The organism is Streptomyces sp. MMCC 100 (assembly GCF_041538145.2).
Classification (GTDB): Bacteria; Actinomycetota; Actinomycetes; order Streptomycetales; family Streptomycetaceae; genus Streptomyces.
The window spans coordinates 361,351-417,935 of record NZ_JBGORK020000001.1 but is presented as its reverse complement, the minus strand read 5'-3'; the positions used below and the strand labels follow the sequence as shown (position 1 = coordinate 417,935).

Annotated in this window: 54 protein-coding genes, 1 tRNA gene and 1 pseudogene (1 of these 56 running past the window's edge); 16 read left to right on the top strand and 40 right to left on the bottom strand. The window is 70.8% G+C overall.

The genetic code is table 11. The features are described 5' to 3' along the window. Window positions 1–85: 85 nt before the first annotated feature. The 11 genes from ABS735_RS02085 to galT all read right to left on the bottom strand — a co-directional run bounded on the left by ABS735_RS02085 (window position 86) and on the right by galT (window position 9,731). Window positions 86–682 (bottom strand): hypothetical protein, encoded by a 597-nt coding sequence (locus ABS735_RS02085; RefSeq protein WP_476755822.1) that lies wholly within the window; start codon window positions 680–682, stop codon window positions 86–88. A gap of 20 nt (window positions 683–702) precedes the next feature. Continuing rightward, entirely contained in the window at window positions 703–1,368 is a 666-nt protein-coding gene (locus ABS735_RS02080) for a hypothetical protein (RefSeq protein WP_373902861.1), read from the bottom strand. Further along, a complete protein-coding gene (locus tag ABS735_RS02075) occupies window positions 1,358–1,768 on the bottom strand; it encodes a hypothetical protein (protein WP_373902860.1) in 411 nt (136 codons plus the stop codon). The genes ABS735_RS02080 and ABS735_RS02075 overlap by 11 nt, the downstream gene beginning before the upstream one ends. Before the next feature lie 13 nt (window positions 1,769–1,781). Beyond that, entirely contained in the window at window positions 1,782–3,032 is a 1,251-nt protein-coding gene (locus ABS735_RS02070) for a hypothetical protein (RefSeq protein WP_373902859.1), read from the bottom strand. Between the two features lie 130 nt (window positions 3,033–3,162). Continuing rightward, window positions 3,163–3,447: a hypothetical protein gene (locus ABS735_RS02065; RefSeq protein ID WP_373902858.1), complete on the bottom strand. Its 285-nt coding sequence runs from the start codon at window positions 3,445–3,447 to the stop codon at window positions 3,163–3,165. Window positions 3,448–3,492: 45 nt separating this feature from the next. Beyond that, window positions 3,493–4,503, bottom strand: a complete 1,011-nt coding sequence (locus ABS735_RS02060) for a hypothetical protein (RefSeq protein WP_476755876.1) — start codon at window positions 4,501–4,503, stop codon at window positions 3,493–3,495. A gap of 23 nt (window positions 4,504–4,526) precedes the next feature. Then, on the bottom strand, window positions 4,527–5,180 hold the full coding sequence (locus ABS735_RS02055) for a hypothetical protein (RefSeq protein ID WP_373902857.1): 654 nt from the start codon (window positions 5,178–5,180) through the stop codon (window positions 4,527–4,529). A gap of 215 nt (window positions 5,181–5,395) precedes the next feature. Further along, window positions 5,396–6,304 carry an alpha/beta fold hydrolase gene (locus ABS735_RS02050; protein ID WP_373902856.1) on the bottom strand — a complete coding sequence of 303 codons (909 nt, stop codon included), beginning with the start codon at window positions 6,302–6,304 and terminating at the stop codon, window positions 5,396–5,398. A gap of 196 nt (window positions 6,305–6,500) precedes the next feature. Continuing rightward, the gene (gene galK, locus ABS735_RS02045) at window positions 6,501–7,664 is read right to left on the bottom strand and encodes a galactokinase (RefSeq protein WP_373902855.1); all 1,164 of its coding nucleotides are present in this window, start codon (window positions 7,662–7,664) and stop codon (window positions 6,501–6,503) included. Between the two features lie 46 nt (window positions 7,665–7,710). Continuing rightward, window positions 7,711–8,673: a UDP-glucose 4-epimerase GalE gene (gene galE, locus ABS735_RS02040; protein ID WP_373902854.1), complete on the bottom strand. Its 963-nt coding sequence runs from the start codon at window positions 8,671–8,673 to the stop codon at window positions 7,711–7,713. After that, window positions 8,670–9,731 carry a galactose-1-phosphate uridylyltransferase gene (gene galT / locus ABS735_RS02035; RefSeq protein ID WP_373902853.1) on the bottom strand — a complete coding sequence of 354 codons (1,062 nt, stop codon included), beginning with the start codon at window positions 9,729–9,731 and terminating at the stop codon, window positions 8,670–8,672. Before galT ends, galE begins: the two co-directional genes overlap by 4 nt. Window positions 9,732–9,945: 214 nt before the next feature. Here galT and ABS735_RS02030 point away from each other — a divergent pair, with 214 nt between their 5' ends. Together ABS735_RS02030 and ABS735_RS02025 are read left to right on the top strand one after the other, a co-directional pair. Next, window positions 9,946–11,634: a sodium:solute symporter family protein gene (locus ABS735_RS02030; RefSeq protein WP_373902852.1), complete on the top strand. Its 1,689-nt coding sequence runs from the start codon at window positions 9,946–9,948 to the stop codon at window positions 11,632–11,634. Window positions 11,635–11,655: 21 nt separating this feature from the next. Then, a complete protein-coding gene (locus ABS735_RS02025) occupies window positions 11,656–11,967 on the top strand; it encodes a hypothetical protein (RefSeq protein WP_373902851.1) in 312 nt (103 codons plus the stop codon). 241 nt (window positions 11,968–12,208) lie between these two features. Here ABS735_RS02025 and ABS735_RS02020 read toward each other — a convergent pair whose 3' ends face one another. The 10 genes from ABS735_RS02020 to rsmI form a co-directional block, all read right to left on the bottom strand. After that, a complete protein-coding gene (locus ABS735_RS02020; RefSeq protein ID WP_373902850.1) occupies window positions 12,209–12,883 on the bottom strand; it encodes a helix-turn-helix transcriptional regulator in 675 nt (224 codons plus the stop codon). Between the two features lie 231 nt (window positions 12,884–13,114). Continuing rightward, complete coding sequence (locus ABS735_RS02015; RefSeq protein WP_373902849.1) at window positions 13,115–15,043, bottom strand: outer membrane protein assembly factor BamB family protein; 1,929 nt, start codon at window positions 15,041–15,043, stop codon at window positions 13,115–13,117. Between the two features lie 106 nt (window positions 15,044–15,149). After that, complete coding sequence (locus ABS735_RS02010) at window positions 15,150–16,937, bottom strand: outer membrane protein assembly factor BamB family protein (protein WP_373902848.1); 1,788 nt, start codon at window positions 16,935–16,937, stop codon at window positions 15,150–15,152. 263 nt (window positions 16,938–17,200) lie between these two features. Next, window positions 17,201–19,015 (bottom strand): ABC-F family ATP-binding cassette domain-containing protein, encoded by a 1,815-nt coding sequence (locus ABS735_RS02005; RefSeq protein ID WP_373902847.1) that lies wholly within the window; start codon window positions 19,013–19,015, stop codon window positions 17,201–17,203. 57 nt (window positions 19,016–19,072) lie between these two features. Then, the gene (locus ABS735_RS02000; RefSeq protein ID WP_373902846.1) at window positions 19,073–19,972 is read right to left on the bottom strand and encodes a 4-(cytidine 5'-diphospho)-2-C-methyl-D-erythritol kinase; all 900 of its coding nucleotides are present in this window, start codon (window positions 19,970–19,972) and stop codon (window positions 19,073–19,075) included. 14 nt (window positions 19,973–19,986) lie between these two features. Beyond that, window positions 19,987–20,847, bottom strand: coding sequence for a 16S rRNA (adenine(1518)-N(6)/adenine(1519)-N(6))-dimethyltransferase RsmA (rsmA, locus tag ABS735_RS01995; RefSeq protein WP_373902845.1), 861 nt, complete (start codon window positions 20,845–20,847; stop codon window positions 19,987–19,989). Window positions 20,848–21,001: 154 nt separating this feature from the next. Then, window positions 21,002–22,339: a ubiquitin-like domain-containing protein gene (locus tag ABS735_RS01990; RefSeq protein ID WP_373902978.1), complete on the bottom strand. Its 1,338-nt coding sequence runs from the start codon at window positions 22,337–22,339 to the stop codon at window positions 21,002–21,004. A gap of 116 nt (window positions 22,340–22,455) precedes the next feature. Then, a complete protein-coding gene (locus ABS735_RS01985; RefSeq protein ID WP_373902844.1) occupies window positions 22,456–23,346 on the bottom strand; it encodes a TatD family hydrolase in 891 nt (296 codons plus the stop codon). Between the two features lie 43 nt (window positions 23,347–23,389). Then, a complete protein-coding gene (locus tag ABS735_RS01980; RefSeq protein WP_373902842.1) occupies window positions 23,390–23,845 on the bottom strand; it encodes a hypothetical protein in 456 nt (151 codons plus the stop codon). Window positions 23,846–24,034: 189 nt separating this feature from the next. Beyond that, window positions 24,035–24,955, bottom strand: a complete 921-nt coding sequence (gene rsmI / locus ABS735_RS01975) for a 16S rRNA (cytidine(1402)-2'-O)-methyltransferase (protein WP_373902841.1) — start codon at window positions 24,953–24,955, stop codon at window positions 24,035–24,037. Window positions 24,956–25,051: 96 nt separating this feature from the next. Here rsmI and ABS735_RS01970 point away from each other — a divergent pair, with 96 nt between their 5' ends. The 4 genes and pseudogenes from ABS735_RS01970 to ABS735_RS01955 all read left to right on the top strand — a co-directional run bounded on the left by ABS735_RS01970 (window position 25,052) and on the right by ABS735_RS01955 (window position 28,184). Beyond that, window positions 25,052–26,797 (top strand): dolichyl-phosphate-mannose--protein mannosyltransferase, encoded by a 1,746-nt coding sequence (locus ABS735_RS01970; protein ID WP_373902840.1) that lies wholly within the window; start codon window positions 25,052–25,054, stop codon window positions 26,795–26,797. A gap of 198 nt (window positions 26,798–26,995) precedes the next feature. Beyond that, complete coding sequence (locus tag ABS735_RS01965) at window positions 26,996–27,526, top strand: SHOCT domain-containing protein (protein WP_373902839.1); 531 nt, start codon at window positions 26,996–26,998, stop codon at window positions 27,524–27,526. A 98-nt stretch (window positions 27,527–27,624) separates the two neighbouring features. Further along, window positions 27,625–27,717, top strand: a pseudogene (locus tag ABS735_RS01960) (DUF6624 domain-containing protein); the annotation flags it as partial. A 221-nt stretch (window positions 27,718–27,938) separates the two neighbouring features. Further along, a complete protein-coding gene (locus ABS735_RS01955; protein ID WP_476755821.1) occupies window positions 27,939–28,184 on the top strand; it encodes a hypothetical protein in 246 nt (81 codons plus the stop codon). 36 nt (window positions 28,185–28,220) lie between these two features. On the opposite strand, the gene ABS735_RS01950 is transcribed toward ABS735_RS01955, so the two are convergent. Together ABS735_RS01950 and ABS735_RS01945 are read right to left on the bottom strand one after the other, a co-directional pair. Further along, window positions 28,221–28,601 carry a PIN domain-containing protein gene (locus ABS735_RS01950; protein WP_373902838.1) on the bottom strand — a complete coding sequence of 127 codons (381 nt, stop codon included), beginning with the start codon at window positions 28,599–28,601 and terminating at the stop codon, window positions 28,221–28,223. Beyond that, a complete protein-coding gene (locus tag ABS735_RS01945) occupies window positions 28,598–28,780 on the bottom strand; it encodes a hypothetical protein (protein ID WP_373902837.1) in 183 nt (60 codons plus the stop codon). The genes ABS735_RS01950 and ABS735_RS01945 overlap by 4 nt, the downstream gene beginning before the upstream one ends. Window positions 28,781–29,100: 320 nt before the next feature. Between ABS735_RS01945 and ABS735_RS01940 the strand changes: the two genes are divergently transcribed. Both ABS735_RS01940 and ABS735_RS01935 read left to right on the top strand, forming a co-directional pair. Then, window positions 29,101–30,726: a penicillin-binding transpeptidase domain-containing protein gene (locus tag ABS735_RS01940; protein ID WP_373902836.1), complete on the top strand. Its 1,626-nt coding sequence runs from the start codon at window positions 29,101–29,103 to the stop codon at window positions 30,724–30,726. 127 nt (window positions 30,727–30,853) lie between these two features. Next, window positions 30,854–32,554: a penicillin-binding transpeptidase domain-containing protein gene (locus ABS735_RS01935; RefSeq protein WP_373902977.1), complete on the top strand. Its 1,701-nt coding sequence runs from the start codon at window positions 30,854–30,856 to the stop codon at window positions 32,552–32,554. Between the two features lie 25 nt (window positions 32,555–32,579). Here the strand turns inward: ABS735_RS01935 and ABS735_RS01930 are convergent, their stop codons facing one another. After that, entirely contained in the window at window positions 32,580–32,963 is a 384-nt protein-coding gene (locus tag ABS735_RS01930; protein ID WP_373902835.1) for an SsgA family sporulation/cell division regulator, read from the bottom strand. A 165-nt stretch (window positions 32,964–33,128) separates the two neighbouring features. Between ABS735_RS01930 and ABS735_RS01925 the strand changes: the two genes are divergently transcribed. The 4 genes from ABS735_RS01925 to ABS735_RS01910 all read left to right on the top strand — a co-directional run bounded on the left by ABS735_RS01925 (window position 33,129) and on the right by ABS735_RS01910 (window position 37,213). After that, entirely contained in the window at window positions 33,129–34,187 is a 1,059-nt protein-coding gene (locus ABS735_RS01925; protein ID WP_373902834.1) for an energy-coupling factor ABC transporter permease, read from the top strand. Window position 34,188: 1 nt separating this feature from the next. Further along, window positions 34,189–34,950: a cobalt ECF transporter T component CbiQ gene (gene cbiQ / locus ABS735_RS01920; RefSeq protein WP_373902833.1), complete on the top strand. Its 762-nt coding sequence runs from the start codon at window positions 34,189–34,191 to the stop codon at window positions 34,948–34,950. Between the two features lie 207 nt (window positions 34,951–35,157). Continuing rightward, window positions 35,158–35,907 carry an energy-coupling factor ABC transporter ATP-binding protein gene (locus ABS735_RS01915; RefSeq protein WP_373902832.1) on the top strand — a complete coding sequence of 250 codons (750 nt, stop codon included), beginning with the start codon at window positions 35,158–35,160 and terminating at the stop codon, window positions 35,905–35,907. A gap of 88 nt (window positions 35,908–35,995) precedes the next feature. Continuing rightward, complete coding sequence (locus tag ABS735_RS01910; protein WP_373902976.1) at window positions 35,996–37,213, top strand: serine hydrolase domain-containing protein; 1,218 nt, start codon at window positions 35,996–35,998, stop codon at window positions 37,211–37,213. Here ABS735_RS01910 and ABS735_RS01905 read toward each other — a convergent pair. The 5 genes from ABS735_RS01905 to ABS735_RS01885 all read right to left on the bottom strand — a co-directional run bounded on the left by ABS735_RS01905 (window position 37,193) and on the right by ABS735_RS01885 (window position 41,967). Beyond that, entirely contained in the window at window positions 37,193–37,468 is a 276-nt protein-coding gene (locus tag ABS735_RS01905) for a DUF1876 domain-containing protein (RefSeq protein WP_373902831.1), read from the bottom strand. The two genes, ABS735_RS01910 and ABS735_RS01905, sit on opposite strands and share 21 nt — an antisense overlap. 65 nt (window positions 37,469–37,533) lie before the next feature. Then, window positions 37,534–38,379 carry an EamA family transporter gene (locus ABS735_RS01900; protein ID WP_373902830.1) on the bottom strand — a complete coding sequence of 282 codons (846 nt, stop codon included), beginning with the start codon at window positions 38,377–38,379 and terminating at the stop codon, window positions 37,534–37,536. Further along, on the bottom strand, window positions 38,376–38,888 hold the full coding sequence (locus tag ABS735_RS01895; RefSeq protein WP_373902829.1) for a YbaK/EbsC family protein: 513 nt from the start codon (window positions 38,886–38,888) through the stop codon (window positions 38,376–38,378). Before ABS735_RS01895 ends, ABS735_RS01900 begins: the two co-directional genes overlap by 4 nt. Window positions 38,889–39,048: 160 nt before the next feature. Continuing rightward, window positions 39,049–41,277 carry an MMPL family transporter gene (locus ABS735_RS01890; protein WP_373902828.1) on the bottom strand — a complete coding sequence of 743 codons (2,229 nt, stop codon included), beginning with the start codon at window positions 41,275–41,277 and terminating at the stop codon, window positions 39,049–39,051. Window positions 41,278–41,367: 90 nt separating this feature from the next. Further along, the gene (locus ABS735_RS01885) at window positions 41,368–41,967 is read right to left on the bottom strand and encodes a TetR/AcrR family transcriptional regulator (protein WP_373902827.1); all 600 of its coding nucleotides are present in this window, start codon (window positions 41,965–41,967) and stop codon (window positions 41,368–41,370) included. A 157-nt stretch (window positions 41,968–42,124) separates the two neighbouring features. Here ABS735_RS01885 and ABS735_RS01880 point away from each other — a divergent pair, with 157 nt between their 5' ends. Beyond that, window positions 42,125–45,556 (top strand): S41 family peptidase, encoded by a 3,432-nt coding sequence (locus ABS735_RS01880; protein ID WP_373902826.1) that lies wholly within the window; start codon window positions 42,125–42,127, stop codon window positions 45,554–45,556. A gap of 73 nt (window positions 45,557–45,629) precedes the next feature. Here the strand turns inward: ABS735_RS01880 and ABS735_RS01875 are convergent, their stop codons facing one another. From ABS735_RS01875 to ABS735_RS01860, 4 genes are all read right to left on the bottom strand, one after another. Beyond that, complete coding sequence (locus tag ABS735_RS01875; protein ID WP_373902825.1) at window positions 45,630–45,848, bottom strand: hypothetical protein; 219 nt, start codon at window positions 45,846–45,848, stop codon at window positions 45,630–45,632. An 88-nt stretch (window positions 45,849–45,936) separates the two neighbouring features. Next, on the bottom strand, window positions 45,937–46,830 hold the full coding sequence (locus tag ABS735_RS01870) for an SDR family oxidoreductase (RefSeq protein ID WP_373902824.1): 894 nt from the start codon (window positions 46,828–46,830) through the stop codon (window positions 45,937–45,939). Beyond that, on the bottom strand, window positions 46,827–47,789 hold the full coding sequence (locus ABS735_RS01865) for an alpha/beta fold hydrolase (protein WP_373902823.1): 963 nt from the start codon (window positions 47,787–47,789) through the stop codon (window positions 46,827–46,829). The genes ABS735_RS01870 and ABS735_RS01865 overlap by 4 nt, the downstream gene beginning before the upstream one ends. Next, window positions 47,786–49,327 (bottom strand): flavin-containing monooxygenase, encoded by a 1,542-nt coding sequence (locus ABS735_RS01860; RefSeq protein ID WP_373902822.1) that lies wholly within the window; start codon window positions 49,325–49,327, stop codon window positions 47,786–47,788. The genes ABS735_RS01865 and ABS735_RS01860 overlap by 4 nt, the downstream gene beginning before the upstream one ends. A 160-nt stretch (window positions 49,328–49,487) precedes the next feature. On the opposite strand from ABS735_RS01860, the gene ABS735_RS01855 reads away from it, so the two are divergent. Both ABS735_RS01855 and ABS735_RS01850 read left to right on the top strand, forming a co-directional pair. Next, complete coding sequence (locus tag ABS735_RS01855) at window positions 49,488–50,141, top strand: MerR family transcriptional regulator (protein ID WP_373902821.1); 654 nt, start codon at window positions 49,488–49,490, stop codon at window positions 50,139–50,141. Between the two features lie 15 nt (window positions 50,142–50,156). Then, entirely contained in the window at window positions 50,157–50,879 is a 723-nt protein-coding gene (locus tag ABS735_RS01850; RefSeq protein ID WP_373902819.1) for a recombinase family protein, read from the top strand. 51 nt (window positions 50,880–50,930) lie between these two features. Here the strand turns inward: ABS735_RS01850 and ABS735_RS01845 are convergent, their stop codons facing one another. Continuing rightward, window positions 50,931–51,734 (bottom strand): exodeoxyribonuclease III, encoded by an 804-nt coding sequence (locus ABS735_RS01845; protein ID WP_373902818.1) that lies wholly within the window; start codon window positions 51,732–51,734, stop codon window positions 50,931–50,933. 68 nt (window positions 51,735–51,802) lie between these two features. On the opposite strand from ABS735_RS01845, the gene ABS735_RS01840 reads away from it, so the two are divergent. Continuing rightward, window positions 51,803–52,288, top strand: a complete 486-nt coding sequence (locus tag ABS735_RS01840; RefSeq protein ID WP_373902817.1) for a GNAT family N-acetyltransferase — start codon at window positions 51,803–51,805, stop codon at window positions 52,286–52,288. Window positions 52,289–52,426: 138 nt separating this feature from the next. On the opposite strand, the gene ABS735_RS01835 is transcribed toward ABS735_RS01840, so the two are convergent. The 6 genes from ABS735_RS01835 to glp all read right to left on the bottom strand — a co-directional run. Continuing rightward, a tRNA-Ala gene (locus ABS735_RS01835) sits at window positions 52,427–52,500 on the bottom strand. A gap of 95 nt (window positions 52,501–52,595) precedes the next feature. Continuing rightward, window positions 52,596–53,852 (bottom strand): divisome protein SepX/GlpR, encoded by a 1,257-nt coding sequence (gene sepX / locus ABS735_RS01830; RefSeq protein WP_373902816.1) that lies wholly within the window; start codon window positions 53,850–53,852, stop codon window positions 52,596–52,598. A 172-nt stretch (window positions 53,853–54,024) separates the two neighbouring features. Then, window positions 54,025–54,705: a GNAT family N-acetyltransferase gene (locus tag ABS735_RS01825; protein ID WP_373902975.1), complete on the bottom strand. Its 681-nt coding sequence runs from the start codon at window positions 54,703–54,705 to the stop codon at window positions 54,025–54,027. After that, the gene (locus ABS735_RS01820; protein ID WP_373902815.1) at window positions 54,702–55,241 is read right to left on the bottom strand and encodes a MogA/MoaB family molybdenum cofactor biosynthesis protein; all 540 of its coding nucleotides are present in this window, start codon (window positions 55,239–55,241) and stop codon (window positions 54,702–54,704) included. Before ABS735_RS01820 ends, ABS735_RS01825 begins: the two co-directional genes overlap by 4 nt. Continuing rightward, window positions 55,238–55,750, bottom strand: coding sequence for a cyclic pyranopterin monophosphate synthase MoaC (moaC, locus tag ABS735_RS01815; protein WP_373902814.1), 513 nt, complete (start codon window positions 55,748–55,750; stop codon window positions 55,238–55,240). Before moaC ends, ABS735_RS01820 begins: the two co-directional genes overlap by 4 nt. Window positions 55,751–55,836: 86 nt before the next feature. After that, window positions 55,837–56,585: the 3' portion of a molybdotransferase-like divisome protein Glp gene (gene glp / locus ABS735_RS01810; RefSeq protein ID WP_373902813.1), read on the bottom strand. It continues 601 nt past the right edge of the window; only the last 749 of its 1,350 coding nucleotides appear in the window; its start codon lies beyond the right edge, outside the window; its stop codon occupies window positions 55,837–55,839.

Sequence of the window (56,585 nt, the reverse complement as noted above, 5' to 3'; positions counted from 1 at the left end):
CCAGCTCGCCGCCCAAATACACTGTGCGACCAGTCAGTCGACGGTGAGTTGGAGTCGGGGGTGCTCAACCTCGTCGGAGTTTTACTCAGGGAACGTAAATCGCCAATGAGTGCGCCAGTTGTTCCACATCCTGTGAAGCCTCCATGACGCGAGCGACGTCCTCAGTTGCCGTCCACATCACGACGTCAGCACCGTGTTCCTCAACCCTCCAGGCATAGCGCACGCATGCCAGCAAATGCGGCGAGCCCTCCTGAGGCAGGTAACGGAATACCGTCATCCCTTCGCCCAAATTCCGTGACTTGAAGCGTCTGACAACCGGTGTATGGACAGCATGAGGATCATCCGCAAGCGTGATTGCACGCAGTGTCTCGTCGCGCGCTCCAGAGGCTGGTCCGATGGCCGCCAGGACCGGAAGTGGCATATCCGTGGGATGATCTCGGTGGAGAAACAGCCAGTGGTCCGTGCCGGGCGGCGACAGAGACTCGGCGCATCTCGTCAGTGTGTTCGCGACGAAGTCAATCCCACTTGGCCCGGGATCGAGCTCCCGGTCCAGCCACAGGTCTTCGGCTTCTTCGCGACACCAGGACCGAATATCGTCCCACTCATCGAACGGCCCCACTTCGCCGTCACGAGGAGGAATAACAGTCCACGGGTATGGGTCGATGTACTCGATGTCGATCACAGGGTAGAAGGGCTCGCCCATTAACGACGCCACCGAAGTGTTGCCATGACGGCGTCGAACCATTCGACAAGGGCGTCAGCCAGTTCGTCGCGTGGATCTCCCCCTCCGACAGCAGAGAACGCAGCCACGAACCAACGGTTGGGGTCATCCGGTACTGCCACGATGTACTCCACACGGCGGGAGGCCAGGTCTGCACCCTTTCCACTATCCGCTTCGGCCACGTACTCGCGTCGTACGGCGAGGGCTCCGTCGAGCTCTCCCGAGCTGAGGTCGGCGTTCACGACACCGTCCTGCGACAGCAGGTGCACGGCCACATCGGTTGGCTCGAAGTGAGCCCCAACTTGGCCGCGCTGGCGAGGCAGAAGGCTTTCCGAGACGACGATGGATGCACCAAGATTGACGTCAGACGTTGACCTCATCGGCAGGTACAGGTCGAGAGCGTTACTCTCCTGGGCCCGCGCTACGGCAGCACGCAATCGGCGGTCCAACTCCCGCTTGAAGACATTGACCCTGTCCGGTGGCGATTCTGCCGGAATGTGAGTGAAAGCCTTATCCAGAATGCGACGAAGCGCACCCTCTGTGCCGTGACGAAGAGGTACCTGTTCCCAGTCGTTGGGAAGGATAATTCGATATCCGGTCACCACCGAGACCGGGTCCGCCCCAGATACGGTCTGCTCAACGGGCATACGTATGCTCCCTACGCTTCAACCACCACACACCGGAGAAGGTGGCAACAGAGGCAATGATGGCGATCCACAGCATCCACCCGCCACGGAAGTAGGTAAATGCTGTCGCGTAGGCGAGATAGAGGCCGGCGGATGTCTGCAGGTAAATCGCGTCATACGACAGTAGCTTCCATTTCTCAGGGCTGCGATGCAGAAGCAGCAGCGCGGGCGGCGTGAGCGCACACAGGGACCATTCCCACGTCGGGAGCCCGATCACTGCGTCGCCGAGAAAGTCCTCGGTTGCGGGCCCTGCAGCCGATCGGACGATCGCCGCCAGCAAGATGATCTTCAGGGCAGTGAGCGACTTGTCGATGCGCTCTTGCGTCTGTGCGGATGCGTCGGTCTCCGCGTTCTCAGTCATGGAGCCACTTCTTTCACCACTGTCCCACCGGGGCTTCCATGCGCCCCTTCATCCTGTCGTACTCGCCACCTGACATATCGTTCCCGAACTTGTCACCCAGGTCGAGAGCAGTACCGACCGCCCACGAGCCCTGAAGTAGGTTCTGCTGGCGCTGGGCCTGTACTGCGTTGTCCGCAAGAGTGGCATCGGCCGGGTACTCGTCGCGCAGCTTCTTGATGTCTTTCATCTGTTGGCTGAGCTTCGCGTCACCGATCGTGCCAGCTTTGTCCCGCAGGGCGACCTGAGGTAGGGGCGCTTCACGCACGTCATCAGCGGCACGATTCCCTGCCGCCCTGTTCTTGGCCTCCAAGCGCAGGCGGCGCGCCCGTGCGGCCTCACGGTTCTTACTTGAGGTGCCACCACGCTTCCTGGCGGACCTTGCAGCAGCCTTGCGCGCACCAGCGTTGACCGCGGCCGCTTGGGTTTTCGCGCTGTCCTTGGCAAGGCCGGCTGCAGTCTTCCGAGAACTTTGCTGCAGTGCCTTTATGGCCTTGGCAGCCTTCAGTCCGTTACGCGCCAGTTTGAGCGCGCCGATATCCATCACGACATCGAACCATGAGCCATTTCCAGTGGTTGCAAGTGTGAGGTGCGACAAGGCCACCACGACGGTCAGTCCGAGAGCAATCCAGCCCACAACTGGGATTAACATGGCTATGGCCCCAAAAGCCGTCGCAAACCAACTGAGTCGTTCAGTCCAGGTCTTGAGCCACTCCGCGTCGGCGACCCACGCCTTGAAGTCGTTCCACCAACTATCCTTCATATCGTCGTCGATGGACGACCGGATCTTGCTAGCAAAGTGACTGGAGCGCCCCGCGTAGTCGCCTTCCGCCCGGTCCAACCTTTTACGTGCATCCTCCAGGTCGCTTTTGGCACGCTTGAGCTCGGGGTCCTCCTCCGGAGAAGAATCGGAACCTATCGGCCTATTCTTGTCACCTCCCGCCTTACCGTGTCCCTTGCTCGCGTGCCTGTCGATCACACGCTGAGCGTCTTTGGCGTCCTCAAGTGCCTTGTCCGCCCTCTTCTGGAAACCCTCCAGCTCATCAGCCCAATCCGAGAGATGACCTTTCACCTCTCGATATCGGTCCTCTACCTCGTCGAGTTTGCGCCCCAACCCGCGGGCATCTTCGCCCAACTTCTCTGCATACTTGCCTTTGAGATCGTCTGCATCCGCCATCGCGTTGAGCGCGGCGGCCTGGGTTCGCAAGTACTCTGCGATCTTTTTCATGTGATCAACTTGGTCGCGAATCCCCTCTGTATCGCCAGGAACGGGATCGCTCTCCCGGAGAGGATGCCAGTCTTTGGGGCGCGGCATTCATTCCCTCTTAATCTTTGATACCCGGCCAGGCAAGTGACGTCTACTTATTCTTACCGACCTTGGAAAGTTCGTCATCGAGCCCTTCGAACGCGTCACGCGTGCCTGAGACCATTTTTCCGACCGTCTCCAGCGACTCGATCAGACGCTTGCGATTTTTATCCCAGTTACCGATGAAGTCAGTCATGGCCTCCTTGAGTTCCGGCGCGCCGACCACTGATTTGATGTCATCCTTCCAAGCACCCAAACCACGGAACTCGATTTGAATTTCCTTGAGCTGCTTCGCGGATGTGGTGAGCAGCTGTAGATCGACGATCAGGTCCGACATGGATCCCCCCCTTTGGGTTGTTGAATTATCTATCCACCCGGGATGTCACCGGTTGACGGCCTGGATCTCCTGGACCACGACATCCTGATCCCCGCCGAACTCACCGTTGGGCAGGTCACCGCCCGCACCGGTCGTGCTCGTCCAGCTGATCTTCCAAGTGACGGTGGCCTGAAGGTTGTATGAACCGTCACCAGAGGAACGCAGATACGTCACCCCGCATGGAGGGGTCTCGTCGGCCTTGCCCTTTACGTAGGGCTCCCCGATCTGCCCGTCACGGATCTCGCACTCACCGGAGGCGGGATACGTGATCGCGTCGTCCGTACCCGGGGTGATCTTCAGCGAGATGGGCTCAGCCGTGGTCGTCGCGCTGAGGCCGAGCAGCGGGACGGACGCGGTGACGGAGACCGGTTTGAACTCGGCGGTGTCCAACCACGCCCAGGTCGGGAGGTTCACCTTTGTGGTATCCGCCGGGGCGAGTTCGACCTCAGTGGAGGGCACACGGATCTCGGCGTACGCGAGCTGGGCAAGCATCTCGGGGGTGATGGCCTCGGCGACGTTCGCAGGGGGTGGGTCGCCCTTGTCCACCCAGAAGATCGGTTCCTGGCAATCCAGTGAGCCCGGGGCGCCAACCTGGCTCTCCGGGATGTAGGAGTCCCACCAGTAGCCTTCGTCGGCCTTGTCCTTGTTGAAGTCCTTGTACGGGTGGCCTTCGACGTAGCGGTCACGCTGCTGCGCGTCCCATTCGTACCCGGTCGACCCCGCTTCCCAGATCGGCTCCAAATGCTTTTGCAGCTGATCCGGCGTGTACTTGGGGGCGTAGTAGCAAGGAGGCGGCGTCCAGGTACCGGCGGCGGTGACAGCCCCCGCAGATGCGCCCGAGCCGTTCTTGGAACGGTCGAAGACGATCACACCGCTGGCTGACGACGCGAGTGTTTCCCCGTCCGCAGATCCTGAGGTGTTCCCCGACACATTCGTGTCACTCTCGGTGGTCCCGTCAGGCGTGACCTTGGCCGTGGCGGTCGGTGCACTCAGCGCTACAAGAGCCAAGGCAAGCATCAGACCGCCAATTGCCCCCCGTTTCACTTCAGGCACTGCTTGGCTCCTGCGGTCGAAACAATGCGTGTGGTCTGCCAGATCCCGTCGTCACTCTTCTCCAGCCGGGTGTTGTAGAGGATGAAGTCCTCATCGGACGGGGTCGTGACTTTGGGCTTGTCCGTCTTCAGGTCCTTGGCATACCCCTTGCTCTCGTCGGCACAGAAGACGAGCGAGGCCGTCTTGCTGCCTTCAAGCGTGACGGTCCTGTCGTAGTACCTAATCGTCCCTGTGATGCCCAGGTTGCCCTTCTTGAACTTTTCCACCCAGGTCGCGGCCGCTTCCAGTGCCCTGCCAGAGTTGTAGAAGTTCAGGGCCTCTGCCTTGGGATCCGTTCCTGCGATCGCAGCGTTGGTGGCACGCATACGGTCGGCGTTGTCGGCGAGTACCGCATCCTTGACGGGGTCACCGGTCTTGCCGTCCTCGAACGTCATGGTCAGATCCGAGGGGAGCTTGATTTCCGGGCGGTTGGACGCTCGCGAAGGCGACTTGGAGGGCGATGTAGAAGTAGCATCCCCCGTGTCGGCGCCGGCAATCTTGTCGTTGCCCTCGGGGCTGTCGTCACCGCCCGCGCAGGCGGAGAGCGACAGGGCCGCGACGGCAGTCAGCGCGGCGGTGAGAAGGGTTGGGCGGCGGTTCACGGACAGCTCCCGGTGGGGCGACAGTTTGCACAAGTGTGGCAACGCTATCGACCGGGCCACGAGCGACACCAGATGGGTTTACGTCAGGCCTGCCTGGCAAAGCGATCGAACTGCTAGAGGTGCCGCGATCACGTCTTCTCAGCAGAAGGCAGAAGGGCCCTGGGCCGTGGCGGGGGAAGCCACGGCCCAGGGCCGGTCGGTGGGGCGCCGGGCGGTCAGTGGGCGTGCGCGGCGCGGCGGGTGACCTTGTGGATGGCCTCGAGGGCGAGGTCGGGGCGGTCGGTGTGGATGTAGTGGCCGCTGCCCTTGGCGGTGGTGAGATGGCTGTTGCGGGAGATCTTCCGCCATTCGCGCTGGCCCTCGGCCCACATCTCTTCGAGGGCGGGGCCGTACTGGGGGACCTCGGCGTACTGGGACTCGTGCTCGAGGATCTCCACGGGGATGCGTCCGGCGGAGCGGACCGGCCCGTCGGCGATGACCAACTGCTCCGGGTTCTGGCCCTCGTTGGCGGCGAGGGCGCCGTCGCGGAGCTGTGCGGCCATGCCGGTGGCGTCGGAGGGGATGGTGCGGTTCATGTCGCGGGTGAGGTGGGGGACGGTGGCGTCGAGGAGGACCAGGCCCTTGACGCGGTCGGTGTGGCCGGGGGTGTAGCGGGCGGCGATGCAGCCGCCCAGGGAGTGGCCCGCCAGGACGACGGGGCGGTCGCCGGCGAGGCGGTCGAGGACCTTCGTGAGCAGGGCGCCGGTGTCGTCCATGGTCTGCAGGGTGCCCGGGGCGGGCTTGTCGCTCTTGCCTTCGCCGAGGCGGTCGTAGGAGCAGACCCGGTTCGACTTGCTCAACGTCTTCTGGAGCGGGGCCATGTTGTCCAGGCCCTCGCCGCCGCCGGCCATCAGCATCACCAGGGGCTCGTGGCGGTGCGTGGCGCGGCCGGAGCAGGAGACGTCGACCGTGCGGCCGTCGATGCGGATCTTCTTCTCGCCGGTGAAGGAGGCGCCCGCCGAAGCCGCGGAGGAGGTGTCCTCGGTGCCCGCGTTGGCGTACTCCTCGTTGAGGACCAGTCCCGCGCCGGCCACGGTGCAGAGGACGGCGATCGCAGCGGTCGCCTTGGCGAGGGTGCGGAACATGGGAGCCTCCAGCAGGCAAGGGTGGGGTACGAGTCAGGTGCTCAAGGGTCTTTCTCGGCCGGCCGGTTGTCGTTCCCGGCGACTGATGAAGACTCTATGGATCCGGCAGCCCCTGATCGTCACCCTGCGGTGGACACCTGCCCGTAGCTCCCCCGGGGGACAAGCGCGCAGGCTCCCGCGCGGACCCCCCGGACCGTCATCCCACCCGCCGGGCCCCCGCCGAAGGCACCGCCTCGAACACCCGCGGCGCCTTGAGGTCCGCCGCCGCGAAGGCGTCCTCGACCGCCTTGGTGACGGCGTCCACGTCGGCGGCCTCCACCAGGACGATCGCCGAGCCGCCGAAGCCGCCGCCCGTCATGCGGGCGCCGAGGGCGCCGGAGGCGAGGGCCGTGTCCACGACCAGGTCCAGCTCGCGGCAGGAGATCCGGAAGTCGTCGCGCAGCGAGGCGTGGCCCTCCACCAGGACGGGGCCGATGGCCCGGGTGTCGCCGGACTCCAGGAGCGAGACCACCCGTTCCACGCGCTCGTCCTCCGTGACGACGTGCCGGACCAGGCGGCGCACCTCCTCCTCGTCGCCGAGGCGTTCCAGCGCGGCATCCAGGTCGGCGTACGGCACGTCGCGCAGGGCGTCGACGCCCAGCAGCGCGGCGCCCTTCTCGCAGCCGGCCCGGCGCTTGCCGTACTCGCCCTCGCTGTGGGAGTGCTTGACGCGGGTGTCGACGACCAGCAGGCGCATGCCCTCGGCGGCGAGGTCGAAGGGGATCTGGCGCTGGGAGAGGTCGCGGGTGTCGAGGAAGAGGGCGTGGCCCTCCTCGCAGCAGGCGGAGGCCGTCTGGTCCATGATGCCGACGGGGGCGCCGACGTAGACGTTCTCCGCGCGCTGGCACAGGCGGGCCAGCTGCCGGCCCCGCAGGTCGAAGGAGTAGAGGTCGTTCAGCGCCAGGGCGACGACGACCTCCAGGGCCGCCGAGGACGAGAGCCCCGCACCCGCCGGGACCGTCGAGGCCAGGTGGATGTCCGCGCCGGTCAGCTCGTGGCCCGCCTCGCGCAGCGCCCAGACGACACCCGAGGGGTACGCGGTCCAGGACTTGTCCGAGCCGGGGGTCAGGTCGGCGACGCGCAGCTCGACCGGGTCGGCCGCGATGTCGGCCGAGTGCAGGCGCAGGATGCCGTCGTCGCGCCGGGAGACCGCCGCGACGGCCCGGTGCGGCAGGGCGAACGGCATGACGAAGCCGTCGTTGTAGTCGGTGTGCTCGCCGATGAGATTCACCCGGCCGGGCGCCGCCCACACTCCCTCCGGCTCCGCCCCGTACAGCTCCCGGAACCGCTTGCCGACGGTTTCCGCGACAGCCTCGCCCATGCCCTGACCCCTCGCCCTTCCGGAAAGTCCGTGAATACCGTACGTACTAGCCCGCGCGCCGCTGCGCGAACTCCCACGCGTCCGACACGATCCCCGCGAGGTCCGCGCGGGACGGGTTCCAGCCCAGTTTCTCGCGGGCGGTGTCCGCCGACGCCACCAGGACCGCCGGGTCGCCGCCCCGGCGCGGGGCCACCACCTCGGGGATCGGGTGGCCGGTCACCCGGCGCACCGTCTCGACGACCTCGCGGACCGAGAAACCGTTGCCGTTGCCCAGGTTGCAGATGAGGTGCTCGCCCGGGGTGGCGGCGGCCACGGCCAGCAGGTGGGCCTCGGCCAGGTCGGCGACGTGGATGTAGTCGCGCACGCAGGTGCCGTCCGGCGTCGGGTAGTCGTCACCGAAGACGGAGATCGCCTCACGCCTGCCCTGCGCCACCTGGAGGACGAGCGGGATGAGGTGCGACTCGGGGTCGTGGCGCTCGCCGTACTGGCCGTAGGCGCCCGCGACGTTGAAGTAGCGCAGTGAGACCGCACCCAGCCCGTGGGCGGCCGCCTCACCGGTGATCATGTGGTCGACGGCGAGCTTGGAGGCGCCGTACGGGTTCGTGGGCTTGGTCGGCGCGGACTCGACGATCGGGACCTGGTCCGGCTCGCCGTACGTGGCGGCGGTGGAGGAGAAGACGAGCCGCCGCACGCCCGCGCCCCGCATGGCCTCCAGCAGGGCCATGGTCCCGCCGACGTTGTTGTCCCAGTACTTCTCGGGCTTGACGACCGACTCGCCGACCTGGGAGAAGGCGGCGAAGTGCAGCACGCCGTCGAACGAGGCGTCCAGCCACTTGGCGGCGTCGCGGATGTCGCCCTCGATGAACGAGGCACCGGCCGGCACACCCTCGCGGAAGCCCGTCGAGAGGTTGTCGAGCACGACGACCTCGTGCCCGGCCTCCACCAGATGCTGGGCGACGACGCTGCCGACGTATCCCGCACCACCTGTCACCAGGTACTTCCCGCTCATGAACTCGCTACCTCTCGCAGTCGCTCGGCCGCGCGCTCCGGGGGCACGTCGTTGATGAACACGTTCATGCCGGACTCGGAGCCCGCGAGGAACTTCAGCTTGCCCGACGTACGGCGGATGGTGAAAAGCTCCAGGTGCAGCGCGAAGTCGTCCCGCGTCACGCCCTCGAACTCCTCGAGCTGCCCGAACGGCGCCTGGTGCCAGGCCGCGATGTAGGGCGTCGGAGGCTCTCCCTCGCCGAAGATCCGGTCGAAGCGCCTCAAGAGTTCCAGATAGACCTTGGGGAATTCTGTGCGCGCCGCCTCGTCGAGGCCGAGCAGGTCGGGCACCCGCCGCTTCGGGTAGAGGTGCACCTCGTACGGCCAGTGCGCGGCGTACGGCACGAAGGCGGCCCAGTGTTCACCCTCCAGGACGACCCGGTCGCCGGCCAGTTCCTCCGCCAGGACGGAGTCGAACAGGTTCTCCCCGCCCGTGGCGTCCTTGTGGGCGGCGAGTGAACGGAGCATCAGGGCGGTGCGCGGGGTGGTGAACGGGTAGGCGTAGATCTGCCCGTGCGGGTGACCCAGCGTCACGCCGATCTCGGCGCCCCGGTTCTCGAAGCAGAACACCTGTTCAACGGAGGGCAGATGGGACAGCTCGGAGGTGCGGTCCGTCCAGGCGTCGAGCACGAGCCGGGCCTGCTCCTCGCTCAGGTCGGCGAACGAGGCGTCGTGGTCGGAGGTGAAGCAGACGACCTCGCAGCGGCCGGAGTCGCCCGCCAGCGAGGGGAAGCGGTTCTCGAAGACCGCGACGTCGTACGACGAGTCCGGGATCTCGCTCAGGCGGTCGCCGCGCGACGGGCACAGCGGGCACTGGTCGGCCGGCGGGTGGTAGGTGCGGCCCTGGCGGTGCGAGGCGACGGCGACCGAGTCACCGAGCAGCGGGTCGCGGCGGACCTCGGAGGTGGTGACGGTCCGCTCCAGCGGACGGCGGTCCACGGCGTCACGCACGGTGTCGTCCCGCAGGTCGTAGTAGACCAGCTCACGGCCGTCGGCCAGCCGGGTCGAGGTCTTCTTCACTGCCGCACTCCTCTGCACCCACCCATGGCGGTCACCAAGGACACCCATCAATCACCGAACACAATCAAACATAACACATCACAACCCACCACGCCCGCCACCGCGACTCTCGTTCATCACAATCAAACAAAGTTCATCACCAGAAGTGTTCAATTACTGAACGCGGAGGCGTAGGTTCCGCTCCGGATCAGTTCGCGAACGAAGCGAGTGCTTAATGCAAACCCCCACAAGCTCCACTTACCTAGCCGCAGAGCTTCGACTCCCCACCAACTGGCTCGACTACACGATCCTCGGGATCTACTTCGTGGTCGTCCTGGGCATCGGCTTCGCCGCCCGGCGTTCGGTCAAGACCAGCCTGGACTTCTTCCTGTCCGGCCGTTCACTGCCCGCCTGGGTCACCGGCCTCGCCTTCGTCGCCGCCAACCTGGGTGCCACCGAGATCCTCGGCATGGCCGCCAACAGCGCCCAGTACGGCGTCTACACGACCCACTGGTACTGGATCGGCGCCATCCCGGCGATGGTCTTCCTCGGCCTGGTGATGATGCCGTTCTACTACGGCTCGAAGGTCCGCTCGGTCCCGGAGTTCCTGCTCCTCCGCTTCGACAAGGCCTCCCACCTGCTCAGTTCGGCCCTGTTCGCCGTGGCCGCCATCCTGATCGCCGGCGTGAACCTGTACGCCCTCGCGATCGTCGTCGAGGCGCTCCTCGGCTGGCCGGAGTGGGTGGCCATCGTGGTGGCCGGCTTCTTCGTCCTGGCGTACATCACCCTGGGCGGCCTCTCCTCGGCCATCTACAACGAGGTCCTCCAGTTCTTCGTGATCCTGGCCGGCCTCATCCCGATCACCATTCTGGGCCTGAAGAAGGTCGGCGGCTGGGACGGCCTGTCCGACTCGCTCTCCAAGTCCCACGGCTCCGACTTCATGACGGCGTGGGGCGGCACGGGCATCGGCAGCGAGAACCCACTGGGCGCCAACTGGCTGACCATCGTCCTCGGCCTCGGCTTCGTCCTCTCCTTCGGCTACTGGACGACGAACTTCGCCGAGGTGCAGCGCGCCCTGTCGGCGAAGAACCTCTCCGCGGCCCAGCGCACGCCGCTGATCGCGGCCTTCCCGAAGATCTTCATCGTCTTCGTGGTGATGATCCCGGGCCTGGTCGCCGCCGTCCTGGTCCCGAAGATCGGCACGCCCGGCTCGGACCTCCAGTACAACGACGCGATCCCGTACCTGATGCAGCAGCTGCTGCCCAACGGTGTCCTCGGCATCGCGGTGACCGGCCTGCTGGCGGCCTTCATGGCCGGCATGGCGGCGAACATCTCCTCCTTCAACACGGTCTTCACCACCGACGTCTGGCAGAAGTACGTGGTGAAGGACCGGGAGGACGGCTACTACGTCCGCTTCGGCCGCCTGATCACGGTGATCGGCGTCCTCGCCTCCATCGGCACGGCGTTCCTGGCCTCCTCGTTCTCCAACATCATGAGCTACCTCCAGACGCTCTTCTCCTTCTTCAACGTGCCGATGTTCGTGGTCTTCATCATCGGCATGTTCTGGAAGCGCGCGTCGATGAAGTCCGGCTTCTGGGGCCTGATCGCGGGCACCACGGCGGCGATGGTGAACTACTTCGTCATCTACAAGCAGGGCATCATCGACATCCCCTCCGACCAGGGTGCCAACTTCGTCTCCGCGATCGCCGGCTTCGTCGCCGGTGCGGTGGTCATGGTCGCCGTGTCCCTGTTCACGAAGCCGAAGCCGGTCACCGAGCTCCAGGGCCTGGTCTACGGCACCACTTCCCCCGGCATGTCCGAGGCGCCCGCCAAGGGCGACGACGCGTGGTACCGCAAGCCGGCGCTGCTGGGCTGGGGGGCGGTCGTCCTGGCCGCCGCCTGCTACATCCCGTTCTCGTTCTGATCGCGGGAGGATTGAGAGAGCATGTCTGATTCCTACTCCGACAAGAACGTCCAGGACGAGGTCTCCGAGCTGGAGACCAAGTCCGTCACCGCCGCGCGGCTGTTCGACATCCGGCGGATCATCGGCGGCCTGTTCGTGATCTACGGCGTCATCGTGACGATCGCGGGCTTCGTGGCGTCCGACGACGACATCGACAAGGCGCAGGGGGTGAACATCAACCTGTGGACCGGCGTGGGGATGCTGGTCCTGGGGATCTTCTTCCTGGCCTGGCTGAAGCTGCGGCCCGCGGCGCCGCCCACGCCGCCGCTGGAGGAGGCCGCCGGCAAGGAGTGACGGTGCGATTCTGACGCCGGCCCGGCGTTCTCCAGTTGCCCGGCGTGGGGGTGGGCGCGGAGGTGGGTGACGCGGGCCGGCGCTTGCCGGGTGCCTCCCCCAGTGCCTGAACGGCCTGGGAGGTGCCCCCAGCGCCCACCCTCCCCCACTCTCGGCTTCGCTCGAGCGGGGGGGGACCCCCATCGCCCCAGCGGCGCGACCGCCCACAGCGGCGCAGGCGCCGCGGGCATCCCGTACCCGCTCAGCCGCCGGAGGCACCCGCCCGGTCCAGCAACCCCGTCCGCGCGGCCAGCGCGGCCGCCTCCAGGCGGGAGCCCACGCCCAGTTTCATCAGGACCCGCTGGACATGCGTACGCGCCGTCGACGGGGCGATCCCCATGCCGGCCGCGATCAGCCGCGTGTCCTCGCCGTCCGCGACCCGCACCAGCACCTCCACCTCCCGCGGGGTGAGCATCTGCAGCAGCCGCTGTCCCTCGTCGTCGGGCTGGGCCGCCGGGTTCAGCAGTTCGCCGAAGGCCCCCTGCAGCAACGCCGGCGCCACCGCCGCCTCCCCGGCCCGCGCCTTCATGATCGCCCGCTCGACGCCTTCTATGCGCTCGTCGTGCCGCACGTACCCCGACGCCCCCGCCGCGAACGCCGCCGCGATGCCGCGAGGGCTCGGCACCGGGCCCAGCACCAGTACCGCCACCTGCGGGCGCTCCTGCTTGATCCGCACCACCGGGTCGAAGTTCCCCGGCTCGGCCGGTGTCGCGGTCCCCAGCAGGCAGACCTCGGGCGCCCTGCTGATCACCAGCTCCGCCGCGCCCGCGGCGGGTGCCGCCGCGGCCAGCACCCGGTGCCCCCGCAGCTTCAGCGCCGAGGCCAGCGCCTCGGCGAGCAATCGGTGATCGTCGACCACCATGAGCCGTACTCCCATGGAGCAACCCCCCAGTCACCCGGTCCACCCCGGCATGCCCCCGGCATGTCCCCGGAAGCTACACGCTCGCCCGCCCGCGCGCTGCCCCTACCGGCGAGAACCGACCCGGAGCACCGAAATCCCCCGCAACGCGGTCGGCCCCGCCCCTCGAACAGGGGCGGGGCCGGGACGGTCACCCACGCAACGGCGACGGCGTCGGCGTCGGCGTCAGCGTCGGCGTCGGCGTCGGCGTCAGCCGCTGGTGCCGAATCCGATCGCCAGGTACTCCTTCTCGTCCGCGCTGCTCGGCTCGCTGGCGTACACCTGCGACATGTACAGGTGCCCCTGCGAGTAGATGAGCTCCGAGTAGTCCGGCGACATGCTGGACTCCACGTCCCGCACCGCCTCCGTCGCCGGGTTCTCCAGCAGCGTCGTCTGCTTGAACGTGGCGCCGTCGATGCTCACGATCTGGCCGCCCTTGTCGTACGGCGGGCGCTTGTAGGCGATCACGTTGCCGCCGTCCATGCGCAGCGGGGTGATCGTGTAGTCGTCGCCGGAGTCCGCGCGCTGGCCGGTCTGCTTGCCGGTGGTCAGGTCGAAGGCGACGACCTCGTTGGCCTGGCTGTACGACTCGCCGCTGCCCTCGTGCTCCTCGGTCGCGATGTAGAGCTTGCCGTTGCCGGCCGTGAGTCCGTTGCAGCTCTCGGGCTTGGTGATGCTGTCGCAGCGGGCCGCGTACTGGGCGCCGGGTGCCGAGATGCGGGTGAGCAGCTTGCCGGTCTTGTTGTCGATGGAGAAGAAGTCCGAGATGCCGCTGCCGTCACCGGCGGAGTCGCCGACGTCGGCGGCCACGACCAGCGGGTTCGTCGACACCACAGCCGCGTACTCGATGCCCTTGGCCATCTTGTACTCGGAGAGCACCTTCCCGCTCTTCGGGTCGATGGTCTGGATGTTCAGCTGCCGGGCGTCGTACGAGCCGCACTTGCGCACCGCGACCAGCTTCTCGCCGCCGCCGTAGCCCGCGTCGTAGCAGGTGTCGGTCGTCTTCGGGGACCAGAGGATGTCGCCCTTGGCGATGTCGAAGGCGACCCCGCCTTCGGTGCTGCCGGCGGCGACGGTGTCACCGCTGATCGTGACGTTGTCGAAGGAGAGCGGCCCTTCGCCTGCGGTCTTCGTCCACACCTTCTTCCCGGCGTCCAGGTCGAGGACCGCGACCTGGGTGCAGCCGTGCGAGGGCTCCGCCTTGGTCGGCATGGCGGGCTGGTGGATGATCACCGTCTTGTTGTCGTCGGTGACGTGCGGGGTGACGGCGCAGACGGGACCGTCCAGCTTGATCGACCACTTCTTGCTGCCCTTGTCGGCGTCGTACCCGACGACCTCGGCGACGCCGCTCTTGGCGTACACCTTGTCGGTGAGCCACGAGCCGGAGACGACGACGCTGCTGTCCTCCTTGCTCACCGCGGGCATGGGGACCTGGAAGAGCACGTTGGCGGCGGGGTCGGAGGGCGCCTTCTCCTTGGCGCCGGAGGACTTGCCGCCGTCCCCGCCCTTCTGGTCCGTACCGCCGTCGCCGCCCTTGCCGCCACTGGTGCCGGCGGTGTCCTTCTTGCCGTCGTCCTTGCCGGAGGAGCCGGCGTACCAGATCCCGCCGCCGATGATCAGCGCGATCGCGACGACGGCCGAGACGATGATCGCGACCTGCGCGTTGATCTTCCGGCCGCCGCCCGGCCCGCCCGCGGCCTGCGGCTGCATGGCCATGGTCGGAGGCTGGTAGCCGGGCTGATAGCCGTAGCCGGGCTGCCCCGGCTGGACGGGCTGCCCCGGCTGGCCGTACGGCGGCGTCGGCTGTCCGTACGGTCCCGGCTGACCCGGCTGCTGACCGGGGTAGCCGTACCCCGGCTGGGGCTGCGGCGGCGTCTGCGGGTATCCGTACCCCGGCTGCTGCTGCGGCGGCCCCGCGGGCGGGGTCGGCGGAGCAGCGGGGGCCTGCGGCGGGGTCTGCGGGGCGGACCCGGGCGTCTGCGGGTAGCCGTAGCCCGGCTCGGGAGCCTTGCCGAGGTCGGGTCCGGAGGGCGGCGTGGGCGGCTGCGGTGGCTGGTTCTGCGGTGGCTGGTTCTGCGGCGGGCCGAAGCCGCCGCCCTGCGGGGGCTGGTTGGGCGGCGGGGGCGGCGGCTGGGTCATGACGGGAGCACCTCGGAGAGCGGAGACGACGGGGACGGAACGAGCCGCGGGAGCGCGGCCGGACAAGCCGGGGAAGCCGGGGAAGCCGGGGAAGCCGGAGAAGAGGTCACTTGCCGTAGGCGAGCATCAACTTCTCCTTCGACTCGTCGTTTCCGGTCAGGCGGGTGCTGGAGATGAAGAACCGCCCGTCGACCCAGTCGATGTCCTTGGAGTAGAAGCCGTTCTCGATGTCCGCGACGCCCTGCGGGTTCTGCAGCAGCTTGGCCGGCTTGTGGCCGCTGCCGCCGGTCGGGATGGACACGACCTGGCCGCCCGCGTCGTAGGACGGCTGGACGTACGCGATGAGCTGGTCGCCCTCGACCTTGATCGGCGTCATCGACTCGTCCGCGGGGGACTTGGCGCGCCACTTCTCCTTGCCGGTGGTGAGGTTGATCGCGACGATCTCGTTGGCGCCGCTGGTCGCCTCGGTCGGCAGGTAGAGGGTGTTGTCGGCGACGGTCACGCCCGTGCAGCCCTGGAGGTCGCGTTCGAGGATGGCCCAGCCGCACTCGGGGGCGAAGTCCTCGTCGACGCCGACCTGTTCGAGGACCTTGCCGCCGGAGGTGAAGCTGGAGATGTTCCAGACCTTCTTGTCCTCGTTGGTGGCGTAGACGACGAGCGGGTCGACGGAGTAGGCGCGGGCGATCCGCCAGCCCTTCTCGTACTTGTAGGTCCACAGGACCTTGCCGGTCTTCGGGTCGAGCCCCTGGAGCTCGTCGTGCTCGTTGTTGCCGCCGGCGCCGCAGGAGGCGACCTGGACGAGCTTGTTCGCGCTGCCCGCGAATCCGGCGGGGAAGCAGGCGTCGCCGTACTTCTTCTTGTCGTAGAGCTTCTTGCCGCTCCTGACGTCGTAGGCGGTGCCGGACTGGGAGCGGCCGACCATCATGACGTCGCCGCTGAGCGAGAGTTCGAGGGAGAGCGTGGAGTCGAACAGGTCACCGTCGGCGACCTCCTCGGACCAGCCCTTCTCGCCGGTGGCGAGGTCGATCTCCTGGAGCTGGTTGCACTTGGCGCGGTCGCTGGAGCCGCTCATGTAGGCGACGACGATCTTGTCGGCGGCCGTCTTCTCCGGGGTGACCGAGCAGATCTTCTCCGGGAAGGTGACCGGCTCCCAGGTGGGCTTGCCGTCGCCGACGTTGTAGGCGAAGACCTGCTTGTACGCCGCCTTCACCGCGGCCTTGTCGGTGATCCACATGCCGTCGGCGTCGGCGCCGGAACCGGGGGCGTCGGGCGCCTCCTTGTACCAGAGCACCTTGGACTCGCCGGCCTGGCGGCCCTCGTTGAGGTCCTCGGGGTCCTCGCCGCCGTCGCCGCCGCCGTCACCGGGGTTGACCGGGGCGCCGCCCTTGGAGCCGGAGGGCTTGGGGTCGTCGCTCTTGGCGGCGACGGGCTTCTTGTCCTTCTCGTCGTCACCACCGCTCGCGGTGACGGCCCACACGCTGCCGCCGATGACGAGCAGGGCGGCGACCGCGGCGCCGACGGCGAGGGCGGGCTTGCCCTTGAAGGGGTTGCGGGACCCGGAGCCGCCGGGCGGCGGGGTACCGGGAGCGCCGGGCATGCCGGGGTACTGCTGCTGCGGGTAGCCGTAGCCGGGCTGCTGGCCGTAGGGCCCCGGCTGCTGCGGCTGGGCGTACGGGCCGGAGTTGTACGGTCCGGGCTGCGCGTACGGCCCCGGCTGACCGGGCTGACCGGGCTGGCCCGGCTGCTGCGGATAGCCGTAGCCCGGCTGCGGCGGCGGGCCGGGCGGCGGTCCCTGCGGGGGCGGCGGGGTCGGTGCCCCGAAGCCTCCCGGAGGCGGGTCCTGCGGTGCTCCGAAGCCACCCGGCTGCGGCGGCTGATTCGGCGGCTGGCTCATCAGCGCGTTCCCCCTTATTGCTTACTCACTGATTTTTAGCCACGCCCCGGGTCACGCGCTGGCCCCGGAGTCGTCAAAGGCGATCGTTCGAACTGCCTCGGACCGTGCTCGGACAGTCCTCGGACGGCCTTTCTATCACCCGCGGCCAACGCCCCACCGGGCCGCGTCCGCCCCTGTTCCCAAGGGAGGACCGGCCCGTGATGCCTCTGTTACGCGCCTTCACTCCCCCTTTACACCTCCCGCGCCCCCTGCACGCAGGGGGTTCAGGCGTCCTCGGCCAGTTCCAGCCAGCGCATCTCCAGCTCGTCGCGCTGCCCCGTCAGCTCGCGCAGCTCGGCGTCCAGTTCGGCCACCTTCGCGAAGTCCGTGGCGTTCTCGGCGATCCGGGCGTGCAGCTTGGTCTCCTTCTCGGAGACCTTGTCCAGCTGCCGCTCGATCTTCTGGAGCTCCTTCTTGGCGGCGCGCACGTCGGCGGCGCTCTTCTCGGGCACGGCGGCGGCGGGCTTGGCCGCCACGGCCGGGGCGCTCGACGCGGCGGCCACCTCCATGCGCTGCCGCCGCTCCAGGTACTCGTCGATGCCGCGCGGCAGCATGCGCAGCGCGCCGTCGCCGAGGAGGGCGAAGACCCGGTCGGTGGTGCGCTCGATGAAGAACCGGTCGTGGGAGATGACGATCATCGAGCCGGGCCAGCCGTCGAGGACGTCCTCCAGCTGGGTCAGGGTCTCGATGTCGAGGTCGTTGGTGGGCTCGTCGAGGAAGAGGACGTTGGGCTCGTCCATGAGCAGCCGCAGCAGCTGCAGCCGACGCCGCTCACCGCCGGAGAGGTCGCCGACCGGCGTCCACTGCTTCTCCTTGCCGAACCCGAAGGTCTCGCACAGCTGCCCCGCCGTCATCTCGCGCCCCTTGCCGAGGTCGACGCGCTCACGGACGCGCTGCACTGCCTCCAGCACCCGCCAGTTCGGGTCCAGCTCGGCGACCTCCTGCGACAGGTACGCCAGCTTGACGGTCCTGCCGACCCGCACCTGCCCGCCCGCCGGCTGCTGCTCGCCGTCGCTGCGGGCGGCCTCCGCCATGGCCCGCAGCAGGGAGGTCTTGCCGGCGCCGTTGACACCGACCAGGCCGATGCGGTCGCCGGGGCCGAGCTGCCAGGTGACGTGCTTGAGCAGCACCTTGGGGCCGGCCTGGACGGTGACGTCCTCCAGGTCGAAGACGGTCTTGCCGAGCCGGGACGAGGCGAACTTCATCAGCTCGCTGCTGTCCCGGGGCGGCGGCACGTCGGCGATCAGCTCGTTGGCGGCCTCGACGCGGAAGCGGGGCTTGGAGGTGCGGGCGGGTGCCCCGCGCCGCAGCCAGGCCAGCTCCTTGCGGACCAGGTTCTGCCGCTTGGTCTCCTCGGTGGCGGCGATGCGCTCGCGCTCGGCGCGGGCGAAGACGTAGTCGGAGTAGCCGCCCTCGTACTCGTAGACGTCGCCCTTCTGCACGTCCCACATGCGGGTGCAGACCTGGTCGAGGAACCACCGGTCGTGGGTGACGCACACGAGCGCGGACCGCCGCTCGCGCAGGTGCCCCGCGAGCCAGGCGATGCCCTCGACGTCGAGGTGGTTGGTGGGCTCGTCGAGGACGACGAGATCCTGTTCCTCGATGAGCAGCTTGGCCAGCGCGATCCGGCGCCGCTCACCACCGGAGAGCGGCCCGATGACGGTGTCGAGCCCCTGCGGGAACCCCGGCATGTCGAGCCCGCCGAACAGCCCGGTCAGCACGTCCCGGATCTTGGCGCTGCCCGCCCACTCGTGGTCGGCCATGTCGCCGATGACCTCGTGCCGGACGGTGGCGGCGGGGTCGAGGGAGTCGTGCTGGGTGAGCACCCCGAGCCGCAGCCCGCCGGAGTGGGTGACCCGCCCGGTGTCGGGCTCCTCCAGTCTGGCCAGCATCCGGATCATGGTCGTCTTGCCGTCGCCGTTGCGGCCGACGACACCGATGCGGTCCCCTTCGGAGACGCCGAGGGACACGCCGTCGAGGAGTGCACGGGTGCCGTACACCTTGCTGACGTTCTCGACATTGACCAGATTGACGGCCATTTCTCTCCTGCCTGGGGGATCGCTCGACCCTCCAGGGTAGTCCGGCCGCCGTGGGCCTCAGTCCAGGACCGTGGCCCCGGCCGCCGCCCCCACCGCCGTACGCACGTCACGGCACGTCCCCGACGCCCGCAGCACCCCTGCGATGTCGGAGGCCGACTTGGCGTCCGTGGCGAGGAAGGCCGTGGTGGGCCCCGAGCCCGAGACCAGTGCCGCCAGCGCCCCCGCCGCCCGGCCCGCAGCGAGGGTGTCGGACAGCTCGGGGAAGAGGGAGAGCGCGGCGGGCTGCAGGTCGTTGGTGACGGCGACGGCGAGCGCGGTGGCGTCGCCCTTGGCGAGGGCGTCGAGCACCGCCTGGTCGGCGGCCGGCTCGGGAATGTCCAGCCCCTCCCCCAGCCGGTCGAACTCGCGGAAGACGGCCGGCGTCGACAGTCCCCGCGCGGCCAGCGCGAACACCCAGTGGAAGTCGCCCCCCACCTCAAGCTCCGTCAGCCGTTCCCCGCGCCCGGTGCCCAGCGCCGCCCCGCCGACCAGGCTGAACGGCACGTCGCTGCCCAGCTCGGCGCAGATCTCGAGCAGTTCCTCGCGGGAGGCGCCGGTGCCCCACAGGGCGTCGCAGGCGAGCAGGGCGCCCGCGCCGTCGGCGCTGCCGCCCGCCATGCCGCCGGCGACGGGGATGTCCTTGGTGATGTGGAGGTGGACGTCGGGTTCACGCCCGTACCGTTCGGCGAGGGCGAGCGCCGCGCGGGCGGCGAGGTTGGTGCGGTCCAGGGGGACCTGGTCGGCGTCCGGCCCCTCGCAGGTGACGCGGAGCCCGTCGGCGGCCGGGGTCGCGGTGATCTCGTCGTACAGGGAGACGGCGAGGAAGATGTTGGCCAGGTCGTGGAAGCCGTCGGGGCGGGCGGCGCCGACCGCGAGCTGCACGTTGACCTTGGCGGGGACGCGGACCGTCACGCTCACGTGCTCGTCACTCCCTACTGCTTGTGCTCGGCGATACGCGCGAACTCTTCCACGGTCAGCGCCTCTCCGCGCGCCTGCGGCGACACGCCCGCGCCGACGAGCGCGGCCTCGGCGGCGGCGGCCGACCCCGCCCACCCGGCGAGCGCGGCCCGCAGGGTCTTGCGGCGCTGGGCGAACGCGGCGTCGACGACGGCGAAGACCTCGGCCTTGGACGCGGTGGTCCTGAGCGACTCGGTCCGCCGGACGAGTGACACGAGCCCGCTGTCGACGTTCGGCGCGGGCCAGAAGACGTTGCGGCCGATGGACCCGGCCCGCTTCACCTCGGCGTACCAGTTGGCCTTCACGGACGGCACGCCGTACACCTTCGACCCGGGCCCGGCGGCGAGCCGGTCGGCGACCTCGGCCTGCACCATGACGAGGGTCCGCTCGATGCTCGGGAAGGTGTCGAGCATGTGGAGGAGGACGGGGACGGCGACGTTGTAGGGGAGGTTCGCGACCAGGGCGGTCGGCGCGGGTCCCGGCAGCTCGGTCACGTGCATCGCGTCGGAGTGCACGAGCGCGAACCGGTCGGCGCGCTCCGGCATGCGGGCGGCGACGGTGGCGGGCAGGGCGCCGGCGAGCACGTCGTCGATCTCGACGGCGGTGACCCGGTCGGCGGCCTCGAGCAGGGCCAGGGTGAGCGAGCCGAGACCCGGTCCCACCTCGACCACCACGTCGTCGGGGCGTACCTGGGCGGTGCGGACGATACGGCGGACCGTGTTCGCGTCGATGACGAAGTTCTGGCCGCGCTGTTTGGTGGGGCGCACGCCGAGGGCCGCCGCGAGTTCACGGACGTCGGCGGGGCCCAGGAGGGCGTCGGGGGTGGGGCTGCTCACCCCGCAAGGGTAGCCGGGGGCCGGGCCGCCTCATTCCCGCAGCCGGGCGCCGCGGTCTGCCTCGTCCCCTCAGCCGGGCACCGCGGCCGGCCTCCTCACCACAGCCGGGTACCGCGGCCGGCCTCCTCCCCACAGCCGGGTACCGCGGCCGGCCTCAGCCCCGCAGCCGGGCGCCGCAGTGCGGCCAGGCGTCGGCGCCGCTGCGCACGTACAGCTGCTGCGCCCGGTACGTCTGCTCCGCGGCGGACGCGTCCTGGGGGCGGCCCTCGCCGCCCAGGTCGTGCCAGGTGTCGGTGTCGAACTGGTAGAGCCCGCCGTACGTCCCCGACGGGTCGACGGCGTCCGGGCGGCCGCCCGACTCGCAGGCGGCCAGGGCCTGCCAGTTCAGTCGGTCGGCGCCGTGGACGGAGGCCGGCCGGGGCCGGGTGCCGACCCGCACGATCCGCGGGCTGGGCTCGCGCACCACCTCGGTGCGCAGGCGGCGCGGCTTCTGCCGGACGCCGTTGACCGTGCGCAGGGCGTACGTGGTGCGGCGCAGCCCGGGCCGGCCCGCCTCCTGGACGACCTCGGCGCCCCGGAAGAGCGAGGCGTCCTCGGTCCGTCGCTCGTCGAAGGGGATCGGGTCCTCGCGGATCTCCTGGGACCCGGTGATCCGCAGCACCGTGACGGTCTGCCCGTCGCGCGGGAAGCCGGTCGCGGGGACGGAGGTGGTGTCCTCGCCGCGCAGGGTGACGCCGGCCTCCTCGACGACCTCCCGGACGGTCGCGGCGTTGGTGCGGACGGTGCGGGTCCGGCCGTCCGCCATGACGGTCACCACGCGCTCGGTGCGCACCACCAGGGCGAGGCCCTCGCGTCCGATGCGCCGGGAGGGCTCGGTGGACAGGTACGCGCCCTGGGTCCGTACGCCGAGCTGCCGCAGCGCCCCCTCCACCGTCTCCGCGGTCGTCCACACCTGGCGCCGGTGGCCGTCGAGGGTGAGCAGCACGGGCCGCCCGTAGCGGACGGTGACGTCCTCGCCACTGGTCAGCGGGGTGCCGGGAGCCGGTGCGATGACGTCGTGGGCGCCCACCTGGACGCCTTCCTCGGCGAGCAGCTCGGTCACGTCGTCGGCGAAGGTGTGCAGGGTGCGCGGGGCGCCGTCGACGGTCAGCTCGACGGCCTTGTCCTTGGCGACGAAGGCGGTGGTGCCGCCCGCGAGGAACGCCACGACCAGCGCCCGCGGCAGCAGCCGGCGCAGGGAGGTGTCCGCGCGCCCCGCGCACCGCGCCCGGCGCCGGCGCTCGGCCCGCCCGTCACCCGGCGCGCGGACCGGCTGCGCCTGCCGGACCTGCGGTGCGGTGCCCTGCCGGGGCAGTGCGGGGGCGGTCGGCTCGTGGACGGGCGTCGCGGGCCGGTACGTGTCGCCGTACGGCAGGGTCGGCGCGCTGTGCACGTCGTACGGTGCGAGGTACTGGTGTCCTTCGAGGTGTCCTCCGAGGTGTCCCTCGAACACCTCGGTCGTCTCGAACTGCGTTCCACTCACACCGACACGCTCCAGGGGTCCGGATCGGGACCCAGAACCTAGCGGAGGGTCGGTCACTCTCCAAAGCGACGCGACTACGCAGCGTGTCAGTAGGCGAAGGCGCGGGCCGTGTTCGCGGCGAGGGCGGTCGCCAGGGTGTCCTCGCCGACGCCCCGCACGTCCGCCATGGCGCGCACCGTGACCGGCACCAGATAGGGCGCGTTCGGCCGCCCCCGGTAGGGCACCGGCGTCAGGAACGGCGCGTCGGTCTCCACCAGGACCAGCTCCACCGGGGCCACGGCGAGGGCGTCGCGCAGGTTCTGGGCGTTCTTGAAGGTGACGTTGCCGGCGAAGGACATGTAGTACCCGGCGCGGGCGCAGATCTCGGCCATCTCCGCGTCGCCGGAGTAGCAGTGGAAGACGGTGCGCTCGGGGGCGCCCTCCTCCTTGAGGACGCGCAGGACGTCGGTGTGGGCGTCGCGGTCGTGGATGACGAGGGTCTTGCCGTGCCGCTTGGCGATCTCGATGTGGGCGCGGAAGGACCGCTCCTGCGCCTCCTTGCCCTCGGGACCGGTGCGGAAGTAGTCGAGGCCGGTCTCGCCGACGCCCCTGACCTGCGGGAGTGCCGCGAGCCGGTCGATCTCCGCGAGGGCGTCGTCGAGGGCCGCGTCACCGCCGGGCTGCCGCGCTCCCTGCCGCGACCACCCGTCGGGATCGCCGTGCACGATGCGCGGCGCCTCGTTGGGGTGCAGGGCGACGGTGGCGTGGACGGCGTCGTACGCCGCCGCGGTCTCGGCGGCCCAGCGGGAGCCGGCGAGGTCGCAGCCGACCTGGACGACGGTCGTGACGCCGACCGAGGCGGCCTTGGCGAGCGCCTCGTCCACCGTGCCGGACTGCATGTCGAGGTGGGTGTGCGAGTCGGCGACCGGCACCCGGAGGGGCTCGGGGAGCGGGGGCGCGTCGTTCTTGTCGGACCGGCCCGAGGCGTTCGAAGGCATACCTCGATCCTACGGAAGCTCCCGCGCGCCCCCGCAGGGTCGGCTAGCTCGCCCTGCGGTGGAGGTGGAGGGCCTGCAGCAGGTCGGTCAGGTGCCACTGCCGGTGTCCGGCGCCGAGCCCCGGCGCCCCCAGCCCGGGCGCCTCGGGCACCTGCGACGGCCGCGGCACCAGGGGCACCTCGAGCGGGCCGGCCGGCGGCACGCGGCGGGCCCCGTGGGTGGTGCCGCGCACCGAGGCGACCCGGCCCGGGCGCATGATCCGTACGACGTGGTTGTCACAGGTGGCGCAGGTCGGCCGGGTCAGCGGGGAGGGTACGACGCGGCCGTCCACGACGTAGAGCACGAACTCGCGGCCGTCGGTGTCCGTGTGGTGCTCGATCTCGAACGACTGCTCCCAGCCGTGCCCGCAGCGCATGCAGGCGAAGGAGTACGACTCGTGGACGACGGCGGTGGCACCGGCACGCGCTCCGGTCCGCACGGCGCTCTCACTCATGCTCATCCCGGCTCCTTCGGCTCGTTCTGCTCCTTCCTCCAGTGGACTCCTCCACCAGCGGGAAAGCACCAGGTGCGGCCTAGTATTTGAGCCGATTTGGGCTGCCCTTGGCGGGAGTGCCCGCGAGGTCAGGGGCGGGTCAAGAGCAGGGCGGTCCGGGTCAAGAGCGAGGTGGTCCGGGTCAAGCCGAGCCCTTCAGATCCCCGCGTTCTTCTCCGCGTTCGTCTCTGCGTTCGTCTCCGCGTTCGTCTCTGCGTTCGTCTCTGGGTTCTTCTCCGCGTTCTTCGCCGCCACCACCGCGTCGAACACCTCCCGCTTGGGCACGCCCACCTGGGCCGCCACCGCGGCGATGGCCTCCTTGCGCCGCTCCCCCGCCTCCTCGCGCACCCGCACCCGGCGCACCAGTTCCCCGGCGTCGACCTCCTCGGCCCCCTTGTCCGGCGCCCCCTCGACGACGACGGTGATCTCACCCCGCACCCCTTCGGCGGCCCACGCTGCCAGCTCACCCAGTCCGCCCCGCTTGACCTCCTCGTACGTCTTGGTCAGCTCCCGGCAGACGGCGGCCCGCCGGTCGGTGCCGAAGACCTCGGCCATGGCGGCGAGGGTGTCGTCGAGGCGGTGCGGGGCCTCGAAGTAGACGAGGGTCCGGCGCTCCTCGGCGACCTCGCGCAGCCGGGTCAGCCGCTCGCCGGCCTTGCGGGGCAGGAAGCCCTCGAAGCAGAACCGGTCGACGGGCAGCCCCGACAGGGCGAGCGCGGTCAGCACGGCGGACGGGCCGGGAACGGCGGTGACGCGGACGCCGCGCTCGACGGCGGCGGCGACCAGCCGGTACCCGGGGTCGGACACCGACGGCATCCCGGCATCGGTGACCAGCAGCACCCGCGCTCCGCCGACCAGCTCCTCCACGAGCTCGGGCGTACGGGCGGACTCGTTGCCCTCGAAGTACGACACGACACGCCCCGCGGGTGCGACGCCGAGCGCCTGGGTCAGCCGGCGCAGCCGCCGGGTGTCCTCGGCGGCGACGACGTCCGCGCCGGCCAGTTCCGCGGCGAGCCGGGGCGGGGCGTCCTGGACGTCGCCGATGGGGGTGCCCGCGAGTACAAGGGTTCCAGTCACTCCCCCATCCTCCCAGTCCTCCCGGAAGGGGAACGTATCCGCACCCAGGAGGCCCATGCGCGGGACGCGCACAGCGCGGTTCCCTACGATGGCGCGGTGACCAGTACCGCGTCCTCCACGGACACCCGGCAGGGCCAGGCCCCGCACGACGAGTGGCCCACCTGGCAGCAGCGGCTGCGCCGCTTCGGCTACACGGCGGGGCCCGCGGCCGACGACGTCCGCGACCGGCTGGTGCCGCCGTACACGAGCCCGAGTCCGCGCCTGTGGGCCTTCCTGGGCCTGTCGAAGCCGCTCACCGGCAAGATCGTGCGCTGGTCGGCGTGGGGCGGGCCGCTGCTGGTGGCGCTGCTCGCGGGGGCGCTGCGGTTCTGGAACCTGGGCAGCCCGAAGGCGGTGATATTCGACGAGACGTACTACGCCAAGGACGCGTGGGCGCTGATCCACCACGGTTTCGAGGTCAACTGGGACAAGAACGCCAACGACCTGATCCTGAACTCGGGCGGCGACGTCCCGATCCCGACCGACGCGGCGTACGTCGTCCACCCGCCGGTCGGCAAGTACGTCATCGGCCTCGGCGAACTGCTGTTCGGGTTCGACCCGTTCGGCTGGCGCTTCATGACGGCGCTGCTCGGGACGCTCTCGGTGCTGCTGCTGTGCCGGATCGGCCGCCGCCTGTTCCGCTCCACGTTCCTGGGGTGCCTGGCGGGCGCCCTGATGGCGCTGGACGGCCTGCACTTCGTGATGAGCCGCACCGCGCTGCTGGACAGCGTGCTGATGTTCTTCGTGCTGGCCGCCTTCGGCTGCCTGGTCGTCGACCGCGACAGAGCGCGCGCCCGACTCGCCGCCGCGCTCCCGGTGGACGAGGACGGCCGCGTCCGCCCGGACGCGCACATCGCGGAGACCCTCCGCCTCGGATGGCGCCCCTGGCGCCTGACGGCGGGCCTGATGCTGGGCCTGGCGGCGGCCACCAAGTGGAACGGCCTGTACATCATGGCGGCCTTCTGCGTGATGGCCGTCCTGTGGGACGTCGGCTCCCGCCGCGTGGCGGGCGCCCACCACCCCTACCGCGCGGTGCTGCGGCACGACCTGGGCTGGGCCTTCCTCTCCACGGTCCCGGTGGCGCTGGCCACGTACCTCCTCTCCTGGCTCGGCTGGATCCTCTCCCCCTCCGACGGCAGCGGCGGCTACTACCGTGACTGGGCGTCGAAGGACGGCGCGAACAGTTCCTGGTCGTGGCTCTTCCCCGACTGGTGGCGCAGCCTGTGGCACTACGAGACCCAGGTCCTCGAATTCCACACCCACCTCACCTCGCCGCACACGTACCAGTCGAACCCGTGGAGCTGGATCGTCCTGGGCCGCCCGGTCTCCTACTTCTACGAGTCCCCGTCGGCGGGCTCGGACGGCTGCCCGGTCGACACGGGCGAGAAGTGCGCCCGCGAGGTCCTGGCCCTGGGCACCCCCCTCCTCTGGTGGGTGGGCTGCTTCGCCCTGCTGTACGTCCTGTGGCGCTGGCTCTTCCGCCGCGACTGGCGCGCCGGCGCCATCGCCTGCGGTGTGGCGGCCGGCTACCTCCCCTGGTTCCTGTACCAGGAGCGCACGATCTTCCTCTTCTACGCCGTCGTCTTCGTCCCGTTCCTGTGCCTGGCGGTGGCGATGCTCCTGGGGGCGATCATCGGCCGCCCGGGCTGCACGGACACCCGCCGCGTGGCGGGCGCGACGGGAGCGGGCGTCCTGGTGCTGCTCATCGCGTGGAACTTCATCTACTTCTGGCCCCTGTACACGGGCACGGCGATCCCGATGGAGGAGTGGAGATCGCGGATGTGGCTGGACACGTGGGTTTAGCTGGGCAGACGCCCTGTGGGGGAGCGGGGTGGCGCCGCTCCCCCGACGGCGATTGTCGGTGACGGCCCGGACGAAGGCGGGAGTGGGCTTCGGAGCGGCCGGGAATCTCACCGCCGACTTCGTACAACCTTCACCTACTGGTGCATGTCTAGTTGTACACGGCATGTACTACGCCGTACTGAACCCAGGAGCACTTTCATGTCCAGCGATGCGCTGATGACCTTCAAGAGCCACATCGAAGGCAAGAACGCCGACGTGGCCATCTATCACGACCGGGTCGAGTGGGCCCGGGGCGGCATGAGCGCCAAGAAGCTCACGGCAGGCTTGCTGACCGGTGGCGCATCGCTCCTGGCCACGGGGGTCCGCAGCTCCAAGGCGGGCAGCGAAATGATTCCGGTCAAGAGCATCTCCAGCGTGGTGACCAAGCGGGACGGCCTGCTCTACACCAAGGTGGTCGTGGTGGCTTCGGGCAACACGATCGGTTTCCGAGTCCCGCATGACTCGGCTCCCGGTATCAAGGCGCTACTCACCGACTTGGTGCTCGGGAAGGTTCCTGCCACTGGCCAGGCCCCTTCCGCCGCCGCTCATCCTGTTCAGGCGGTGGCCCCCTCGTTGCAGGGGAGTACGCCTGTCGAGCAGTTGCGGCAGCTGGCGGAACTGCGAGATGCGGGGATCCTCTCGGAGGAAGAGTTCGTGACCAAGAAGGCAGAGATCCTCGCCCGCATGTGACGCATCGCCGTGATGGTTGCGAAGCGGTCAGCCGCTGCAATGGCGTCGCCGGCTGGTTCGGGGTTCGCAGGTGTCCGCGGGCTCAGCAAGCCCACTGTCCCTGCCAAGAGCCCGAGCGCATGGACGAACTCCGCGCAGAGGTCGGCATCGAGCCCTTCGCAGCCCACGTCGCCAAGTTCGCGACGACCTGACGCCCACGGCCGCGTAGGGCGCCTACACCCGGCCGGCTTCCGCTCCGCCGTCGCACCCACGGCGTCACCTACCGGTGCCGCTTTGTGTACGACCAGGTCACCGCGGTCATCAGCACAGGGATGGCGAGCAATGGGGCGAAGGCGAGTGCCCAGACGGTCTGTGCCGTGCCTCTGTCATGACCTCGGACCCGGCACATTCCGGTCAGCCCCAGCTTCCCCTCGTGTGGGCCATCGGCGAGCTGCGCGCTGCCCTCAACAGGGGTTACGGCTTCCCTGGCGATGCCGATGACTTCGAGGCGGACTTGGCCCGTGAGATCGACCATGCCGATCCCGCCGACCTGTCCGGCGCCGTCCGCCTCGTGGAGGAGTTCCGTGGTCGGTTGATCGCCCGCCAGGACCCCACCTTCAGCGTCTCTGTCGCCGCAGCCGTCGCAGAAATTCAGGCGACCCGGATGATGAGCCAGTGACCGCCGAGCGGGGATGAGGAGCGGCTGCCCAGCCGATCACTCGTCCGAGGCGAGGGACAGCAACCGCACCGGGCGCCCTTTCCAGTCCGCGGGGCTGACGGTCGCCACAACAGCGCCGTGCGGGCGTTCCTCCGACGGCTGGGCGACATGCTGCGTGTGCGGGAGGCCCCACCCGTCCATGCCCGACAGGCTCAGCACGGCGCTCAGGTCCAGGGGGAGGATGTCGACTGCCGGGAGCTGCGCGACGTGCTCAGCCAGCCCCGGATATGTCCGGTCCGCCTCCACCAGCGCGCACGCCGCCGCGTACAGGCGGGTCCCGGGACTGCTGGTGGCCTGGTAGACCAAGCGGGACACCAACGGATTGCCTCGCAGGGAGACCAGCGCACCGGTGTCCAACACGATGTGCAGGTCGTTCACGCGGTTGTGGCCTCCGTGATACGGCGAGCGAGGATCGCGTCCGCCTCGGCATCGGGTACGGCAGGGTCGTATCCGGTCCACTCCTGAAGGATCTGCCGCGTACGTTCGGCTTCCTCGGCCCGCTCGGCCGGAGTCCTGACCGTCTCCGCGAGCTGGTCGAGCCAGGCACGCAGGCTCATCCCTTCTGCTTCGGCAACGGAGGCAAGCCGGTCGCGAGTCTCGGACCGTGCACGGATGGTGGCGTCTGACATGCTCGGCCGCCTTCCTGTGTGTAGGGGTGTGTCCACGCTCCCCACCCTATCCTCATGTGTACGCACACGTACACGTATACGTCGTGGACTCAAATCCATCCGACCCCGGCGACTCCCCCGGTCTCCTTTAGGCCACCAAACGGAAACAGCCGTACCGCTGGTCACCCCCTGCACCTAGAGTGCACCTACAACTACTTCTGAACGCGTTCAAGAAGGCGGGCGGAAGACCTGACGGGGAGGGGACTGCCATGGGCAGGGGGGTAAAGGTCGCCGTCATAGGCGGGGTGTTGGCCGTGATGGTGGGCGGTGCCGGGTACGGCGCCTACAACGTGGTGTCGGCGCTGGACGGGGGCTCGGGGGCCACGGCGTCGGAGCCCAGGAGCGGGCCGCCGAGTGCGGACGAGGTCGGGGAGACGACGGAGAAGTTCTTCGCGGCCTGGGAGAAGGGCGACGCGACGGCCGCCGCGGCGTACACGAACAACGCCTCGGTCGCCGGGACGCTGTTGACCGCCTACGGCGAGGACGCGCACATCACCGGCGTCGAGATCACGCCGGGCACGGCGGCCGGCACCTCCGTGCCGTTCACGGTGAAGGCGAAGGTGTCGTACGAGGGGACCACCAAGCCGCTCAGCTACAAGAGCCAGTTGACCGTGGTGCGCGGGGAGACCAGTGGGCGGGCGCTGGTGGACTGGGAGCCGTCGGTCGTGCATCCCGACCTGAAGGACGGGGACACCCTGGTCACCGAGGAGTCGGCGACGCCGCAGATCGAGGCCGTCGGGCGGGACGGTGCCGTGCTGACGAAGGAGAAGTACCCCTCGCTCGGGCCGGTCCTCGCCAAGCTCCGGGAGAAGTACGGCGACAAGGCCGGCGGCACCCCCGGCGTCGAACTGACGGTCCGGCACACGACCACGCAAGCGCCGGACACCCCGCTGCTGACGCTGACCGAGGGCGAGCCCGGCAAGCTCCGGACCACGCTCAGCGCGAGCGTGCAGGCGGCGGCCGAGAAGGCGGTGAAGCGCTACGGCGAGTCCTCCGTGGTCGCCGTGAAGCCGAGCACCGGAGAGGTGCTGGCCGTGGCGAACAACCGCCAGGACGGCTTCAACGCCGCGTTCCAGGGCAAGGTCGCCCCCGGCTCCACCATGAAGATCATCACCGCGGCCATGCTCATCGACAACGGCGTGACCGAGATGAACGGCCCGGCACCCTGCCCCGAGACCGCGACCTGGCAGAGTCAGACCTTCCACAACATCACCACCATGACGCCCGACGAGAGCGCCACCCTCGCCAACACCTTCATGCGCTCCTGCAACACCGGCTTCATCAAGCTCGTCGACGAGAAGCCGCTCACCGACTCCTCCCTGACGCAGGAGGCCGAGGAGCGCTTCGGGCTCGGGCAGAACAACTGGCAGACGGGCATCGTCTCCTTCGACGGCAGCGTCCCCGCCTCCGGCGGCCCGGACCGCGCGGCCAACGCCATCGGGCAGGGCCAGGTCCAGATGAACCCGCTGAACATGGCCTCGGTCACCGCGACCGCCATCACCGGCGAGTTCCACCAGCCCTACCTGGTGCCGTTCGACCTGGACGACCGGAAGCCGGCCACCGCCAAGGGGCTGCCGCAGAACACCGCATCCCAGCTCAGGCAGATGATGCGGCTCACCGCCACCCAGGGCACCGCCGTGACCGCCATGTCCGGGCTCCGCGGCGACATCGGCGCCAAGACCGGGTCGGCCGAGGTCGACGGGCAGACGGTCTCGAACGCCTGGTTCACCGGCTTCCGCAACGACATCGCGGCGGCGGCCATGACCGAGGAGGGCGGCCACGGCGGCGACGCGGCCGGGCCGATCGTCGCAGACGTGCTACGAGCCGGCGGCTGACACGGACCGGTGGCCGTGACTGCCCTTACCGTGGTCGCCGTTGCCGGAAGGAACCGGCACCGAGGGCGCGCGCGTCACTGAAGACACCGTAGGCATCATCATCGCAGGCACCGAGGAACGGGACACCGTGGGCAGCAGAAGGGCCGCCGCCGAGCGGCGCAGGACGAAACCCGCCGTGATCGGCAGCGTGGCCGCGGTGGTCGTGGCCGGCGCCGGGTTCGGTGCCTACGCGATGTACGGCGGCGGGGCGGACGGCGAGGACGGCGCGCGGACCAAGTCCGCGGCGGCCGCGGAGAAGGTGAAGTCGGGTCCGCTGACGGAGGCCGAGGTCACCTCGACGGCCCAGCGGTTCCTGACCGCCTGGCAGAAGGGCGACGTGGCCGGCGCGGCCGCCGCGACCGACGACGCCGAGGCCGCGAAGGCGCTGCTCACCGGGTACACCAAGGACGCCCGCATCAAGGACGCCACCTTCACCGCGGGCACCCCGGCCGGGGAGAAGGTCCCGTTCGCCGTGAAGGCCACCGTCGCCTACGAGAAGGCGACCGAACCGCTGGCGTACGACAGCGCGCTGACCGTCGTACGCCGGGACGGCGACGGCGAACCCCGCGTCGACTGGCAGGCCGCCATTGTGCACCCGGAGCTGCGGGACGGCGACAAGCTGGTCACCGGGAAGGCCGGTGATCCGCCGGTCAAGGCGCTGGACCGGGAGGGCGCGGAGATCACCGCCGCGAAGTACCCGTCCCTCGGCACCGTCCTGGACGGCCTGCGCGACAAGTACGGCAAGAAGGCCGGCGGTACCCCCGGCATCGAGTTGCGCGTGGTGCGCGGCGAGGGGGCCGGGGACGGTAAGGGCTCGAAGGAGTCCGGGGCCGGTGACCTCGCCGACAAGACCCTGCTGGAGCTGAGCAAGGGCACCCCCGGCACGCTGAAGACGACGCTCGACCCCGCCCTCCAGGCGGCCGCCGAGAAGCAGGTGGACGGCAAGAAGGGGGCGTCGGTGGTGCTGCTGCGCGCCTCCACCGGCGAGGTCCTCGCGGTCGCCAACGGCGGGCACGGCTTCAACACCGCCTTCCTGGGCTCGCTCGCCCCCGGCTCCACCATGAAGGTCGTCACGGCGTCGATGCTGCTCGAGAAGGACCTGGCGTCCGTGAACGAGAAGCACCCGTGCCCGAAGTACTTCAGCTACGGCGGCTGGAAGTTCCAGAACGACGACAAGTTCGAGATCAAGGACGGCACCTTCAAGGCGAGCTTCGCCCGCTCCTGCAACACTGCCTTCATCAGCCAGGCCCCGGAGTTGAAGGACGACGACCTGACGAGGCAGGCCAAGGAGGTCTTCGGCCTGTCCATGAACAACTGGTCGGTCGGCGTGTCCACCTTCGACGGCAGGGTGCCGGTGCAGAGCAAGGCCCAGATGGCGGCCTCCCTCATCGGTCAGGGCGGCGTGCGGATGAACCCGCTGAACATGGCGTCGGTGTCGGCGACCGTGAAGTCGGGCAGCTTCCACCAGCCGTACCTGGTCGCCCCGTCGGTCGACGGGCGGGCGCTCGCCACGGCCTCCCGCACGATGTCGGGCAGCACGCTCGGCGCGCTGCGCGAGCTGATGTCGTACACGGCGGCGTACGGCACCGCGGCGGAGGCCATGGCCGGGGTGAGCGGTGACGTCGGCGCGAAGACCGGCTCCGCGGAGGTCGACGGGCAGGAGAAGCCCAACGGATGGTTCACGGCGTACCGGGACGATCTGGCCGCGGCCGGCGTGGTCCAGCAGGGCGGGCACGGCGGCGACACCGCGGGGCCGATCGTCGCGGCGCTGCTCAAGGCGGGCGGCTGACACCCGCCGTCCGCCGTCGCGCGGGTCAGTGCGCCACCGGCTCCGCGGCGGCCGCCCGGTAGGTGCGGCGCAGGAAGCGGATCAGCGCCTTGTTCTCGAACTGGACCACCGAGCAGCCCTGCGGGGAGTGGAACTCGACCACGGCCTGCACCCGCCCGCACGGCCACACCCGTACCTCGCCGCTCCCGGCGGGCGCGCGCAGGCCCTGTTCCAGCAGCGCGCGGGAGAAGGTCCACTCGCGGGAGCGGGACGCACGGCCGCCCCTCCCGGGCAGGGCGACGCACACCATCGAGGGATCGAGCTCGGGGTCGTAGCGCAGTACGACGGGTATCGCACCGCCGTCGTCCTGGTCGGGGAGGTCCGCGTCCGTCAGGATGTGGGCTCGTGCGTACTGTTCGACTACGGACATGGGGTCGCCCCTTACGCTCTGCCACCTGTGTTGAAGCTGTGCGTCCACCCCCACTCCAATGTCCCATATTTCCCGGATCACGCCCTGTGAGCCGTATATCACATGCGAGATCAGCCTTTACCTCGCTCTTGCGAACGACTTGCAACTGGTCTCTATCATCGAACCGTGCATGTACCTGACGGATTCATCAACGCCCCGACCTCCGCCGTGACCGGAGTCGTCGCCGCGGGCGCCATCGCGGTCAGCCTGCGCGGCGCGCGCCGTGAGCTGGACGAGCGGACGGCGCCGCTGGCCGGGCTGGTCGCGGCGTTCATCTTCGCGGTGCAGATGCTGAACTTCCCGGTCGCGGCCGGGACCAGCGGGCATCTGCTCGGCGGCGCCCTCGCCGCCATCCTCGTCGGCCCCTGCACCGGCGTGCTCTGTGTCTCCGTGGTCCTGCTCATGCAGGGCATCCTCTTCGCCGACGGCGGCCTGACCGCGCTCGGCGTGAACATCACCGACATGGCGATCGTCACCACGGTCGTCGCCTACGCCCTCTTCCGGGGCCTGGTGAAGGTGCTGCCGCGCACCCGCCGCTCGGTCACCGTCGCCTCCTTCGTCGCCGCGCTCGTCTCCGTCCCGGCCGCCGCCCTCGCCTTCACGCTCCTGTACTGGATCGGCGGCACCACCGACGTCGCCATCGGCAAGGTCGCCACCGCGATGATCGGCGTGCACGTGCTGATCGGCATCGGCGAGGCCGTGATCACCGCCCTGACCGTCGGCGCCGTCATCGCCGTACGCCCCGACCTGGTGTACGGGGCGCGCGGACTCCAGCAGCGGCTCAAGCTGCGGGTGAACGGCGAACTGGTCGACGCCCCCTCCGGCGCCGCACCGGCCCCCGCGCCCGTCGCGGCCCGCTCGCACCGCAAGGTGTGGATCACCGGCCTCGTCGCCTCGCTGGTCCTCGCCGGCTTCGTCAGCTTCTACGCCTCCGCCAACCCCGACGGCCTGGAGAAGGTCGCCTCCGACAAGGGCATCGACGAGAAGGCGAAGGAGCACGCGAACGCCGACTCGCCGCTCGCCGACTACGGCGTCAAGGACATCACCGACGCCCGGCTCTCCGGCGGCCTCGCCGGGGTGATCGGCGTCGGCGTCACCGTCGTCGCGGGCAGCGCCGTGTTCTGGACGGTGCGCAGGCGGCGCAGCGACGACGCCTCCCCGAGCAACACGGAAACGACCGTCTGAGGTGGGGGCGGGACACGCGCACCGGCTCTACCGGCACAGCCACTCCCCCGTGCACGGTCTGCCGCCGCACACCAAGCTCGCCGCGGCCTTCGCCTTCGTGGTCGTCGTGGTGTCGACGCCGCGCGAGGCGATGTGGGCCTTCGGCCTGTACGCGCTGCTGCTCGCGGCGGTGGCGTACGCGGCCCGCATCCCGGCGTCCTTCCTGCTCAAGCGGCTGCTGATCGAGGTGCCGTTCGTCGCGTTCGCGGTGCTCATGCCGTTCGTGGCGGAGGGCGAGCGGGTCGACGTGCTCGGCCTGTCCCTGAGCGTCAACGGCCTGTGGGGCGCCTGGAACGTCCTGGCCAAGGGCACCCTGGGCGTCGCCGCCTCCGTGCTCCTCGCCTCCACGACCGAGCTGCGGGAGCTCCTCCTCGGTCTCCAGCGGCTGAGGCTGCCTCCGCTGCTGGTGCAGATCGCGTCGTTCATGATCCGGTACGGGGACGTGATCGCGGACGAGATGCGGCGGATGCGGATCGCCCGGGAGTCGCGCGGCTTCGAGGCGAAGGGCGTACGGCACTGGGGGGTGCTCGCCAAGTCGGCGGGGGCGCTGTTCATCCGCTCCTACGAGCGCGGCGAACGCGTCCACCTGGCCATGGTCAGCCGCGGGTACGCCGGTTCGATGCCGGTGATCGACGAGGTGACCGCGTCCCGGGCACAGTGGTCGTACGCTTCACTGCTCCCGGGGGCGGCTCTCGTCGTGTGTTTGCTGGGATGGACCCTTTGAATCCTCCCCCTTGGGTTGCAAGGGGGATTCCTGGCTCACGCTGCTCGATTGCCCAACGGACGACCGAGTCTGACGCGATCAACACCAGCCGGGTTGAAACCAGCCCGGTTGACAGCAGTGACACAGAGGTGGTGCAAGCTTGGCTCTCGCATGCACCAGCCGTTGGCAACGATACTCATCCGCAAGCCGGGAAGTGGGCGTTTTCCGATGACACCCTCCCTTGAGGTCTCCGGCCTCGCCTTCGCCTACCCCGACGGGCACCAGGCCCTGTTCGGCGTGGACTTCTCCGTCGGGCGCGGCGAGCGGGTCGCACTGCTCGGGCCGAACGGCGCGGGCAAGACGACCCTCGTCCTCCACCTCAACGGCATCCTGACCGGGGGCACCGGCACGGTCACGGTCGCCGGGCTGCCGGTCGGCAAGCGGAACATGGCCGAGATCAGGCGCCGGGTCGGCATCGTCTTCCAGGACCCCGACGACCAGCTGTTCATGCCGACCGTGCGCGAGGACGTGGCGTTCGGACCGGCGGCGGCCGGGGTGAAGGGGGCGGAGCTGGAGGCCTGCGTGGACCGGGCGCTCACGCTGGTCGGCATGGCGGAGTTCAAGGACCGGCCCCCGCACCACCTCTCCTTCGGCCAGCGGCGCCGGGTGGCGGTGGCGACCGTGCTCGCCATGGAGCCGGAGATCCTGGTCCTGGACGAGCCCTCCTCCAACCTCGACCCGGCCTCCCGCCGGGAACTCGCCGACATCCTGCGCTCCCTGGACGTCACGGTCCTGATGGTCACCCACGACCTGCCCTACGCCCTGGAGCTGTGCCCCCGTGCCCTGATCCTCAGCGACGGCGTGATCGCGGCCGACGGCCCGACGGCGGAGCTGCTGTCGGACGACGAGTTGATGCGCGCCCACCGCCTGGAGCTCCCCTTCGGCTTCGACCCGCGGTCGGTGCCGGCGAGCGGCTGACGCGCGGCTGAGGAATCGCGGCGGGTCGGTGGCGGTTGCACCCACTGTCACGGGCGAGCGGAAGGAACACAGCGAAGTGGACGCGGACGTGGACGTGCACGGCACGGTGGCCGAGGGCTTCGAGCCGGTGAGGGAGGCGTTCGCACGGAACTTCACCGCGCTCGGCGAGCGGGGCGCGGCCGTCGCCGTCTACCGGGACGGGCGCAAGGTCGTCGACCTGTGGGGCGGCACCAGGGATGTCGACGGCACCGAACCGTGGCGCCGGGGCACCGCCCAGGTGGTCCGCTCGGCGACCAAGGGCGTCGCCGCCGCCGTACCGCTGCTGCTGCACCGGCGCGGGGAGCTGGACCTGGACACGCCGGTGGGCGAGTACTGGCCCGAGTTCAAGGCGCACGGCAAGGAGCGGGTGCTGGTCCGGCACGTGCTGAACCACCGGGCCGGGCTGCCGGTCCTGGACCGTCCGCTCACCCCCGAGGAGGCCCTCGACCCACTGCGGGGCCCCGCGGCCGTCGCCGCCCAGGCGCCCGTCTGGGAGCCGGGCACCGACCACGGCTACCACGCGCTGACGTACGGCTGGCTGCTCGACGAGCTGGTCCGCCGGGTGACGGGCGGGCGGGGCGCCGGACAGTGGATCGCGGACGAGATCGCCCGCCCGCTGGGCCTGGACCTGTGGGTGGGGCTGCCCGCTGCCGAGGAGGCGGCGGGCCGGGCCGGCCGCGTCGGGCGCCTCGACGAGCCCGAACCGTCGGGGAACGGCCCGCGGCTGCGCCCCAAGCGCGCGGTCACCGAGGCATACGGCAACTCCGACTCCCTCACCCGCCGCGCCTTCGCCGCGATCACGCCGTTCCCCGACCAGAACGACCCGGTGTACCGCGCCGCCGCCCTCCCGGCCGCCAACGGCATCGCGACGGCCGACGGGCTGGCCCGCTTCTACGCGGCGCTGATCGGCGAGGTCGACGGCGTGACGCGCGGCCTGCGGCTGTTCGACCCGGCGACCATGGAGCTGGCCCGCGCCGAGGAGTCCGCCGGTCCCGACCGGATCCTGGTCGTGGGCACCCGCTTCGGCCTCGGCTACATGCTGCACGGCAGCGCGTCCCCGTTCCTGTCCCCCGGCTCCTTCGGTCACCCGGGGCGCGGCGGCTCCCTGGGCTTCGCCGATCCGGAGGCCGGCATCGCCCTGGGCTACGTCACCAACGGCTTCCGCAAGAGCGTGACGGCGGACCCGCGGGCCCAGGCGCTGGTACGGGCGGTCCGCGCGTCGCTGTCGGACGGGGCCGGGACCGGCTCAGACGTGGATCGGGTGTGAGGTCCGTCCCGACGCCGCGTCGATCTCTTCGTGCGCCTTGGTGAGCAGCTGCATCGCCAGCTCGTTCAACGCGCGTGCCCCCGCGACCTCCTCACCGACCCGTGGCTGCTGGGAGTCGACCCGGTGGCGGCTGGCGTGGCCGTGCGCGCGGACCTCGGTGCCGTCGGGGAGCCGCACCATCGCGACCGCCCGCGTGTGCTGGTCGTCCTCCATGAACTCCATCTCGACATGCCATCCCACTGTGGTGTGCATCATGACGATCACCTCCGGAACATCTCCTTCCAGGGTGCGCCTCCCCACGTCGGTGCGCACTACTCCGGCTATCCGGTGTGCAGCATCAGCCCGATCCCGACGACCAGGAGGCCCGCCGCCGCGATCCGGGGCGCGCCGAACCGCTCCTTGAAGAAGACGGCTCCTATCGCGGCGCCGACCAGGATGGACGACTCGCGCAGGGCGGCGATGGGCGCGAGTTCGGCGCGGGTCTGGGCCCACAGGACCAGGGCGTAGGCGGCGACGGACAGGGCCGCGCCGAGCAGTCCGAGACCGGCGTGCGGCCGCAGCAGCGCCGGGGCACCGGCGCGGTGGCGGTACAGGAAGTACGCGGGCAGGACCGTCCCCTGCACCGTCATCAGCCAGGCGATGTAGCCGAGGGAGGACCCGGAGGCGCGTACGCCGAGGCCGTCGACGACCGTGTACGCCGCGATGGTCACGCCGGTCGCCAGGGCGGCGCCGATGGCCGCCCAGTCGGGCCGGCGTCCGCGCAGCCCCCACAGGGCGACGCCGGTCAGCCCCGCGCAGGAGACCAGGATGCCCGCGGTCGCCCAGCCGTCCGGCACCTCGTGGGCGAAGACGGCGGCGAGGACGGTGACCAGCAGCGGCGCGCTGCCGCGGGCGATCGGGTAGGCCTGGCCGAAGTCGCCCAGCCGGAAGGACCGCATCAGCAGGGCGTAGTAGGCGATGTGGACGGCGGCGGAGACCAGGAGGCAGGGCCACGCCCCGGCGGCCGGGAACGCGGTGAACGGCAGCAGCGCGAGCCCGATGAGCATCCCGCCGCCGGAGATCAGCGCGAACCCGGTCAGCTTGTCGGTGATCCGGTGGGCGATGGCGTTCCAGCCGGCGTGGGTGACCGCCGCGAGCAGGACGGCGGCGGTGACCAGTGGGGTCACTCGGAGCGCTCGCGCACGTCCACGAGGGTGGCGCCGGCGGTGGCGACGAGTTCCTTGGGCTCCATCGGGAAGACGGCGTACGGGGTGCCGGCGGCGGCCCAGACGACATCGTGGGCGAGCAGGGACCGGTCTGCGAGGACCCGGGTCCTGCTCCGGTGCCCGAAGGGCGGCACCCCGCCGATCGCGTACCCGGTCGTCTCCCGTACGACGTCGGCCTTGGCCCGCGTGACCTTCTCCGCGCCGAGTTCCTCGCGGACCCGGTCCAGGTCGACGCGGGAGGCGCCGTCCATGAGGACCAGGACGGGCACACCGTCCGCGGCGAAGATGAGCGACTTGCAGATCTGGCTCAGCTCGCACCCGATCGCGGCGGCGGCCTCGGTGGCGGTGCGGGTGGCCTCCGGGAAGCGCCGGGCCCGTCCGGCCAGGTCCCCGAGGCCGAGTTCGCGCAGGGCGGCGGCGAAGCGGGGGTGGGCGGCGGAGGACTCGGAGGCGTCGTCGGTCGTCGTCATGGTGGGCACCGTAGCGGTACGTGCAGCGCACAGGCGACCCGGTTGCGGAGCCCCCTGAAGCAGCCCCCTGAACAGGGGGAAGCCGGTGAGGGCAGCCCCGTCCCCACGGAAGCCCTCACCGGCTGGTCTGTGTCGCCTCCCGTCGGAGGCGACGGTCAGGTCAGGCCCGCACCAGCTCCCGGTCCTCGTCGGGGCCGGAGCCCCGCTCGTCGGCCGTGCGCAGGCCCTCGCCCTCGACGTCCACGTTGGGCAGTGCGCGGTCCAGCCACTTCGGCAGCCACCAGGCCTTCTTGCCGAGCAGGGCGAGGACGGCCGGGACGATGGCCATGCGGACGACGAACGCGTCGAAGAAGACGGCGATCGCGAGGCCGAAGCCGATCATCTTGACCATGGACTCGCTGGAGCCGATGAAGCCGGAGAAGACCGCCATCATGATCACGGCTGCGGCCGTGACGACCCGGGCGCCGTGCTTGAAGCCGGTGACGACCGCCTGGTTCGGCTTCTCGCCGTGGACGAAGGCCTCCCGCATACGGGTGACCAGGAAGACCTCGTAGTCCATGGCCAGGCCGAAGACCACGCCGACCATGAAGATCGGCATCATCGACATGACCGGGCCGGTCTCCTCGACGCCCATCAGGCCGGACAGCCAGCCCCACTGGAAGACCGCGACGACCGCGCCGAGGGCCGCCATGACGGAGAGCAGGAAGCCGAGGGCCGCCTTGAGCGGGACCAGGATCGAGCGGAAGACCACGATGAGGAGGAGGAAGGCCAGGCCGACGACCAGGACCAGGTACGGCACCAGCGCGTCGTTGAGCTTCTCGCTGACGTCGATGTTCATCGCCGTCGAGCCGGTGACCAGGGTCTGCGCGCCGGTCTTCGCCTCGACGTCGCCGCCCGCGTCACGGATGGCGTGCACCAGGTCCTCGGTCTGCACGGAGGACGGCTTGGAGTCCGGGATCACGGTGATCGTCGCGGTGTCGCCGCCCTTGTTGGGGGCGGGCGGGGTCACCGCCACGACGCCGTCGAGTCCCTTGATCTGCGTCTCGACGTCGGTGAAGGCGTCCTTCGGCGCGTCGCTGCCCTTCCCGTCCACGACGACCATCAGGGGGCCGTTGAACCCGGCGCCGAAGCCCTCCGAGAGCAGGTCGTACGCGCGGCGCTGGGTCGTGGACGTCGGCTGGGAGCCGTCGTCGGGCAGGCCCAGCTCCAGGGAGGTCGCGGGGACCGCGGCGGCGCCGAGGCCGATGACGCCCAGGAGGAGGACGGCGAGCGGGCGGCGGACGACGAAGCTCGCCCAGCGGGTGCCCAGGTTGGCCTTCGGCCGCCCCTCGGTCTTCTCGGCGCCCTTGCGGCCGCCACCGAGGAGCTTGCTCTTCGCGCCGGCCGGCTTGACCCTGCGGCCGGCGTAGCCGAGCAGCGCGGGGATCATCGTCAGGGCGATCAGGACGGCGATGGCGACGGTGCCGGCGGCCGCGATGCCCATCTTGGTGAGCATCGGGATGTTGACGACCGCGAGGCCCACCAGGGCGATGACGACCGTGAGGCCGGCGAAGACGACCGCCGAGCCCGCGGTGCCGACCGCCCGGCCGGCGGCCTCCTCGCGCTCACGCCCCTCGGCGAGTTCGGCGCGGTAGCGGGAGACGATGAACAGGGCGTAGTCGATGCCGACCGCGAGGCCGATCATCATGGCCAGGATCGAGGTGGTCGAGCCCAGTTCGAGCGCGCTGGCCAGCGCGGTGATCGAGGAGACGCCGATGCCCACACCGATCAGGGCGGTGAGCAGGGGCAGCCCGGCCGAGACCAGCGAGCCGAAGGTGATGACGAGGACGACGGCGGCGACCGCGATGCCGATGACCTCGGTGGCGCCGGTCTCCGGGACGGCCTGGAGCGCGTCACCGCCGACCTCGACGGTCAGCCCGGCGTCGCGCGCCTGCTGGGCGGCGTCCTCCAGGGCGTCCTTGGTGGACTCCTCCAGCTCCATGCCGGAGACGTCGTACTTCACCGAGGCGTAGGCGATGGTGCCGTCCTTGCTGACGGCGTTGCCCTGGTAGGGATCGGCGACCGAGGCGACCTCGGAGCCGTCCGCGAGGTCGTCGACGGTCTTCTGGACGGTCGCCTTGTTGCCGGCGTCCGTCATCTTCTCGCCGGACGGTGCCTTGAAGACGACGCGTGCGGTCGCCCCGTCGGCGCTCTGGCCGGGGAAGCGCTGTTCCAGCAGGTCGAAGGCCTTCTGGGCCTCGGTTCCGGGGATGGAGAAGGAGGAGTTGCCGGCGGGTGGGGCGCTGGCCGCGCCGACGCCGGCGAGCGTCAGCAGGGCCACCCAGATCAGGGCGACGAAGTGTCGTCGGCGGAAGGCGAGCCGTCCGAGTTTGTAGAGGAACGTGGCCACGGGGGCGTACTCCCGGTCAGGTCGTGGGTCTTCAGGGCAGGGGTGATCAGCCCGACGACGTGAGCGGTTACGTCAGGTGGGGCGTGGATGTCAGTGGGACGGGACGCCGAGGGCGGGGAGGATCACGGCGTCGATGTAGGAGGTGAGGAACGCCTGGGTCGGCGGCTGGTCGTCCAGCAGTGTGCGGGTGGCGAATCCGCCGACCATCATGTGCACGAGGAAGTCCAGCGCCGGACAGTCCGCTCTGATCTCACCGCGGTCGACGGCGCGTTGCAGCACACGCTGGAATTCGACCATCTCCGGTTCGATGAGCTGTTCCCGGAACGCATGGCGAAGGTCCGGGTTCTGGTGCAGCGCCATGGCGACGCCCCGCATCAGCGCGGAGTTCTGTTCCATGGTGCAGTCGTCCTCACGCGCCATCAGGGCGTGCAGGTCGCCGCGGAGCGACCCGGTGTCGACGTCGCCGATCTCGCCGGGCTTGTTGTGCCGGATGGCCTTGACGACCAGCTCCGGCTTGCCGCCCCACTGGCGGTAGAGCGTCGCCTTGCTGGACCGGGTGCGGGCGGCCACGGCGTCCATGGTCAGAGCGTCGTAGCCGACTTCCCGGAGCAGGTCGAGCACGGCCTCGTACAGCTCGGCCTCGCGCTCGGGAGTGATCCGACTGCGGCGCGCGGTGGCGGTCTCCGTCATCTCGCTCACTCCTCTCCGTTCCACTCGGCAGGAACGACACCGTTTCGTACATGACGAATGTACCCGACCCTCTAGCGAAACGAAACGGTTTCGTTCGTGTTCTGGGTCACGGTTGTCGGCAACGCATAAGTTGCCGGTACCCCGCACCCGGAAAAGCATGGGGTGGGTGAGTTATCTGCGCCTTCCGCACCTCAGTGGCGACCAGCTGTGTTTCGTGGCCGAGGACGACCTCTGGCTCGCGTCCCTCGACGGCCCGGGCCGGGCCTGGCGGCTCACCGTCGACCGCACCAAGGCCGGACACCCGCGCTTCTCCCCCGACGGCCGGCACATCGCGTACACCAGCTGGCGCAGTCTCGTGCCGGAGGTCCACCTCGTGCCGGTGGACGGCGGCCCCGGACGGCAGCTCACCCACTGGGGCGGCTTCGACACCCGGGTGTGCGGCTGGTCGCCCCCCGATCCAGACGGCACCACCGCCGTCCTCGCCGTCGCCTCGCACGGCGAGCCCTTCTCGCACCTCACCTGGGCCTACAAGGTCACCCCCGACGGCGACCCCGGCCGCAAGCTGCCCTGGGGGCCGGTCACCGACATCCAGGCCGCCGACCTCGACGGCGAACGCAAGACGCTTCTGCTGACCGGCACCCCGCCGCACGAGCCCGCCGCCTGGAAGCGCTACCGGGGCGGCGCCACGGGCCGGCTCTGGCTGCACGGCGAGCGGCTGCTGCCCGACCTCGGCGGGCACCTGGCCGCCCCCATGTTCGTCGGCGGCCGGATCGCCTTCCTTTCCGACCACGAAGGCGTCGGCAACCTCTACTCGTGCGCCCCCGACGGCACCGGCCTGCGCCGCCACACCGACCACGACGCGTTCTACGCCCGCAACGCCTCCAGCGACGGCACCCGGGTGGTGTACCAGTGCGCGGGCGACCTGTGGCTCGTGGACGACCTCGCGCCCGGCTCGGAGCCGCGCAGGCTCGACGTGCGGCTGAGCGGTCCGCGCGCGGGACGGCGTACGTACCAGGTGCCCGCCGCCCAGCACGTGGGCGGCGTCTCCGTCGACGAGACGGGCCGGGCGAGCGCCGTCGTCGTACGCGGCAGCCTGTACTGGCTCACCCACCGCGACGGCCCGGCGCGCACCATCGCCGACACCCCGGGGGTACGGGTGCGGCTGCCGGAGATGCTCGGGGAGAGCGGGCGGATCGCGTACGTGACGGACGCGGAGGGCGAGGACGCCGTAGAGATCTCCTACCTGCCCCGGGCGACCGGCGGCCGCGCGGCCCGGCGGCTGGCCTCCGGACGCCTCGGCCGGGTCCTGGAGCTGGTCTCGGACCCGGCGGGCGAGCGGCTCGCCGTCGCCTCGCACGACGGGCGGCTGCTGATCCTCGACGTCGCGGAGGCGGACACGGAGGTGGCGCTGGCGCTGGAGGCGGTGGACGCCGGCACCGCTGACACGGGCACCCCGGCCGACGCTCCCGACTCGCGCGTCCCGGACGACGACACCGGCCCGGAACCGGCCGCCGGCGAGAGCGTCACGCCGGGCGACACCGGCACCCCCGGAACCGCCCAGGGCACAGGCGCCGTCACCGAGCTGATCCGCTCCGTCAACGGCCCCGTGCGCGACCTCGCCTTCTCCCCCGACGGGACCTGGCTCACCTGGTCGCACCCGGGCATCGGACGCACCCTGCGGCAGATCAAGATGGCCCGGATCGACGGTCCCGAGGGCACCCTGATCGTCGACGTCACCAACGGCCGCTTCGAGGACGAGAACCCGGTGTTCACCCGGGACGGCCGCTACCTGGCGTTCCTGTCCTGGCGCGGCTTCGACCCGGTGTACGACGTGCACACCGGCGACCTGTCCTTCCCGCTGGGCTGCCGCCCCTACCTGGTGCCGCTGTCCTCAGCGACGCCCTCCCCCTTCGCCCTCAACCCCGAGGGCCGCCCCGCGGCCGGCGGCCTGGACCCCCTGGAGGACGAGCCCGGCGAGGGCGGCGCGGTGACCGTCGAGGTCGAGGGGCTGGAGAACCGGGTGACGCCGTTCCCGGTCACCGCGTCCAAGTACTCGGCGCTGTACCCGGTCGCGGGCGGCGGCCTGGTCTGGCTGCGCTGGCCGATCTCGGGCGCGCTCGGCGAGACCTTCGCCAACCCCGCCGACCCGAGCGAGAGGCCCACGCTGGAGCACTTCAACCTGGCCAAGGCGAAGAAGTCGGAACTGGTCGACCACCTCGACTGGTTCCGGGTCAGCGGCGACGGCAGCCGCCTGGTCGTGCTCGACGAGGGCGACCTGCGCGCCGTACCGGCGACCGAGGCGGGCGACGGCGACTCGACCACCTGGATCGATCTGCGCCGCATCCTGCACGAGGTCGACCCGGCCGCCGAGTGGCGCCAGGCGTACGACGAGGCGGGCCGCCTGATCCGCGCCTACTTCTGGGACCCGGGCATGAGCGGCATCGACTGGGACGCGGTCCTGGACCAGTACCGCCCGCTGCTCGAACGGGTCGCGTCCCCCGACGAGTTCGCCGACCTGCTGCGCGAGGTGCTCGGCGAGCTCGGCACCTCGCACGCCTACGTCGTCGCCGCCCGGCGCAACGAGGGCCCGGCGCACTACCAGCGCTGGCAGGGCCTGCTCGGCGCCAACTTCGTCTGCCGGGACGGGCGGTGGGTGGCCAGGCGCATCCTGCCGGGCGACTCCTCCGACTCCAGGGCACGCTCCCCGCTGGCCGGCACGGGCATCCGCGACGGGGCCGTACTGACCCACGTCGACGGCCGCCCGGTCGACCCGGTCCTCGGTCCGTCCCCGCTGCTGGCGGGCGCGGGGGGTACGACGGTGGAGCTGACCTTCGCGCCCGCCGAGGGCGGTCCGGGCCCCTCCCGCCGGGTCGCCGTCGTACCGCTCGTCGACGAACGCCCCCTGCGCTACCAGGACTGGGTGGCCAAACGGCGCGAAGTGGTGCGGGAGTTGAGCGGCGGACGGTGCGGCTACCTGCACATCCCCGACATGGGCGGATCCGGCTGGGCGCAGTTCAACCGCGACCTGCGCATGGAGGTGTCCCGGCCCGCGCTCATCGTGGACGTGCGCGGCAACGCGGGCGGCCACATCAGCGAGCTGGTCATCGAGAAACTGACCCGGACCATCCTGGGCTGGGACCTCACGCGCGACGCCCAGCCCGAGTCGTACACCTCCAACGCCCCGCGCGGTCCGGTCGTCGCGGTCGCCGACGAGGCGACGTCCTCCGACGGCGACATGATCACGGCCGCGTTCAAGCTGCTGCGGCTCGGCCCGGTGGTCGGGCAGCGCACCTGGGGCGGCGTGGTCGGCATGACCGGACGGCACCGCCTCGGCGACGGCTCGGTGATCACGGTGCCGATGAACGCGGCCTGGTTCGACGCCTACGGCTGGTCCGTGGAGAACTACGGCGTCGCTCCCGACGTCGAGGCGCTGCGCACCCCCCTGGACTGGGCCGAGGGCCGCTACACGGTGCTGGACGAGGCGGTCCGCCTCGCGCTGGAGCTGCTGGAGACCAACCCGCCCGCCACGCCGCCCGGTTACGACGCCGTACCGGACCGGTCGCGTCCGCCGCTGCCGCCGCGGGAGTAGGCGACCCCGGGGCCACGGGAAAGGGCGCCCACCCGTACGACGGGGGGCGCCCTCTCACTTCAGCGGCGGCGCGTCAGGCGTCGAAGCTCTCCTGGAAGCGCTCGTCCTCGTCGCGGCGACGCGAGGACGGGTCCTGGTGCTCCGACTCCCGGCGGCGCGAGGACGGGTCCATCTCGTCCTCGTCGCGACGGCGGTCGCGGTTCTGGAACTGGTCCTTGGCCTGCTCGGCCCGCTGCTTGCCCTGCTGCTGCATGCGCTCGGCCTTGTCCTGGAACTGGTCCTTCATACCCATGTGGGTTCACTCCTGTGGTGATCGGGCCCGACCGGATCGGCCGGGCGCTCGATCAGATTCACACGAGCGGTGACCGTGCGCATGTCGATCACTTACGTACCGTAGTCGCGCTGGTCGGACGCTGTTCGTCGGCCGCTCCACCGGCACCGACGAGGCCGATCCGCCGGCCGTTCAGCCGGTCCCCGAAGCGCCGCATCTCGCGCTGCCCGACGGTACCGATGACGGCCGGCAGGTAGCCGCGCACGCCCTGCATGCCGCGCAGCCACCACTGCCCGTAGACGTGCGCGGAGCGGCGCTCGACGCCCTCCACGAGCCGGTCGACCGCCGGGCCCAGCGGATAGGTCTTGTTCGACGGCCAGGGCAGCCGCTGCCGCAACTCGCGCATGACGTCGTCCTCGTCGGCGCCGCGCACCATGTCGGTGTCGGTCCACGACAGATATCCGACGCCGACCTTCACGCCCCGGTGGCCGACCTCGCCGCGCAGGCTGTGCGCGTACGCCTCGACGCCGGACTTGGAGGCGCAGTAGGCGCTCATCATCGGGGCGGGGGTGAGGGCGGCCAGCGAGGCGATCTGGAGCAGGTAGCCGCGGCTCTCCAGCAGCGCGGGCAGGAAGGCGCGGGCGGTGACGGCCGAGCCGATCAGGTTGACCTCGATGACCCGCCGCCAGGACTCCGGGTCGGAGTCGACGAAGGGGCCGCCGGTGGCCACACCCGCGTTGGCGACGACGATGTCGACCTTCCCGAACCGCTCCTTGACCTCCGCCGCCACCCGGGCCATCGCCTCGTGGTCGGTGACGTCGGCGTGCCAGTGCTCGCTGTCGCTGTGCAACCGGGCGGAGACCTGCTTGAGTTCGTCCGGCTCCAGTCCGACCAGCGCCACCTTCACCCCGCGCGCGGACAGCTTGCGGGCCATCAACTCCCCGACGCCCCGCGCCGCCCCGGTGACGACGGCGACCCGCCCTTCCAGGCTCACCCTGCTCATGCGCTCTCCTCGGCGTGTACGGCGTGTTCGGTGTCTGCGGCACGCTCACCGCGTGCGCTCGGTATGTAGGTGGCAGCGAGGGCCCGTATCTTCCCGGCGACCAGCTCCGGGGCCTCCACCGGCGACATGTGGCCGACGCCGGGGAGTTCCGTCAGGCCCACGCAGTCGGGCAGCGCGGCGGCCAGCGCGCGGGCCTGCACGGGCGGCGTCAGCCGGTCGGCCGTCCCGACCACGACCTCCACCGGCATCCGCAACTCCCGTACCCCGTGGTCGAGGTCGAGCAGGTCGAGCACCTGCGACCAGCCGTGCCGCACCCGGCTCGGGCAGGCGTGCACGATCCGGGCGCAGGCCTCGACCATGTGCGGGCCCGAACCGGGGCCCATCGTCCCGTACTTGAGGATCCGGCGGGCGAGCGGTGTGACCGGCCCGAGCGGTGCCCGGGAGCCGAGGATCCGCCGGGTCAGCCAGGTGCGCACCCGGCCCGCCCGCATCGGCAGCACGGTGGCGGACGCCACCAGCCGCGCGCTGCCCGTGCTGCACAGCAGAACGGCCGCCGCGTGCTCGCGCACCGCGGGGCGCGTCGCCGCGGCCATCAGCGTCATCCCGCCCATGGAGTGCCCGGCGACCACGGCCCGTTCGCCCGGCGCGAGGGTGGCCGTGAGGACGGCTTCGAGGTCGTCGGCGAGCGGCTCGGTGCCGTACGCCGGGTTGGCCGGGCTGCGTCCGTGGCCGCGCTGGTCGTAGGCGATGACCCGGTGGTCGGCGGCCAGTTCGCGGATCTGCGCCGCCCAGAAGGCGGTGGAGCAGCACCAGCCGTGCGCGAGGACGACCGCGGGCGCGTTCTCGGGGCCGTGCACCTCGACGTGGACGCGGGCGCCGTCGGCGGCGGTGACGGTCAGCTCGCGGGCGGGCACGGGCGGGGCGTACGGCCCGTCGGCGACGTGCAGCAGGCGGCTCACGCGCTCACCTCGGCGTCCGCGCCGGTGTGCTCGTCGGCGGCCTTCACCGCGACCGGGCTCGGGCGCAGCACCTGGTACTCCGCGAGGTCGACGCGCCGCGTCTCCCGCCGGAACTCGGCGGTCGTGCCGGGCCAGACGGTGGTGTTGCGGCCGCTGGCGTCCAGGTACCAGCTGGTGCAGCCGCCGGTGTTCCACACCGTGCGCTTCATGCGCTCCTGCACCCGGTGGTTCCAGTTGCGCACGGCGGCGGGGCGCGGGTCGAGGGCGGTGCGGCCGCCGAGGACGTTGAGCTGCCGCAGGTAGTCCGCCATGTAGTTCAGCTGCGACTCGATCATCAGGATCATGGACGAGTTCCCGAGGCCGGTGTTGGGCCCGATGACCGTCATGAAGTTGGGGAAGCCGGCCGCCGTGCCGCCGCGCAGCGCCTCCATGCCGCCCTTCCAGGTCTCGGCCAGCGTCCGCCCGTCCGCGCCCACGACGCGCTCGGCGATCGGCATGTCGGTGACGTGGAATCCGGTGCCGAAGATGATCGCGTCCGCCTCGGCCTCGGTGCCGTCGGCGGCGACGAGCGTCGACCCCCGTACCTCGCTGAGCCCGCTGGCGACCACGTCGACATTGGGCTGGGCGAGCGCCGGGTAGTAGGTGCTCGACAGCAGGATCCGCTTGCAGCCGATGCGGTAGTCGGGGGTGAGCTTGGCGCGCAGGGCCGGGTCCTTGATCGCGGCGCCCATGTTGCGCTTGGCGATCTGCTCGACGAAGCCCAGCTCGTCGGGGTGCTTGGTGAAGGCCTGCACCTGGAGTTCCCTGATGCCCCACAGCAGCCCGCGCCGCAGCTTGGTGGTGGCGGGCACCGCCCGGTGCAGGGCCCGCTCGACGCCGCTGATGGCCCGGTCCATACGGGGCATCACCCAGGCCGGGGTGCGCTGGAAGAGGGTGAGCCGGCCGGCCTTCGGCTGGATGGACGGCACGATCTGGATGGCCGACGCGCCGGTGCCGATCATGGCCACGCGCTTGCCGGTGAGGTCGTAGTCGTGGTCCCAGCGGGCCGAGTGGAAGACCTTGCCGGGGAAGGAGTCGAGCCCCGGGATGTCCGGGACCTTGGGGTCGGACAGCGGCCCGGTCGCGGAGACGACGACGTCGGCGGTGAGGGTGCCGCGCACGGTCTCGATCTCCCACCGCAGCTGCTCGGTGTCCCACGCCATCCGCTTCACCTCCGAGTCGAAGCGGAGGTGGGGGCGCAGCCCGAAGGTGTCGGTGACGTGCTCCAGGTAGGCGCGGATGTGCTCCTGCCCGGAGAAGGTGCGCGGCCACTCGGGGTTGGGCGCGAAGGAGAAGGAGTACAGGTGGGACGGCACGTCGCAGGCGCAGCCGGGGTAGCTGTTGTCCCGCCAGGTGCCGCCGACGCTGCCGGACCGCTCCAGTACGACGAAGTCGGTGATCCCTTCGCGGCGCAGCCGCACGGCGGCCCCCAGCCCGCCGAAGCCGGACCCGATCACCGCCACCCGTACGTGTTCGTGAACCTGCTCGTGCTCGGCCATCCCGGAGCCTCCACGCTTGCCTGGACCGTCTGGAACCGTTCGGAACCACTTGGAACCGTGCCAGTGAACACTGGCGCAATGGGAGCGTAGAGCAGCTCCGTACTCATGGGTAGGGGTCGGGCGGAGGAAAGTTACCTGCGGTACGCCATAGGGTCGTGACGTGACCGAGAAGCGCGAATACCGCATGGAGGAACTGGCCCGACTGGCCGGCATCACGGTGCGCACCCTGCGCTTCTACCGCGAACGCAAACTGATCCCGCCGCCCCGCCGCGAGGGCCGCATCGCCTGGTACGACGACCACCACCTGGCCCGCCTGCGCACCATCGCCGCCCTCCTGGACCGCGGCCACACCCTGAACGGCATCGCGGAACTGGCCGACGCCTTCGACCACGGCCGCGACGTCGGCGACCTGCTCGGCGTGGGCGAGCCCACCGAGGAGACCCCGGTCCGCCTGACCCCCGAGGAGCTCGCCGCCCGCTTCGAGGGCGAGGTCACCCCGGAGAACCTGGCCGCCGCGATGGAGCTGGGCTACCTCGGCACCGACGGCGACGAACTGGTCCACATCAGCCACCGCCTCCTTGAGGTCTCCTCCGCCCTGGTCCGCGAGGGCATCCCGCTCGGCGAGGTCCTCCAGGCCGGCGCCCGCGTCCGCGAGCACGCCGACGCCCTCGCCGAACTCTTCGCCGACCTGATCCTGCGTCACGCCCCCGAACCGGAACTCCACCGCCTGCGCCCGCTGGCCCGCAGCGTGGTGGAGGCGGAACTGTCGCTGGCGTTGGACCGGCGGATACGGAAGCAGGCGCCAGAAAACTGACCCGTTCATCCCATCGTGCTACGTCTCAGCTACCGAAAGGCACCTCATCCGTCCGGCAGCGGATGGTGTCTGGCCCCAGACCCGGAATCCGCACCCCTCGTCCGGGCGATCGTGGCGGACGTGGAAACGGGGATGTCCCTCATCGCAATCGCGCGCAAGCTCAACGACGCCGGTGTGCCGGTGCCACGAGACCATCATGCCCAGCTCCAGGGCCGGCCCATGGGCGGGCGCCGTCACGGACGTGACTTCGAGCAATTCCGGTGGCCCTCCGGCACTCTGTCCAAGGTGCTGCGTAGTCCCTCCCTCGTGGGCCACCGCATCCACAAAGGACAGACCGTCCGCGACCCAGCGCGTTCGAGCGGCAGCCGCCCCAGACGCAGTACGAACGCGCTCCTCACCGCAGTCGCTCACTGCTCAGGATGCGATGGTCGCATGTACTTCGCGGCGCGCGACGGCTACCCCCATGGTGACTGCGCATGCCGGGCCACTGCTCGCGGCGACGTGTGTTCCGCGCCCGCATCCATGCGTTCGGACTGGCTGGAGTCCTACGCAGTCACCCAGTACAGGGAGGCCACGAGAACCAACGTGCCGGTCACCCGCGAGATTCTCCTCAAGAGCGGCGCCCGCGTCACAGTCGCCAAAGGACGATGCGGCGGCGGCCCGGCCAGGCTGACCGGGCCCGGCACCTCGCGTCTGTCCTTCGTCCTCGGCAGCTGCACAGGCAGGCACACCGGCTGAACCCCGGCGTCGACCGCGCGGCAGGATCTGTACCCGGTGCCGCGCGACCCGTCAGGACTCGAAGACCACTGTCACGGGCGCGTGGTCCGACCAGCGTTCCTCGTGGCTGGCAGCTCGCTCGACGTACCCCTTGACCGCCCGGGCAGCCAGCCCGGGGGTCGCGGCGGCGAGGTCGATCCTCCAACCCGAATCGTTGTCGAAGGCCCGCCCCCGGTACGACCACCACGAGTACGGCCCCGCGACGTCCGGGTGCAGCGCGCGCACGACGTCCACGTACCCGCCCTCCGCCGGATCGAGGACGCGGCTGAGCCACTCCCGCTCCTCCGGCAGGAACCCGGAGTTCTTCTTGTTGGCGCGCCAGTTCTTGAGGTCGGTCTCGCGGTGGGCGATGTTCCAGTCGCCGCAGACGAGCACCTCACGACCGTCGGCGGCGGCGCGCTCGCGCAGGCCCTTGAGGTGGGCGAGGAACTCGCCCATGAAGCGAACCTTCTCGTCCTGGCGCTCGGTGCCGACCTCGCCGGAGGGCAGGTAGAGGGAGGCGACCGTCACACCGGGCAGGTCGGCCTCGACGTAGCGGCCGCTGGTGTCGAACTCCGTCGAGCCGAAACCGACGCGGACGGCGTCGGGCTCACGGCGCGTATAGAGGGAGACGCCGGCTCGGCCCTTGGCTGCGGCGGGGGCGTGCGTCACATGCCAGCCGTCGGGCGTCCGGACGTGTTCGGGCAGTTGGTGGGGTTCGGCCCGCACCTCCTGGAGGCACAGCACGTCGGCGGAGGTGTCGGCGAGCCACTGAACGAAGCCCTTCTTCGCTGCGGCGCGCAGACCGTTCACGTTCACGGAGGTCACGGTGAGCACCAGGGCACGATACCGGCACACTGGACGTTGTCCCGCTCCGGACTCCGCATCGATATACGGTAGGCAGCATGAACATACGCCGGGTCCCCTTCGACCATCCCGACGCCGTGAAGCTCAACGACGAGGTCCAGGCCGAGTACGACGTCCGCTACGGCGACGGCGGCGACGCCACGCACCTGGACCCGTCGGACTTCGCACCGCCGAACGGCCAGTACCTGATCGTGTACGACGAGAACGACGTCCCGGTCGCCTCCGGCGGCTGGCGCAGCCAGGACGCCAACGACGAGGGGAATCTCGACGGGGACGCCGAGCTCAAGCGGATGTTCGTGATCGAGCAGGTGCGCGGGCGCGGGCTGGCCCGGCGCATTCTGGCCGCCCTGGAGGAGGACGCCCGTGCGGCGGGCCGGACCCGCATGGTGCTGGAGACCGGCACCAAGCAGCCGGAGGCCGTCGCCCTGTACACGTCCAGCGGCTACGAGCCGTGCGGGAAGTTCGGCTACTACCGCTTCCACGAGGACAGCCTCTGCTACGCAAAGGCTCTCCAGGTCCCGTAGGCAAGTAGGCGAGGGACGGGCCTCGGCGGCACGGACGGGTCCGGGGCCGGGGCTCGGACGGGGCCGGGGATCGGCCCCGGGAAACGACGAAGGTCCCGTCCGATCGTGATGACCGGACGAGACCTTCGTCAATGTGCGTGGACCTGAGGGGATTTGAACCCCTGGCCCCCTCGATGCGAACGAGGTGCGCTACCGGACTGCGCCACAGGCCCTTGCAACGAGTGAAACTTTAGCACCCCGACCGGCCTGCTCAAAAATCGCTTACGGGCCCGCGACCGGAACGGCGGGGTGCCCTTCCCGGTCACGGCTACTCGTTGGCCGCGCGGGGACGGTCGCCGTCGTCGTACTGGTCGAAGAGCGGCGTGCGGCCCCGCTCCCTGGCCCGGCGGGCCGACGCGGCGCGGCGGGCGCCGCTGCGGCCCGGGGTCTCCGGGCGCTCCTCGGCCGGTGCGTCCGCCGGGCGGTCCCGGTCCGCGCCGGAGGCCTGGGCGGCGTCCTCCTGGTCGGGCGCGACGGCGCTGGAGCGCGCCGAGCTCCACGCGTCCGGGGCCGCGAGGTCCACGTCGGGCGTGGCCCGGGGGGCGACCGGGGCGGTCACATAGGTGGGCAGGGGCACCGGGACCGGGTCCCAGCTGTCGCCCTGCGGGCGCCCTCGGCGTTCCCGCTGCTGGTCGACCCACTCGGCGTGGTCGGTCTGCTCGACCAGCGCCCGCCGGTCCGCGGCGAGCGCCGACATTCCGGCGCCGGGCTCCGCCTCGGGTCCGTCGTCCGGCTCCTCGGCGTCGAGGTCGCCGACGGGTCCGCCGGGGTCGGCGGGGCCGCGCCGGCGCGGGCGGGGGTCGCGGTCGCGCAGTCGCTGTGCGGCGGCCTCGGCCTGGCGGCGGTCCATCTGGAAGGCGAAGCGGCGGCGCTCCTGCGCGCGCAGGTGGGCGATGTAGGCGCTGAGCAGCACCGCGGGCACCCCCGGCGCCCACAGGAACGCGAGTCCGCCGACCGCCGCGACGACCGAGCCGAGCGTGAAGGCCAGGAAGAGCATCACGGTCGTACGCCGACGGCGGGCGAGGACCTTGGTGCGCCGGGCACGTGCCGCGGCCGCCGCCGGAGAGAGGGGCGCGCGCCGGGCCTGCGGCACCCGCCCCCGCGCCGGTGCCGCGCCGGATCCGGCCGAGTGGCCGGGTTCCGGGGACTGCCCGGATCTCGGTCCGCGCCCGGGTCCGCCCGACTGGGGGCGTGCCGTTTCGGGCCGCTCCGCCGTCCGCTGTGGCGGGGTCGGCCGGGTGTGCCGTCGGGTTCTGGACACGGCGAAGGCCCGGACGTCCACCGAGTCGGTGACGGCGTCCGGGGCGTCGGCGTCGGGCTCCGCCTCGTCGGCGGGGCGCGCCCGCAGGTCCTTGGCGTACCGGCGCTCCATCCCCGCCCGTCCGGACAGCAGCCGGATGGCGGTGCTGAAGCGTTCCGTCGGACGAGCCTCGTTCAGCTCGTCCTGCCTACGGAGCCACATCGGCACCAAGTAGGCGGCCCAGGCCCCGACGATGACTGCGTAGATGAGGCCGCTGCTGCTCACGCCTCACACGGTAGAGGGGTTTGCGTGAGGCCATCCGCCAATTGAGCCGGTGTGTCGCACGATCTGGCTGATATTTCGAACTTTTCTTGTGACCGATCCGATCAGCCGACTGTCGGACCGCGAAATTATCCGATTCAGGACGGTCGCAGCCCGATCAAATTCGAACGTTTATTCAATTACTCGCGTTCCCGGTGTTCCCGGCGTTCCCGTTGCTTCCGGTGTTGCCCGCGTTCGGTGTGCTGCGGTGCCGTGACCGGTGCCAGCGCCGCAGCAGACCCTCGGGAACCTCTTCCGCGGTGAGCGCGAAGACGAGATGGTCCCGCCAGGCTCCGTCGATGTGCAGATAACGCGGCCTGAGGCCCTCCTCACGGAATCCGAGTTTCTCCACGACCCGGCGACTGGGGGCGTTCTCGGGGCGAATGCAGACCTCGACGCGATGCAGTCCGACGGTGCGGAAACAGTGGTCCACGGCCATCGCCACGGCCGTCGGCATCACCCCGCGGCCGGCCACCGCCTCGTCCACCCAGTAACCGACGTGTCCGGAGCACATCGAGCCCCAGGTGATGCCGGCCACCGTCAACTGGCCGGCCAGCCGCCCCTGGTACTCGATGACGAAGGGCAGCATCCGGCCCGCGTGGGCCTCGGAGCGCAGGTGCCGCACCATCTGGCGGTAGGTCGGCCGGTGCGCGATGGGGCCGCCGGGCCCGGGCGGCGGAATGGTGGCCTCCCACGGGCGCAGCCAGTCCCGGTTGCGCCGGTTGACCTCGCGCCAGGTCCGTTGGTCGCGCAGCCTTATCGGCCTCAGGACGATGTCGCCGTCCGTCAGCTCGGCGGGCCAGGACGGGCTGTTCAGCTCGCACCCCCACCACTGGCGGGTCTCGGGTGGTCGCCGCCGCGCAGCTGGTCCACGGCGTGCTTCAGCAGCGGCTCCAGCACGGCGAGGCCGTCCTTCACCCCGCCGGAGGAGCCCGGCAGGTTGACGATCAGCGTGCCGCCCGCCACTCCGGCCAGTCCCCTGGAGAGCACCGCGGTCGGCACCTTGTCCCGGCCGTACGCCCGGATCGCCTCCGCGATGCCCGGCACCTCGTAGTCGATCACGGACCTGGTGGCCTCCGGGGTACGGTCGGTCGGCGAGATACCGGTGCCGCCGGTGGTGACGATCACGTCGTAGCCCGCGTCGGCGCCCGCACGGAGGGCGGCTTCGACGGGGTCGCCGTCGGGGACGGCCTGTGGACCGTCGACGGCGAAGCCGAAGCGGCGCAGCCCCTCGGCGATCAGCGGGCCGCCCTTGTCCTCGTAGACACCGGCGGCGGCCCGGTTGGAGGCCGTGACGACCAGGGCGGCGTACGGCCCGGGAAGGGCGCCCGCCGCGGAGTCGTCCCGCGTCATGACCGGCTCCAGTCGCCGGACTTGCCGCCCGTCTTCTGCTCCACCCGCACGTCCGTGATGACCGCTCCCTTGTCGACCGCCTTGACCATGTCGACCACGGTGAGCGCGGCGACGGAGACCGCGGTGAGCGCCTCCATCTCGACGCCCGTGCGATCCGTCGTCTTCACCGTGGCGGTGATCTCCACGGCGTCGTCCGCGACCGACAGGTCCAGTTTCACACCGGAGACCGACAACGGGTGGCACAAGGGGATCAGGTCGGGGGTGCGTTTGGCGCCCATGATGCCCGCGATCCGCGCGGTGGCCAGGGCGTCGCCCTTCGGTACGCCCTCACCGCGCAGCAGCTCGACCACGCGGGGCGCGACGAGGACGCGTCCACTGGCGCGGGCGGTGCGGGCGGTCACGTCCTTGCCGGACACGTCGACCATCCGGGCGGCGCCCGCCTCGTCGATGTGCGTCAGCCGGTCCTGCGGGTCCTGTCCGCTCCCGGACGGTCGGTCCTGGGTACTCATGCTCGTGTGGCGCTCCCGGTCCTGGCCCGGCGCGGTGCGGCGCGTGGGCCTGCTGTGCGCGACACGGTACCGCCATCGGGGCCGGGTCAGCCGAGCAGGACCACCTCGACCTCGGCGCCGGGCTCGACGGACTCGGTGTCCTCGGGTACGACGATCAGCGCGTTCGCGTGCGCGAGGGCGGCCACGAGGTGCGAACCGGAGCCGCCGACCGGGGTGACCGATCCGTCGGCATGGCTGCCCCGCAGGAACTGCCGGCGGCCCTTCGGCGAGGTCAGCGCCTTGTCCGCGGTCAGGGACGCGGTGACCGTCGGACGGTGCACGTCGGGCAGACCCATGAGGGTGCGGATCGCGGGGCGCACGAACAGCTCGAAGGAGACGTACGACGACACCGGGTTGCCGGGCAACGCGAGCAGCGGGGTGTGGTCGGGGCCGACGGAGCCGAAGCCCTGGGGCTTGCCGGGCTGCATGGCGAGCTTGCGGAAGTCCACGCCGCCGCCCGGCTCGTCCTCGTCGCCGACGTGCGCCAGGGCCTCCTTGACCACGTCGTACGCCCCGACGCTCACTCCGCCGGTGGTGACCATCAGGTCGGCGCGCACCAGTTGGTCCTCGATGGTGGACCGCAGGGTGTCGGCGTCGTCGGTGACGGCGCCCACCCGGTAGGCGATGGCGCCGGCGTCGCGGGCGGCCGCGGTGAGGGCGAAGCTGTTGGAGTCGTAGATCTGACCGGACGCCAGCTGCTCGTCGGGCTGGACGAGTTCGCTGCCGGTGGAGAGCACCACCACGCGCGGGCGCGGGCGCACCCGTACCGTGCCCCGGCCGATCGCGGCGAGCAGGC

Bases quoted from the DNA above. Each gene is read 5' to 3' on its own strand.
- ABS735_RS02080 (WP_373902861.1), bottom strand. From the start codon at position 1,368: ATGCCCGTTGAGCAGACCGTATCTGGGGCGGACCCGGTCTCGGTGGTG.
- ABS735_RS02075 (WP_373902860.1), bottom strand. From the start codon at position 1,768: ATGACTGAGAACGCGGAGACCGACGCATCCGCACAGACGCAAGAGCGC.
- ABS735_RS02070 (WP_373902859.1), bottom strand. From the start codon at position 3,032: ATGAAAAAGATCGCAGAGTACTTGCGAACCCAGGCCGCCGCGCTCAAC.
- ABS735_RS02065 (WP_373902858.1), bottom strand. From the start codon at position 3,447: ATGTCGGACCTGATCGTCGATCTACAGCTGCTCACCACATCCGCGAAG.
- ABS735_RS02060 (WP_476755876.1), bottom strand. From the start codon at position 4,503: ATGCTTGCCTTGGCTCTTGTAGCGCTGAGTGCACCGACCGCCACGGCC.
- ABS735_RS02050 (WP_373902856.1), bottom strand. From the start codon at position 6,304: ATGTTCCGCACCCTCGCCAAGGCGACCGCTGCGATCGCCGTCCTCTGC.
- galK (WP_373902855.1), bottom strand. From the start codon at position 7,664: ATGGGCGAGGCTGTCGCGGAAACCGTCGGCAAGCGGTTCCGGGAGCTG.
- galE (WP_373902854.1), bottom strand. From the start codon at position 8,673: ATGAGCGGGAAGTACCTGGTGACAGGTGGTGCGGGATACGTCGGCAGC.
- ABS735_RS02030 (WP_373902852.1), top strand. From the start codon at position 9,946: ATGCAAACCCCCACAAGCTCCACTTACCTAGCCGCAGAGCTTCGACTC.
- ABS735_RS02025 (WP_373902851.1), top strand. From the start codon at position 11,656: ATGTCTGATTCCTACTCCGACAAGAACGTCCAGGACGAGGTCTCCGAG.
- ABS735_RS02020 (WP_373902850.1), bottom strand. From the start codon at position 12,883: ATGGGAGTACGGCTCATGGTGGTCGACGATCACCGATTGCTCGCCGAG.
- ABS735_RS02015 (WP_373902849.1), bottom strand. From the start codon at position 15,043: ATGACCCAGCCGCCGCCCCCGCCGCCCAACCAGCCCCCGCAGGGCGGC.
- ABS735_RS02010 (WP_373902848.1), bottom strand. From the start codon at position 16,937: ATGAGCCAGCCGCCGAATCAGCCGCCGCAGCCGGGTGGCTTCGGAGCA.
- ABS735_RS02005 (WP_373902847.1), bottom strand. From the start codon at position 19,015: ATGGCCGTCAATCTGGTCAATGTCGAGAACGTCAGCAAGGTGTACGGC.
- ABS735_RS01985 (WP_373902844.1), bottom strand. From the start codon at position 23,346: ATGCCTTCGAACGCCTCGGGCCGGTCCGACAAGAACGACGCGCCCCCG.
- ABS735_RS01980 (WP_373902842.1), bottom strand. From the start codon at position 23,845: ATGAGCATGAGTGAGAGCGCCGTGCGGACCGGAGCGCGTGCCGGTGCC.
- ABS735_RS01965 (WP_373902839.1), top strand. From the start codon at position 26,996: ATGTCCAGCGATGCGCTGATGACCTTCAAGAGCCACATCGAAGGCAAG.
- ABS735_RS01945 (WP_373902837.1), bottom strand. From the start codon at position 28,780: ATGAGCCTGCGTGCCTGGCTCGACCAGCTCGCGGAGACGGTCAGGACT.
- ABS735_RS01940 (WP_373902836.1), top strand. From the start codon at position 29,101: ATGGGCAGGGGGGTAAAGGTCGCCGTCATAGGCGGGGTGTTGGCCGTG.
- ABS735_RS01930 (WP_373902835.1), bottom strand. From the start codon at position 32,963: ATGTCCGTAGTCGAACAGTACGCACGAGCCCACATCCTGACGGACGCG.
- ABS735_RS01915 (WP_373902832.1), top strand. From the start codon at position 35,158: ATGACACCCTCCCTTGAGGTCTCCGGCCTCGCCTTCGCCTACCCCGAC.
- ABS735_RS01905 (WP_373902831.1), bottom strand. From the start codon at position 37,468: ATGATGCACACCACAGTGGGATGGCATGTCGAGATGGAGTTCATGGAG.
- ABS735_RS01895 (WP_373902829.1), bottom strand. From the start codon at position 38,888: ATGACGACGACCGACGACGCCTCCGAGTCCTCCGCCGCCCACCCCCGC.
- ABS735_RS01885 (WP_373902827.1), bottom strand. From the start codon at position 41,967: ATGACGGAGACCGCCACCGCGCGCCGCAGTCGGATCACTCCCGAGCGC.
- ABS735_RS01880 (WP_373902826.1), top strand. From the start codon at position 42,125: ATGGGGTGGGTGAGTTATCTGCGCCTTCCGCACCTCAGTGGCGACCAG.
- ABS735_RS01875 (WP_373902825.1), bottom strand. From the start codon at position 45,848: ATGGGTATGAAGGACCAGTTCCAGGACAAGGCCGAGCGCATGCAGCAG.
- ABS735_RS01870 (WP_373902824.1), bottom strand. From the start codon at position 46,830: ATGAGCAGGGTGAGCCTGGAAGGGCGGGTCGCCGTCGTCACCGGGGCG.
- ABS735_RS01860 (WP_373902822.1), bottom strand. From the start codon at position 49,327: ATGGCCGAGCACGAGCAGGTTCACGAACACGTACGGGTGGCGGTGATC.
- ABS735_RS01840 (WP_373902817.1), top strand. From the start codon at position 51,803: ATGAACATACGCCGGGTCCCCTTCGACCATCCCGACGCCGTGAAGCTC.
- ABS735_RS01820 (WP_373902815.1), bottom strand. From the start codon at position 55,241: ATGACGCGGGACGACTCCGCGGCGGGCGCCCTTCCCGGGCCGTACGCC.
- moaC (WP_373902814.1), bottom strand. From the start codon at position 55,750: ATGAGTACCCAGGACCGACCGTCCGGGAGCGGACAGGACCCGCAGGAC.